We start from the raw sequence: 46,428 nt of genomic DNA, 5'->3' as shown, positions 1-46,428 counted from the left end.
CCCGCCGTTTCAGATCCGGCGGGCGGACGGTAGGTGTCCGCTGCGTAAGGCTTCATCGCCGGCGCCCGGTCGGTCGTCCAAGCCTGCTTGGACGAGGTCAGCATGCCCTCCAGAAACGCCATGCCCGGCGACTGGAAGAACAGCTGGAACGGCGGCGTCGTTTTGGTCATCTTTTGAAAAAAAGGATTGATCGCATACGGCATGTCGCTGAACCCGTCTTCGTCCAGATCGATGCCTTGGAAGCTGTCCCAATAGTTGCCTTTCACGTCGTTATTCCGGCTGTCCGTCGCTTCCGCGGGAATCACGTTGCCCTGAAAATCGTTGCCCTGAAACCGGTTGTTCTCGGATTCTTTGAGCTGCAGGCCCACGTAGTTCACGGTAACCCGGTTGCGCTCCAGCACGTTCTTCTGCGCTTGCTCGACGTAGATGCCGACGCGGTTGCCTTCCAGACGGTTGTCCGTAAAGACGGAATCGCTCGCGTCGAACAACAGCAGGCCCTGGGAGTTGACATTCTCGCTCTGCTTGGCGAACGTGTTGCCCGTGACCTTCACGCCTTTGACGGCCATCACCATGGCTCCCGTGATGTTGCGCGCCCCGACGTTGCCCCGGATCGACGAGTCGTTGACGTACATAAAATGAATGCCGTACCGGGATTCGTCCACCTGATTGGCATCCACGCGGACTCCGTTGCTGTTCTCGATGTAGATGGCGTCGTGCATGCCGGTGACGGTGTTGCCGACGATCACGTTGTCATGGGAGGCGTACAGGTCGATGCCGTTGCCCTTCTCCGTCATCTTGACGTCCGGTCCCGCCCAACCGACGTTCGTGCGGCGGATCGTGTTGCCGCTCGCGTCCCGCAGATGAATGCCAGAGGACACCGTCTCGATCCGCAGATCCTCGAGCGTGCTGTCGGAGCCGGAAAGCAGCACGGCGGCCGACGCTTTGGCTCCCGTATCCCGGATCGACAAGCCCGTCAGCGTCATGCGGTCCGTGCGAATCTCCAGCGCCGGCCGGTCCGTCTCGTTGACGATCCGCACACCGCCCGCGCCTTCGATCCGCAGCGGCTTCGTGACGACGGCCGGTCCCCGGTAGGTCCCCGCCGCCAGCTTCAGCGTGCCGCCCGGCGGCGCTTCGTCAATGAGCTGCTGGAGCGGGAGTTCCTTCCCGCTGCTTTCGGTGCTTGCGGTGCAGACCGCCGCGGACGGCAGGACCGCGAGCAAAAACGCGAGCAGCGCGGTGCGCAGGGCGGACCCGTGCGGCAGCAGGCCGCGGAGGCGAAATGGAAGGCGGCTCATGAAGCGACCTCAATCTGCTTTTTCTTGGTGATATGCAGGTCCCCGATGTACAGATGCACGTAGACGGTGTACGTTCCCGGCTCCTTCAACTCTTTGTCCGCAGTAAACGCGTTTCCTTCCTGCTTCGCATTCAAATACGACAGCGTATCGTGTTCGGACTTGCGAATGTCGAAGGACAGGGTAGCTTTGGTCGATTCCGGCACACCGCCTAGCGTGGCGGTGAACTTGGTGACGGCGTTCGCCTTGGGCGGCGAAGGCTCGGTCGTCAGCGTGACTTCCACCTCCGCCGGATCGACCGGACGCTCGGAGGAGCAGGCGGTCATCACGGCCGCCAGCAGCAGGCTGAGCAGCACCGTGAGCATTCGTTTACGATTCATCTCATCACTCCTTCACGAAACAGGCAAGCATCCTCATTGTATAGAACGGCAAGCGGGTTGCCCATAGCCCGGTCGGGCTATCGGGGGCGGTTTCCTGTGAAGATAACATGAACTTTTTCGCGGAACCGTCTGCCGATGGGGAGGAAGCGGTCCGGGCGTGTGTGAGAAAGGTGTGTATTTCGTTCCTTCTTTATGCTAGTATCAAAAATGGAAAACCTTTGGATTTTTAAGGAAGGAGATGGAGGACATGAACAAATGGCTCATGTTGCTGCTGGCTGCAGCGGTAGCTTTCCCGACGGGCTCGCAGATCGCCCGGGCCGACCAGAAGGCAGCGGCTCAGCTGGCCGAACCGAGCGTCATGCCTTATATTACCTTGCTTGACGATTTTAAGCTGTATGCCAGCGATAAAACGAAACCGGATGAAGTTTTGGGCTCCATCGGCGCTTACCAGTCTGTGAAGCTCTCCCCGATTGAAAGCGGCAGACTGCTCTATATCACGAGCATGGACAAGGTGCCGGTCGAGACGTGGCTTGGCAAAGCATGGATTAACTTGAAGGAAGGGGCGTACAAGTACGGCCGGCTTCAGAAGCAGGAACAGACTTTGAACCTGCTGGAGCCGCAGACCCCGCTCTATGACTCCCGGATGAAATTAACCGGGTACAGTCTTGCTCCGCAGCAAGTCCAGGCGATTGCCTTCATCGATGCATGCGATCCGTTCACGCCCTGCCGCACGTCGGCGAAGTGGCATTTGATCCGGACCTCCTGGCTGGGAGAGCAATGGATTTTTTCGGAGCATTATGCGGAAAATTACGCGGGCCAGCCAGTTGAAGGAATGGTTCCCGTTGCGCGGGAGAGCGAGGTGTACAGCCAGCCTTTCGAAAAGCCGCTGGCCGACGAGCCGAAGCTGGCTCCTCAAGTGTTGAAGCCTGTGGCGAAGTATACCCGCCAGTCCGGTATGGTTCCTCCGAGCGTCTGGTACCAGATCGAGACGCCGCACGGACTGCGATGGATTCATTGCGTCTCCGAATACGGGCTTGGTATTGAAGGATTGGAGCAGGTTGACTTGGGGCTGGACATACCCGTTCCGTTTTATTATTACCAGACGCCTTCGGCTTTCTCTTCCGATCCCTATAAAGCGGCGGGAGAACAACCGGCCCGGACCGTTCAGGTTATCGGGAAAAAAGGTCAATGGTATTTTATGGTAAGCGAAGGCACTGGGAAATGGATCAATCCGTCCATGGAAATCGCCTCGCGGTTGACCGGCGATTTCGAGCAGGATGCCAAGCTCGGGGTGCGGCTCAGCAACGAGCGGCTTGAGCTTACCGGGTCCTCGATTGGGTTCGACATCCCTTATGTGGAAAATCAGCCTGCGGAAAAATTGCTCGCGTTTACCCCGCAAACCGTTACGGCATCGCGGGTTTGGAACTCTCCCGACGGTGAGTCCTGGTATTACATCCACACCTGGCAGGGCGCCAAATGGGTCAGGCCGTAAAGTCCGCTTTCCGATTGATAATTGAGCTTGGAGCAGACCTCAGAATTCCACTCTCACAGTGGCCTCGGGGGTCTGTTTTTTTCTGGCGCAGAGCTCCCGGACGCCGGTATCATCGACAAGGAGACGGCTTTTTGGTATACTTCAAAAAACGTATTGAGAATCATTATCATATAGGACGGTGCACAAGCTTATGAACCCAGGCATCACGGAACCGGGGGACCCGGTCGTCTCTTGGCTGGACGGTACGCATTGGAAGCTTCGGGACGTAGAATCGGTCAAAGGGGACGGCGAATGGCGCCTGGAGCAGCAGCTCGCGGATTCGTACGTGCTGATAGCGGTGACGAAGGGACACGGGCGGTTGATCGTGGACCGGAAGGAAGGCCGGCTCCGCCAGGATACCGCTTATGTGTGCTCTCCGGGCCAGACGTTCGGTGCCGCTTCGGATACGGCGGAAGGCTTGAGCCTGTTCATGTTCCGGTTCGACTTGTACCGGGAGACCGAGCAGGACGGGGAGCAGCTTCGGTTCGAGAAGGAGCGGGGCTTGTTCTGGGTGCAGGACGAAATTCCGATGATTCCCGCCGCGCAGATGATTACGCTATGCGACGCCGTGAGCCGCCATTGGAAGAGCGGCGAGGAAACCGGACGCCCGCGGGCCCGTCTTGCCTTTCGCGAGCTGATGTATGGCGTCATGAAGAATGTCGGAATCTCCGCGAGAAAAGATTCGGAAGCCGCCATCCGGCGGACGAAAGACTATATGGAGCGTCATTTCAACGAAAACTTATCGATCGAGCAGCTCGCCCGGATGGCCGGAGTTAGTCCGAAATACTACGTGGAGCTGTTCAAAAAAACGTACGGCAGCAGCGCCATCGATTATTTGACGGAGCTCCGCATGACGCGGGCCAAGCAGCTGATGGCCGGTTCGAACGTCAGGCTGCGGGACATCGCCCAGCAGGTAGGCTACAGCGACGAGTTTTATTTAAGCCGGAAGTTTAAGCAGGAAGTGGGCGTGTCGCCGACGGTCTATATGAAGAACCGCAGCCGCAAGGTGGCCGCCTACAGCTCGGCCATTACCGGCCAACTGGCGGCGCTGCGGATGCTGCCTTATGCCGCTCCGCTTCATCCGAAGTGGACGGCTTATTACTATGAAACGTACCGCAACGATATTCCCGTCCATCTGAGCGCCTACCGCAACAACATGGATTGGGAAGCGAATATCGACACGCTGCGCAAAGCGCGGCCGGACGTTATTCTGAGCCGAACCGGGCTGGAAGAGGAAGAGCAGGAGATGCTGAAGCAGATCGCTCCGCTCGTGCAGGTGCCTTGGGCCGAGAAGAACTGGCGGGAGCAGCTGCAGTTTACGGCGGAATTTCTGGGGGCGTCCAAGGAGGCGGAGCTGTGGCTGAGGGAGTACGACCGCAAGGTGCAGTCCGTCCGGGAACGGCTTGTCCGCGAGGCGGGAGACGATACGGTGCTGATCCTGCGCATTTATAAGGACGAATGCCACGCGTTCAGCAACCGGAGCATGCGGGAAGTGCTGTACGGCGATCTGCAAGTGAATCCGGCTTGGCCGGTCGGCCGCACCGTGCTCAATGAGCCGATTACGCTGGAGCGCCTTGCGGAGATCGATGCGGACCGACTGCTGCTGCTCGTCCGCCAGGAGCCTGAATCGCTGGCTCACGCCAAGCGCTTAAGCGGTGCTCCGATTTGGAAGGATTTGAAAGCGGTCCGGAAGCATCGGGTGCACCCGATTTATTCCGACCCGTGGCAAGAATATTCCGCCACCGCCCACCATCGGATCGTCGATGCGGCGCTAAGCCTGTTTTCCGACAATTGTCCAAAGTAACTCCGGAAATCGTCCATGGTTTCAGGGGGGAGGGTAGTTTATAATCGCAAATGAGAATCGTTATCAGTGAGAGGGGATTTAGCAGGATGATGAAGCGTAGATGGTCAGGAATAGGAGCTGCGGCACTGCTGGCGCTTGCCTTGTCCGCTTGCGGCACGGCAGGTCAGGGGAAAGAGCAGCCGGCGGCTTCGGCAGGAACGGAGAAACCGGCGGCAGCGGCCAAAGACGCCGCAGCTCCGGCGACCAAAACGATCAAATATCTCGACAAGGACTACACGGTTCCCGGCAAAACGGACCGAATCGTCATCGCCGGCGCGATGGAAGCGATGGAGGACGCGCTTGTGCTCGGCGTGAAGCCGGTCGGCGCGAATACCGTGAGCGGCAAATTTCCGAAGCTGTTCGAAAGCATCACGCAAGGCGTGGAAAGCAGCGGCGAAAAAATGCAGCCGAACATCGAAGGCATTTTGAAGATGAAGCCCGACGTTATTCTTGGCTCCACCAAGTTTCCGCCAGAGATGGCCGAGAAGCTGGGCAAAGTGGCGCCGATGATCCCGGTTTCCCATATTTCGACGAACTGGGAGTCCAATCTGCTGCTGCTGGGCGAGCTGACCGGCAAGCAGGAGCAGGCCAAGCAGGTGCTGCAAAAGTATAAGGAGGATGCCGCAGCGGCCAAAGCGAAGCTCGGCGATCGCATGAAAGACAAGAAGGTCGTCGCCGTGAGAGTACGGGTCGGCAACTTGTACATTTATCCCGAAGGCGTGTTCTTCAACTCGTCGCTGTATGCCGATCTTGGCTTTACGGCGCCTCCTGAAGTGAAAGCGGCGAAGGCGCAGGAGCTCATCTCGATCGAAAAGTTCAGCGAAATGAACCCGGATTACATCTTCCTGCAGTTTTCGGAGGACGAAAATAAAGATACGCCGAAGGCGCTGGAGGATCTGCAAAAAAATCCGATCTGGAAAAGCATCAGTGCGGTAAAGAACGACAAAGTATTCGTCAACATCGTCGATCCGTTGGGTCAAGGCGGCACATCGTGGAGCAAAATTCAATTCTTGAAAGCAGCTATGGAAAAGCTGGCCTCCTGATTTCGGGAAGGCGAGCGACAATACATGCGACAACCCTACAAGCTTCACCCGGCGTGGATCTTATGGCTCTCGCCGGTTGCGATTGTCCTCTCGATTATTTTGTCCGTCCGTTTCGGCTCCAAAACGATCGATACAAGCATGCTTTGGGAGGCGTTCGCGCATTTCGACCCGGGCAACGTAAATCATCAAATCGTCATGCACTCCCGCGTCCCGCGCGCGGTCGGAGCGCTGCTCATCGGCGCTTTCCTGGCGATGTCGGGAGCGCTCATGCAGGGGATGACAAGGAACTACCTTGCATCCCCTTCGATCATGGGGGTAACCGACGGCTCGGTATTCGCCATTACGGTCTGCATGATCGCGCTGCCCGGCTCTTCTTCGATCGAAATGATCGTTTATTCGTTCATCGGCTCGGCGTTCGGCGTAGGGCTTGTATTCGGACTGGCGTCGCTGCTGCCGGGCGGGATGTCTCCGGTCCGGCTGGCAGTTACGGGCACCGTGATCGGAACGTTTCTCGGCAGCATGGCGACCGCGTTCTCGACGTATTTTCAAGTTTCGCAAAAAATCGGCTTTTGGTATAACGCCCGCCTGCATCAGATGGACCCGAATCTGATCAAGCTGGCGATTCCTTTTGCCGTTGTCGGGGTTGCGCTTGCGCTGCTCATCTCGAAATCCGTTTCGATTCTTTCCTTAGGCGAGGAAGTGGCGGTCAGTCTCGGACAGAGGACGCTGATCGTGAAGGTGGTCGCGATGCTTGCCGTCATTCTGCTTACGGGCGTGTCCGTGGCGCTGGCCGGCAAGATCGCCTTCGTCGGCTTGATCGTCCCGCATATTACCCGTTTTCTCGTCGGTCTCGATTACCGGTGGATCGTGCCGTGCGCCGGCGTGCTGGGCGGGGTATTTCTTGCTTTGTGCGATATCGCAAGCCGCTTCATGAACTACCCGTTCGAGATGCCGATCGGCGTCGTGACGTCCTTGATCGGAGTCCCTTTCTTTCTGTATCTGATCCGGAAGAAGGGAGGGGAACAGCGTGCGTAATCATTCAACCGGCAGGTACATGGCGGTGCTGCTCGGAGCGGTCGCGCTGATCGTCACCGCCGTATACCTGTCTCTCACGAACGGGGCCTTCGACATGACGGTGGGCGAAGTGGTTCGAACGCTGCTTCGAATCGAGCCGCAGCCCGAGCATGATCTGGTCATCTTCGAATTCCGGCTGCCCCGGATCGTCATTGCCGCGCTGGTCGGCTTGGGGCTGGGCATCGCCGGCGCCGTCATTCAAGGGGTCACGCGGAACGGATTGGCCGAACCCGGGATTCTCGGCATCAATGCCGGGGCGGGGGCGGCAATAGTGATTTTTATGTTTTTTTTCCAAGGGCAAATCAAAGGGACGGGATGGCTGTCGACGATGACGATGCCGCTGTTCGGCTGGGCGGGCGGTTTAAGCACGGCTGCGTTCCTTTATCTGTTCGCTTGGAAGGACGGCAAGCTGGACCCGCAGCGCGTCCTTCTGGTGGGCATCGCCACCGCTTCCGGACTCGGCGCGGTTGCCATGTACATCAGCCTGAAAATGAATCCGTCCGACTTCGAGATGGCGACGGTCTGGATGACCGGCAGCATCTACAACGCCAACTGGAAGTTTATTGTCGCGATGCTTCCGTGGCTGGTCATTCTTATTCCCGTCATCGTGCGCAGAGCGTACATTCTGGACTTGCTCCAGCTGGAGGAGAACAGCGTCAAAAGCTTGGGCGTCGCTGTGGAAAAAGAGCGGATGATTCTGCTGCTCGGCAGCATCGGGCTGGTGAGCGCCTGCGTCAGCGTGTCGGGAGGGGTCGGCTTCGTCGGACTGATGGCGCCTCATATCGCCAGACGTCTCGTAGGCATCCGGCACGTCCGCATGGTTCCCGTCTGCGGCCTCGTCGGCATGGCGCTGGTCGTTGTATCGGATTTTATTGCGAAGACGGTATTTTCGCCCGCCGAGCTGCCTGTCGGCATCGTCATATCGATCATCGGCGTGCCGTATTTTGTGTATTTGCTGTTCAAGGCCAGACGATAGGGAGGGCGATTGCCGCTTTGCGAGGAAGAATCGTTGCCGAATCGGTCGGAGGCAGGGAGATAGCCGTCTATCTCCCTCCTTCGTATGCTGCGGGCGAAGCGAAATATCCGGTCGTTTACGTGCAGGATGGAAGCTATTTGTTCGAGTCCTCCATGGAGGAGTTGGAAGGGAAATTTGCGCGCGGAGAGCTTCGCGAGCTTATCTTCGTCGGCATCGAGCCGATCAGCCGGAACGACGAATACACGCCGTGGTTTGCCCCGGCGCTATCGGACAAGTTTGCGGATTTCGGCGGCAAGGGCGCCGATTATCTCTCGTTTGTTGCGGGCGAATTGAAGCCGTGGGTCGACGAGAAGTACCGGACGTCCCGACGGCCGGAGGAGACGGGCATCATCGGCGCTTCGTTAGGGGGATTGATCTCGCTCTACGCCGCTTATCTGTTTCCGGGCGTATTCGGGCGCTTCGGCCTGCTGTCCGCCTCCTTCTGGTTCCCGGGGATGATCGGGTATGTGAGAGCGGAGCCGATTGCGGCGGTGTCGCGCAAAATTTATATGTACGTGGGAAGCGCCGAAGGCATCGATAAACGGAACATTCAGAGCACGATGGTTCCGCATACCAAGGAAGCGTTCGCGATCTTGTCGGAGCGCGGGTTTTCCGGGGAGCGGCTGCGGCTTGAGATCGAAGACGGCGCAAGTCACAAGGCGGCGTATTTCATCAAACGTTTTCCGGAAGCGATGGCTTGGTTGTTTCCGGCGGAAATCGGTTCTTGAAATTTTCGGCCGGTCCGCTTATAGTGGAGTTAGTAATCAATTACTAACTGATGAAGAAGGAGCGGCCGGAGCACTCCGGTTTCTCAGGAGGAATGATGGGCAAGATGAAGTCGAAGACCGGCGAGCCTGCCGCGGTAAACCGCAGAGAAGAAATATTGGAAGCTGCCGTAGCGGTGTTCGCGGAGCATGGCTACTACAGCGCCACTACGGCGCAAGTTGCGGAGCGGGTGGGCATTTCGCAGCCTTACGTGTTCAAATTTTTCAAAAGCAAAGCGGAGCTGTTCGCCGCCGCGCTGAAGCTGGCCTTCGAGCGCATCGTTCGTGCCTTCTCGGGGGTGAATGCGTCTTCGGACCGGCTGGTCCAGGCGATGATTCAAGCTTACGAAGAGCTGATGCGTACGCATCACCATGAGATCGTTTTGCAAATGCAAGCGATGGTCATCAAGGAAGAGCCGATCCGCCAAGTGATGCGGGAAGGCATGAGTCAGGTAACGGCTTACGTGGAAGCGCGTTTTCGCGAAGCGGGCATTGCGCAACCGGAGGCGGCGGTCAGCACGTTCATGGCGAACGGCATGCTGTGCAACATTTCGGCCGTTCTGGAGATGCCCGAGCTTAAGCCGAAGCACCCGGAGCGCTAGAGCGGGAAGAGCATGAGCTCATGGAATCAGCCATAACAGGCTGATTCTATTTTTTTTGAGATATCTTTATTTTCCTTACTGGATACATACCGTATTTCTTCTGGATATATCTCCATAGACTTTTCATAAAAGGGGATCATGCGCCCTAGGAGGAGTTCAATGCCCGGAGATAGGATAAAATTTCTTTTGACCAATATTGGTATGAATTTCTGATAAGATATTCTATAACGGACGAAGACTTGAATGGGGAATCAGATAGGGGGAAAATAGGTATTGAATTTTGAAATTAAACCCAAGCAACCCAAAAGATGCGTTCATTGTATATGGGGGCGTTGGCATGGGATGAAACAATACTTTACTAAACTTCAATTATCAAGAATTAGATTTATGGATATCCCCTATGTTTCGGCAGGGGAATCTTTTTATTTGGTCCAATCTCCGACCAGTCTGGAATTTTTTTTGAACAGAGCTCTTTAAGAAGGCCGAATATACTCACTGGCTGGCGAACGAGCTGCGGAAGACGTCCGGGTATTAGACAAGATAACTTTAAACGAGAGACCTTATTTCCTCGTAAGTTAAAAGTGATAATGATGAGTTATGGAAAGTGCTGAATTACTAATATAATGAATTTTATTCTATCTTAATACAGTTAATATAAATTAAGGGGATATATGTTTGGACGGTTTATACCGCTAAGTTATACAATACCTTTTGTTCAAAAAAATCATAATTTCAGGAGGAGTATATGACTATTAATTTGAAAAAAGAATTGAGATTACTTCCTATGGCATTTTTATTAGTCTTATTCTTATCAGTTTGTGGCTTGTCTTCCAGTGTTTATGCACAGGAAGTCTATACGGAAAATGTTATCCAACCGATGACAAGTAATAATTCACCGTCACCCCAAGTAGCCAGTTCATCAAACTTTTTTGATGAGTATCAGTATATGTCTTATAAAGTTTTTAATGGAGTAAAAAACGGTGGAAAAGAGGACGCTTGGGCTGTAAAACCTGGTGCAATAACAGGGTGGGTAAGTCTTGACTTCGGTGCTGACAATCTAAAAACAATTGCGAAATATACAATTACAAGCTACGACTATCCAGACTCTAACAATTATGCACCAAAAAGTTGGACTTTTGAAGGTAGTTCCAATGGGCAAGATTGGGTTATTCTTGATAAAAGAGAAGAACAAGTTAATTGGAAAAGAGCAGAAACCAGAGAATACACTTTTTCCAATAGTGTTGCTTACAGATATTACAAGGTAAATATTTCTTCGATAAACGGTATAATCCAATCTCGGGTTGCTATTGCTGAAATAGAGATGATGGAACTTGCTAATCGTCCTTCAATTGATGCACCAACAAATTTGGTAGCAGTTGGAGGAGACTCAAAAGTTGATCTTTCGTGGACAGCAGTTTCAGGGGCAACCAATTACAACATTAAAAGATCAACTACTCCAGGAGGACCATATACTACCGTTGCTAGTAGTGTATATGGTACTACCTACAAAGATACCACAGTTATAAATGGAACTACTTATTACTACGTTGTTACGGCAGTCAATGGCCCTGTGGAAAGTGCAAACTCTAATGAAGCATCGGCAACTCCGCAAGCACCGGTAACGCCACCTCCAACCGGAAGAGCAATTTTAGTCGTTACCTTAGATACCGGCCTTGAAAAAGAGTTTGACCTCTCTATGACAGAAGTAAATACATTCATTGCATGGTACGAAGGCAGAGCAACTGGAACTGGTCCGGCTTCCTATGCGATTGATAAACACGACAACAATAAAGGACCTTTCAAAAGCAGAAAAGACTATGTGATTTTCAATAAGATTCTTACATATGAAGTGAATGAGTATATCCCTGTCTCTAAATAATTTATTTGAATCCTCGCCGGAAACTGGCGGGGATTTTAAATATGAAGGGTAAAAAATATTGGTTTCTTCTCAGAAAATAACTTTTACTTGTTTTGAAGCTGCATCAGTATACTGAACGTCGATCAGCAGAGAACCAACCGCAAAGCTTACTGATATATTCCAGAAGTTGCTCAACTTTCTGTAAACAACTTTGGTCAATATCCCTGGTACTTCTGCAAATACAGAGTTTCCCCCAAATGCAAACAGCAAATGCTAGAGAGGCTTGTATATATTTCAAAATTGATGTCTAATTACGTTATTTTTCTCTGGTTTTTCTCCGATTTTTGATAAGAATCATATTGAAGTTATAAAATGTTATATATTGCCATTAAATACTTACGGATGTAATATTATGGTATTAATAGAAGGGAGTGTTTGTGTTCTATGATCAATGCAGGGTTGGAAAAGGAAATGAAGGATCAATTTGTTTCTGTAGCGGAGCGTCTTTTCAAGGAAGGAAAAAAAGCGGAAGCAGCACCTTTATATCGTTATGTCATTGACCATGAAACGGACAATCATGATCCGACTTGTATTCTGTGTCATTATCGGTTATTTCAGTGTCTGGTCGGTGTGAGTTCAGAAGGGAACAGGGAGGCTTTGGGGAATTTTGAGCCGTATTATACCCTTTTGCCAGAAGATTTTTGTTTAGACGCTATACTTTTGATGGCGAATGTATGTTATTCATTAAGCGATTGGAAAAAGGTAGAGCGCTACGGAGATGAACTGCATACATTAGCTAAAAATGTATATCATAAATTAATTAATGAAAAAAATGTTAATAACCTACAAACGGAAAGGCATTTAGTGGTATATTATGGTCATGGGCTACGTATCAAGGGTTTCATTTTAAGCATGCAAGGGCGATATGAAGAAGCGAAAAAGTATGTTGCGGAATATTCAGATCTCGGGTGGTTCGAGTTCCTTGATGAAACGGGGAAAAAGGAGGTCGAGAAGTTTCGAACTTGGGGCAGGGGTAATATGTTGATCCTGGAATTGAATACTGGAAACTCAAGTGTTCTCCCTGAATTTATGGAATATTTGGAAGAAAACCCGGATATAGTTTTACAAGGTCTGCTAGCGGCGGTGGAATCAGCGAATAAGTTCAATTTTTCTGTTGACGAATTGTTGGACAAATTTTGTGAGAAGCTCCCCCCTTTAAATGCTGATGTTACTTATATTAACGGGACTCAATTATTTCATTTTTGGTACGAGAAATCGAAATACAGTTTCCGAAGAAATTATAAGATTGGCGGTATTGACGAATTGTTATATGCTTTATACCTAGCCCATAAAATGAAGTATTACGCCGGTTTTGAGAAATGCGCTTCTTTGTATCAGAAACATGGCGATTATGCAACGGAGCAGCAAAAATGGAAATACAAACATATCGTAGAAGGAGTGTTTGACTTATGAAAAAAACATTCTTATCTTTAGTGATGGGGTTGGTATTGTTAAGCGGTATATCGATCACAGCATTTGACCATATGGGTATGACGTCTTTCGACCATATTGGATGGGGCGGTTAATATCGAAATCAGGAACTGCATCACCCTATGAGTCCCGGCCGGCAATCGAACTGGCTAGGGACTTTTTGCGTTTATGACGCCGCACGATTCCCGAGACATGATGAATTGACGTATAACTTTGCCATGGAAACCGCATCCTAACGTGTAACTTATTCTCTCTAACACACAGGATGATTGCCATGGCTTTTTTGCATAATTGGATTCGAGGAAAGAAGAGCTATGCGGCGCAGGGGCCGGCGAATCACAAGCTGAATACCCCGATCAGCACCGTATTATCGCAAAATATAGCCGATTTGCACGAGCTGTTCAGTCAGACGCCCGACTTGGTCGTTCGCCATTTCGTGATCAAGCAGACGGGCAGACAGGCGGCAATCGCTTATTTGGACGGACTTACGGACAAAAACTCCCTCAATAACGATGTGCTGCGCCCGCTTCAATTCGAAGCGGATGCGGGCGTGCCGGGTAATTTGCCCCGGGTGAACATCGGGAATGTCCGGACGATCAGTCTGTGGACCGATGTCGAAATGGCCATGCTGCAAGGCGTCAGTCTTTTATTCGAGGAGGGCCGCAGCGAAGCCGTCGTCTTCCATACGCAAGGATGGCCGCAGCGGGCCATCGAAGATCCGCAGCTCGAAGCGTCGCTTAAGGGCGCGCATCAAGGCTTTGTCGAAACCGGCAGCCAGAACATCGCGCTGATCCGCCGTTACATCCCGAACCGTGAGCTGAAAATTAAAGAGCTGACGATCGGCCGTCGGGGGAACACCCGGGTATCCATCCTGTATATGGCGGATATCGTTCATCCCGATGTTTTGAAGGAAATCGATGACCGCATTCGCCAAGTGGACATCGATGCCATTATTAACACGGGGGAATTGGCCGAGCTGATCGAGGATAACCCATACTCGCCTTTCCCGCAGTTTATCGCCACCGAACGCCCGGATTCGGCTGCCGCCCAGTTGCTGCAAGGGAGATTCGTCGTCGTCGTCGACCGTTCGCCCAGCGTACTGATCGGCCCCGCGAATTTTACTTCCTTTTTTCAAAGTGTGGACGATTACAGCACACGCTGGATCGTTGCGTCTTTTACACGTTTGATGCGATTTATGGGATTTGCCTTAGCCGTCTTTTTGCCGGCGCTCTATATCGCCGTCATTTCCTTTAACTACGAGGTTATTCCGCTGCAGCTGCTATTATCGATCGGAGAATCCCGGGCGCGTGTTCCGTTTCCTCCGCTTGTCGAAGCGCTGCTCATGGAAATTACGCTGGAAATGATGCGCGAAGCGGGGGTGCGGCTTCCGGCTCCCATCGGACAGACGGTCGGGATCGTCGGGGGGATCGTCATCGGTCAGGCGGCCGTCTCCGCGGGCATCGTCAGCAACATTATGGTTATCGTGGTTGCTTCCACGGCGATCGCTTCGTTTATTATCCCGAATTACGATATGGCTTCGGGCGTCCGGCTGCTTCGGTTTCCGATGATGATCATCGCCTCGATGTTCGGGATTGTGGGCATCGTCATCGGCATGATGACCTTGATCGGGCATTTGATTTCGCTGGAATCGCTAGGCACGCCTTACGGCAATCCGATCGCTCCGATGCGGTTCGCGGATATGAAAGACACGTTCGTTCGTCTGCCCTTGTGGGCCATGAAGGCGCGTCCCAAGAGCTCGCGGGCCGTTAACTCCCAAAGAATGGGCGACAACCATCCGAAAGGTGACGGCTGAATGAAGAAGTATGCGTTTAACGAGATCACGCTGATGCAATATATTCTAACGATTCACGGGATGCAGGTCGGGATCGGGGTGCTTCAGCTCCCCCGTCTGCTGGCGGAGAAGGCCGGAACGGACGGCTGGATCTCTTTGGTCATCGGCTGGCTGATTTCCATTCTCGTCAGCCTGGTGATCATCAAGATCATGAAATTTTATCCGGAAGGCACGCTGCTGGAGCTCCTGTCCCATTATTTCGGCTGTTGGGCAGGGAAGCTTGGGGCGCTCGTGTTTTGCGCCTACTTCTTTTACTTTTTCTTCATGGTTACGGTCCGGGCCGTGCTTTTTTTGAAGCTGTGGATTTTGCCGCAAACCCCGGACGCTATGATTTTGATTTTGTTTTTGATTCCGAGCTACCTCATTGTTTTGGGAGGCGTACGCATTTTGGGGAGGTATGCGGAACTTGTTTTTTACATGGCGTTATGGCTTCCGGTCTTCTACCTGGTTCCTTTGTCGGTCAGCCACCATTGGCTTCATCTTCTTCCGGTACTGAAGGAAAGCTGGAAAACCATCTTGGAGACATCCCTGTCGACCGTTGTCTCTTTCCTGGGATTTGAAACGGCCTTTTTCCTTCATCCTTTCTTGCAAAAGAAGAAGTCCGCTTCCACTGGGATCATCATTGCCAATCTCCTCACGATGGCCGTGTATCTGGGGGTTACGCTCGTCTGCTTCGTTTTCTTCAGTCCGGACGAAATTACGAAGTACAACGAGCCGACGCTCAGCGTGCTGAAGGTGACCGAGTTCCGGTTTATCGAACGGATGGAAATTGTGTTCCTGGCTTTTTACTTGTTTATTCTGTCTACCACAGCGATGCCGGTGATGTACTTGACCATTTTTTGCTCGAACTGGCTGTTCGGCACGAAGGCTTTTCGCGGACACTTTCTGGTCGTGGCGGCGGTTGTTCTCGCCTATGTCGGTTTCTTTGTTCCGACATTTCCCCAGAGCGATAAGTCTCAGGAGATATTCGGCAACATTGCGCTGTATCTTTGCTTTGGCTTTCCTTTCGCCTTATGGGTTCTGCTGTGGATAAAAACTCGTTCTGCTCGGAGGAAGCTCGCATGAAACGATGGCTTTCGGTCGGACTGCTGGTTCTTCTGTGCGTGCCCGGCTGCGGCGGCGATAGGATTAATGTCGAGGAGCTGACGCTTGGCTTAATGCTCGGCATGGATTTGGACCAAGATAACCATATGGTGTATTACTTGTCCAGCCCTGTGTTTAACAAGGAAGCGAAGAAGAAAAACGAAGAGTTCGGTCGCAAGACGGAAACGCTTCGCCAATCGATGACGGGGTTCGATGCGATGACGACCGGACTGACCATTCGGGGAAAGGTGCAGGTGATGCTGATAGGCAAACGCGTACTGCAGCACCCGGATTGGTTCCGGCTGTTCGATGTCGTGTACCGGGATGCCAAGTATTCCGTGAACGCCAGGGTCGTCGCCGTGGACGGGCCGGTTTCGGAAGTCATTAACTTCTATCCGCTCGACAAGCCGCGCTTGCCTCTGCATATGACCAGATTGATCGATACGGCCAACCGGAGGGGGATCACCGTGCGAACGACGCTGCAGGAGCTGCACCGGCAAATGTACGAGAAAGGGATCACGCCCTCGATCAGTGAAGTCAAGCTGAACAAAGCCGTTGAGGTGAAAGGAACGGCCGTGCTGGACGAACGCGGAAGGTATGCGGAGCGGCTCGGCTTGCAGGAGAGCACGATGCTGCTTATGTTGCAAAATCGCCAGAAAGAGATGAACCTGTCGGTTCAAATTCCGGGAGAGGGCAAGCCGGGGCCGATCCGCCGAAGCACGATCACCTTTCGGGTCAAAAACGCCAAGACGAAAATTAAAACCAAGCATATTCAAGACAGGTTTCAATTCGATATCGATATCCAACTGCCGATTGCTTTGTCGGAGCGGCTATTCCCGTTCGACGTTAAGAAAAATGGAGAAGAGCTGCAGGAGGCCATTGACGAGCAGCTCAAGAGGCGATTTGAACAAATAATCCGCGGTTTTCAAAAGCATCAAACCGACCCGATCGGTCTCGGGCTTTACGCCCGCGCCTATGAGTACGAAGCCTATCAGAAGGTGCAGGAGCATTGGGGCGAAGCGTTCGCCAAGGCCGATGTGAAGCTTTCCGTAAAAACGGAAATTACCGATATGGGGCCGGTCAAATAAACCGATGTCCGAAGCATGTTCAATCCGTAAAGCGGGTGATGACGAATGAAAAAGTATGCGTTTAATGACATCACATTGATGCAATATATTTTTCTGATCGCCGGCATTCAACTGGGTATCGGTCTGCTTCAACTGCCCCGTGAGTTGGCCGACCTTGCGGGAACCGACGGGTGGATCGCCATCCCCATCGGTTTTGTCATCGCCACCTGCTCCAGTTTAACGATTGTCGAAGTGATGAAGCGTCACCCGGACGGGACGCTTTTTGATCTGCTGAAGCGCTATGTGGGGAAGTGGGCGGGACAAGCCGCGGCGGTCGTTACCGCGCTGTACTTCGCTTTCTTTTCCTATACCATCATGGTGAGGGCGGTGTTGTTCCTCAAGTCGTGGATTTTACCGAAAACTCCCGATTTCGTCATGCTGATTCTGCTTGCCGTCCCGTCGTATTTGGTTGCCCGGGGAGGCGTTCGCGTGTTAGGCCGCTATGCGGAGCTTGTTTTTTATATCACCTTGTGGATGCCCTTTTTCTACCTCCTCTCCTTGAGAGAGAGCAATTGGCTGTATATGCTTCCTTTATTTAAAGAGGGGCTTCAGCCGATTCTGCAGGCGGTACAGCCGACGCTGTTCGCCTTTTTAGGGTTTGAAGTGGCGTTTCTCTTGTATCCGTTTCTCAAATCCAAACAATACGCCTCCACGGGGATTATTGTCGCCAATACGCTGACGCTGCTCGTTTACCTGCATGTGACCGTGACCTGCACCGTTTTTTTCAGCCCGGATGCGCTTACCCACTTTAACGAACCGTCGGTCAATGTGCTCAAAACGATGGAATTCCGGTTTATCGAACGGCTGGAAATCGTGTTTCTCGCTTTCTTTGTCATGATTATTTCGACGACATGGCTGCCGGGGATGTACTTTGCCGTTTTCTCGGTGAATTGGATATTCGGGAAAGAAGATCACCGCAGACTGCTTCAATGGTTAATGCTGCTTTTTGTCGTCAGCGTGTTCTTTGTTATGCCGACGTTCAACAAGACCGATAAATGGATTGACATCGTCAACTTGACCGGGATCCTCTTCGGTTATTTGTTTCCTTATGTTTTGTGGGTATACGTATGGCTTCACGATCGTCTGCAGCGGAGGCGAAGGGGGACATGAAGCGATGGGTACGGGCGGCGGCATTGGCCGTCTGCGTGGCGATCTTGCCCGGATGTTGGGATCAGGCGAATATCGAGAATTTAACGCTCAGTTTATCGGTAGGCCTCGACTTGGACGAGAAAGATCATTTGGTGGTCTATATGGCTGCCCCCGTGTTCAGTAAAGAGGCGAAGAAAAAAAATGAGGTCTACGGATTCCGGTCCAAGACGCTCCGAACGTCAAGAAATAAATTCGATTCCGTCGTGTCCGCTCTTACCGTCGGGGGGAAGTCGCAAATATTGTTTCTCGGCAAGCGTTTGACGGAGCGGGCGGATTGGTTTCCCTTGACGGATGTCTTTTTGCGGGACGGGAAGCAAACCGTCAATTCCAAGGTTGTGCTTGTGGATGGCCGGGTCTCCGATGTGATCCACCATTACCCCAAGGACAAGCCGCGGCTTTCTCTTCACTTAACCAGGCTGCTCGATAAAAACAACCGGCGAAATTTCACCGTCCGGACGACGATTCAGAAGCTGATTGATCAAAGGTATGAGAAAGGCATGACCATCTCGATTTCCGAGCTTAAATTGAACAAGGAACTCGAAGTGACAGGTACGGCGCTGCTGGATAACAAGGGCAAATACAAGGGCTCGCTGAATCAGCAGGAAAGCGCCTTGCTGCTTATTCTGCAGCGGCGTACGGTAGAAGAGGTTCCTTTCAATATCCATATTCCGCAGGAGCGGAAGAGCGGTGTCTTCGCTTCGGATATTGTCAGCTTCAATGCAGGGACCGAGAAGGTCAAAATCAAAACGGCTTACCATCAAGGGAAGTTTCGGTTTGATGCCGACATCCATTTGTCGGGAGCCTTGACGCAGAGACTGTTTCCTTTTGATTTTGCCAAAAAGGGAAGAGAGCTGGAGGCTGCGATTGAAAAGCAGCTGGAGGGGCAATTCTCGGATTTGTTGAAAAAATGCCAGAGTCTGAAGGTCGATCCGGTCGGCTTCGGCATTTTCGCGCGGGCGCATCAATATAAGGCCTATAAGCAGGCGCAGGAGCGCTGGGCAGACGTGTTCGCGGAAGCGGACGTGAACGTTAAGGTCAAGCTGACGCTCAAGAGCAGCGGGGCAACCAAGTGATTCAGGCGGTTCTCCGCGAGGAAGAGATGCACCCCCGGGCCGGGACGGCAGACCCGGGGGGAGGAGATTTTTTGCGCTGCGACTAAGAGCTAAGCTTGTGCTTCTCGAACAGAAAGGCCGCAGCAAGGCGAAGGTGTCCGGAGTTCGAATTGGGCCGTTCCAAATAGGCCGTCATGAGAGAGCCGTTGAACAAAATAATCAATTGCGCGGCAAACGCTTCGGGATCGGCCGCGCCCGCATGCTTGGCGATTTCCGCTAGTTTGCCATACGTTTCCTTATGGTAGGCGGTAACCTGTTCATGAACCGGGTGGTTCGCGTCGGGAAACTCCACGGCCGCATTCAAAAAAGGGCATCCGCGGTAACCGGGCTTTTCCATTCTTGCGCTGACACATTCCAATACAACATAAAGCTGCTCGACGGGATTTTCGGGATAACGTCGCTTGGCTTCTTCGATTTCTTCCATATGCCGTTTGTAAAACTGCTCCAAATAAGCGACGACCAGGTCGTCTTTCGTTGCAAAATTGCGGTAGAAGCTGGCTTTAGCGACGCCGGATTCCTCGATGATTCGATCGATTCCGACTGCTCGTACACCCTCTTGATAAAATAAAACGGACGCTACCCGCAAGATTCGTTCTTTGGCTGACGCCTTTTTTTCCAAAATCATTCACTCCGCTCAAAAGTTGCCATAATTATATTGACATGGTACAGAACTGTCTGTATTCTGAAGTTAAAAATGATACAGACCTGTCTGGGTCATTTTACGAAAACTCCTGGGCGATGTCAATCTATTGCCGCATGCAAAAGGAATCGGCGCGGGGAGGAAAGGTGGTTGTATTCGCATGAACGAGATATTGGCGCACTACCGGAAAGTATTGGCGGGAGCAGCGATGCCTTCGCCGGTTGAGCAGCTTATGGGCATAAGGCCTGTAGACATCGTTTCTGGACAAGTGAGCTTTGAGCTGGAAGCGACACGGGATCATGCAAACCCTCAAGGAACTTTACACGGCGGGATAACAAGCACCCTTGCGGATATGGCCATGGGAGTGGCTTTCGGGACCACTCTCCAGCCGGATGAGAGCTTTACTACGATTGAGCTGAAAATTAATTTTTTGAAGCCGGTCTGGAACGGAACGATTCGAGCGGATGCCAAGATATTGAAAAAGGGAAAGACCGTCGGGCTCGTTGACTGCCGCATTTTGGATAAAGACGAAAGCCTTGTTGCCTATGCCACCAGTACTTGTATGATCCTTCGGGGAGACAAGGCAAAGGGAAGATAGGGGGAATCAAGTTGTTGGGCAGGTCCATGTCATTGGCATGGGCCTGTACGGTTATTTGCGCGCCGTCTTCACATCATCTTTGGATTCATTTAACATGGCGCAAACAATCGGAGGATAAAGTGAAGATGTAGAGAATACAACAAATGGAAGGAAGCTGAAGGATTTCCTTCTTGACGGGGCGACGGAGCGGAGGAAAGGCATGGAAACGAAGTTTGTGTGGTTCGATTTGGGGTATACGTTAGTTTATTTGGAAAGGGAGAAATGGTTTGCGGCTTTTTTGGCCGAGCAGGGGATCGCCAAGAAGCTGCGGGAGATCGAGCTGGCTTACCATTACGCGGACAAGCTGTTCATGCGCGAATACCCCGGCGTCCTCGGCAGGGAAGCGGCGACGTTCTTCCCGTGGTACCTCGGTGTGCTGAATTACCGGCTGGGGCTGTGCCTTGACCTGCAGGAGCAGTGGCGGCGGCTGAACGAGCTGCGGACGGAGCGCCGTTCGCCTTGGGTGGCCTATCCTTATGCGGCCGAGGTGTTGGAGGAGCTCAATCGAGCGTCCTACGGCATCGGACTGATCTCCAACTGGGATTCCAGCGCCAGACAGGTGCTGGCGGATACCGGGCTGCTGCCGTATTTCGACCACGTGATCGTTTCTTCGGAAGCCGGCATCGAGAAGCCGGACCGGGCCATCTTCGAGCTGGCGCTGCGGCAGGCGGGCGTACGTGCCGAGGAATGCTGCTATGTCGGAGACAATTATTACGACGACGTCGTCGGCTGCCGCAAGGTGGGGATGGACTGCTGCCTGATCAACCGGTTTGGCCGGGCCGGAATCGAAGAGATACAGCACGAGCCTGTCCTTGCGTCGGTGCAGGACCTGCCCGCTTATTTGCAAAGAAAGGAATGGAAGCGCAGCGTATGAGCGTGGAACGCAAGATCGAGCAGCTATTCGATTCGCTAAGCCCGAGTCAAAAGAAAGCCGCGTACCTCCTGACCAAGGACATCCGCCGGGCGGCCGTGCTGCCGGCCAAAAAGATGGGCGAGCTTGCCGGCGTCAGCGAGGCCACGGTTCATCGGCTCGCGCAAACGCTTGGCTTCGAAGGATACGCCGCGCTGCAGAGCGAGCTGCAATCGCAGTTTCTGCAGGCGCGCCCGGTGCAGCGGCTGCTGGAGACGGCGCAGGAGGAGCAGGCGACGTGGCTGGACGAGCTGTTCGCGCAGGATATCGACAACCTTCGCGAGACGGCCGCCCTCAAGCAGGAGGCGAAGGTGGAGGAGGCGGTCCGGCTGCTGCTGGACGCGGAGCGCACGTATACGGCAGGCTGGCGCGCGGGCCTCGCGGTGACGGCGCCGATCGCCTACATCATGCATTACATGCTCGGCCAGGCCCGGCTGGTGCCCCAAGGCGAGGCGGCGGAATATGCGGCGCATTTCCGGCCGGGCGATGTGCTGCTCGTCTCCGGTTTTCCCCGCTACTGCCAGACGACGAGGCGCTTGACGGAAGCGGCAAAAGAGAAGGGCGCGCGCATCGTCGCCTTGACGGACTCGGCGGTATCGCCTTTTGCCAAGCTGGCCGACGTTTACTTGCTCGCCGCCACCCGTTCGCGGGGCTTTCTCGATTCGTACGTGGGGCCGCTAGCGCTGGCGAACGCCTTAATCAAGAAGATGGCCCAGCTCGACTTGGAGCGGGTGAAGCGCAATATGGTGGAGATGGAACGGAAGTTCCGGATGTTCGAGACGGAATCGTCCGGGTGGACCGGACCGAACGGAAAGGGGACAACGAAATGAAATTGACGATTTTGGGCCCGTGGGGCGCTTATCCGGCTGCGGATTCGGCGTCGGCGTCGTATTTGATTCAGACCGAGTCGGTCAACGTGCTGCTGGACTGCGGCTCCGGCGCGCTCGCCCAGCTCCAGCGGCATCTGCCGCTGGAGGAGCTGGACGCGGTCGTGCTCACGCATTACCATACCGACCATATCGCCGACGTGTACTGTCTGCAGCATGCCGCGATGATCCTGATGCAGCTCGGCCGCAGGACGAAGCCGATCGAAATTTACGCTCATGATGCGGACCCGGAGGCCTTCGCGACGCTTGCTTACGGAGAGTACATGCATTCGCATGTCATTGCCGTGGGAGATACGCTAGCGCTGGGCGATCTGACCTGGACTTTCGGGCATACGACCCACCCTGTTCCATGCCTGTCCATGCGCATTGAGCATGGGGAGCAGACGTTGGTGTTTACGGGGGATTCCGCTTGGAACGATGATTTGGTGCGAATCGGCCGGAAGGCGGATCTGCTGCTCTGCGAAAGCAATCTCTACAACGAATACTTCGGCAAAATCGGCGGCCATCTGACCGCCGGCGAAGCGGGAAGGCTTGCCTCGCAGTGCGGAGCGAAGCGGCTCGTGCTCACGCATCTTCCCCAGTACGGCGATCTCGGCCAGCTTGTCCGGGAAGCGCAGGAGACGTATCAAGGACCGATTGCTCTCGCCCGCACGGGCGATCAATATCGGCTGTAATACAGCCGGAAAATTAAAAATAGAAAGAGGAGAAACCATGCTAACCGAAAGATTGCGAAGGACCCCCCTGCTGCTTGCCGCTCTGCTGCTGTCCGTCACCGTCCTGTCCGCCTGCGGCTCGGGCGATCCGGCCAGGACGCCGGCGACCGGCGCCGAAGCTTCTGCCCAAGAGCCCGTGCAGGGCGGCAGCGTCGTCGTCGCCGTTCCGCAGGACCCGGACTATCTCGACCCGCATCTGGCCGTCGCTTCGGGGACGCAGGAGATGATGTTCAATGTGTTCGAAGGCCTGCTGAAGCCCAACGAAAAAGGGGAGCTGCAGCCCGCGGTCGCACAGGAATACAAGGTTTCTCCCGACGGGCTGACGTATACGTTCATGCTGCGCGACGGCGTCAAGTTCCACAACGGCAAGCCGGTGGCGGCCGAGGACGTGAAGTTTTCGTACGAGCGGCTGATGGGCAAGGAAACGGGCAAGCCCCTGTCCAGCGCCTTTGCGAACGTCGAAGCCGTCGATACGCCGGACGCCAAGACGGTCACGGTCAAGCTGAAAAAGAACGACGTCTCGTTTATGAGCAACTTCACGGCGGCTATTTTGCCGAAGGGATATGACAATCAGAATAAAGCGCCGGTCGGCACCGGGCCGTTCAAATTCGTCGAGTTCCAGCCGAACCAGAAGCTTGTGATCGAGAAGAATAAAGATTATTACGTGAAAGGCGTGCCTTACCTCGACAAGGTTGAATTCCGCATCATGCCGGACGCCGAAGCTTCGCTGCTTGCTTTGAAATCCGGGGATATCGATATGTATCCGCGGATCGGCAACGAGCGCATCGCCGAGCTGGGCGATCAATTCCGCTATGTGGAAGGGATGCAAAATATGGTCCAGCTGATGACGATGAATATCGCCCGCAAGCCGTTCGACGACCCGCGCGTGCGACAGGCGGTCAATTACGCCGTGGACACGGATGAAATTATTAAAGTCGTGGCCGACGGCAAAGGAACGAAGCTCGGCTCCAACATGAGCCCGGTCATGCAGAAATATTTTCAGGAAGGCCTGGAATCGACCTACAACGCGAACGTGGACAAGGCGAAAAGCCTGCTGGCCGAAGCGGGACTCAAGGACGGCTTCAGCACGACGATTTCGGTGCCTTCTAATTACAAATTTCATGTCGATACCGCTCAGGTCATTGCGCAGCAGCTCGCGAAAGCGGGCATCACCGCCAAAATCGAAATGGTCGAATGGGCCGTCTGGCTGGACCGGATTTACAAAGGCCGCGACTACGATATGACGATTATCGGGCTGACAGGCAAGCTTGATCCGCACGAGGTGCTGGTGCGCTATGCATCCGACTACAAGTCGAACTTCTACAACTACAACAACCCGGAATACGACAAGCTGATCAAGGCGGCCCAGGTCGAGCTGGACGACGCCAAGCGGGCGCAGCTCTATAAAGACGCGCAGAAACTATTGGCCCAGGACGCTGTCGCCGTCTACATCATGGACCCGAATTTCACCGTAGCGATGAAAAAAGAACTGGACGGCTACAAGCTGTACCCGATTTACGTGCAGGATATGTCCACCATTCACCGCGTGAAGTAACAAGCCGGGCAAATGACCAGTGAAGCCCACTTTTTCAGGAAAGGAGAAACAGCGACATGGCGTACGTATGGCGGAGAGCCTTTACGTTCGTGCTGACGGTGCTGCTGGTCCTGATGATGACCTTTGCCGTCTTTCGGATCATTCCGGGGAACCCGGCTCTGACCATTCTCGGGATGGAGGCGGACGAGGCGCAGGTGGCTGCGCTTGAGGCGAAGCTGGGCATCGACCGTCCGCTCGGCGAGCAGTTTGCGCGTTGGCTCGGAGGCGTCGTATCGGGCGATTTTGGCGAATCGCTCAAGTTTTCCAGGCCGGTCGGAGAGCTGATTCTGGACCGTCTGCCGGTCACCGCGTCGCTCGCGGTGCTGTCCATGGCGATAACGGTCGTCATCGCCGTACCGCTGGGCATCGCGGCGGCCAAGTCCCAGCGCCGGGCGTCCGGCTGGTGGATTTCGCTGCTCAGTCAGCTCGGACTGGCCGTTCCGTCGTTTTGGCTCGGCATTTTGCTCGTGCTGCTGTTCGCCTTGACCTTCCGCTGGTTTCCGGCCGGAGGCTACGTCCGTTGGACGGAGTCGCCGCTCGAAGCGCTGCGCTCTCTGTTCCTGCCTGCGCTGGCCGTAGCGATCCCGCAGGTCGCCGTCGTGGTGCGCTACCTGCGCACCACGATGCTGGAGCAGCTCAAGCAGGACTACGTCCGGACCGGCTACAGCAAGGGGCTGAGAGAGCGGGCGGTGCTGTACAAGCACGTGCTGAAAAACGCGCTCATTCCCGTCGTCACGGTGATGGGGATGATTTTTGCCGACGTGCTGGGCGGCAGTCTGGTGGTCGAGCAGGTGTTTGCGCTGCCGGGACTCGGGCGGCTGCTCGTTTCCTCGATCGGCGCGCGCGACTTTCCGCTTGTGCAGGGGATGATTTTATTTACGGCCGTCACGGTCATTGCGACCAATTTTGCCGTCGATATGCTGTACCGGGTGCTGGACCCGAGAATTCGGTTGAAGTAGGAGAAGAGCGGCATGACACGAAATCGGAACGTTCATTTGATCGTGGGCGGCGCGTTGGTCGGCGCGATGCTGGCGCTCATGCTGGTTAGCTGGTTGTATGTTCCTTACGACGTCAATAGCATGAATCCGGCCGAACGGTTTCTTGCTCCCGGGGCGAAGCACCTGCTCGGAACGGACAATTTCGGACGGGACATTTTGAGCCGGGTGATGACGGCTTCCCGGACTGCCTTTCAAGTCGGCTTCCTGACAGTTCTGATCGGCGCGGCCGGGGGGCTGCTCGTCGGAGCCGCCGCCGGCTATGTCGGCGGCTGGCTGGACGAAGCGCTAATGCGGCTGATGGACGCGATGATGGCGTTCCCCGGGCTGCTGCTGGCGCTCATGCTGGTCGCGGTGTTTCAGCCGAACCTGACCAATACGATTCTGGCGATCGGCCTGATGGCCGTGCCCGGGTTTGCCCGCATTGTCCGCAGCGGGTTCGTGCAGTACAAGGAGATGGATTTTGTGAAAGCGGCGCGGGGCATCGGGGCCGGGCCGCTTTCCATCGTGTTCCGTCACATTTTCCCGAACATCTTGTCGCCGTTCATTGTGGCGGCCACGATGAGCTTCTCGGGGGCGATTCTCGCAGAAGCCGGACTGAGCTACCTCGGACTAGGCATTCAGCCCCCCGATCCGAGCTGGGGGCGCATGCTGAACGAGGCTCAAAGCTATATTGCGAAAGCGCCGTGGTACACGCTGGCGCCGGGGCTCATGATCACGATGACCGTGCTCGGCTTCAATCTGCTCGGCGACGGGCTGCGCGATTGGAACGACCCGAAACGATAAGGGGGAACGAACCATGGCCAGAGCAAAAGAAACGCCTCTTTTGAGGCTGGATGAGCTGCATATCGAGCTTCCGACCCGTCAGGGCATGCGCGCGGTGCTCGAAGGGGTATCGCTGTCGGTCGGGCGGGGGGAAATCGTCGGCATCGTAGGGGAATCGGGCTGCGGCAAAAGCATGACGGCCCAAGCCGTGATGGGACTGCTGCCTGCCGGCGCCCGAATTGCGGGCGGCACGATCGGCTACGACGGCGCCGAGCTGACGCAGCTTTCGCCGGAAGCGATGCGCAGGCTGCGCGGCAGGGAGATTGCCATGGTGTTCCAAGACCCGATGACCTCGCTCAATCCGGTATTTACGGTCGGAGAGCAGCTGATGGAAGGGCCGCGGTTGCACTTGGCGATGTCCCGCAAAGACGCGTATAATCATAGCGTAGGGATGCTGGAAAAAGTTGGGCTGTCCCGCGCGGAGCAGCTGATGCGCGAATATCCCCACCGGTTGTCCGGCGGGATGCGGCAGCGGGTCATGATCGCGATGGCGCTGGCGTGCCGGCCGAAGCTGCTGATCGCCGACGAGCCGACGACGGCGCTCGACGTGACGGTGCAGGCGCAAATTTTGGAGCTGCTACGGGACTTGAACCGGACGGAGGGCACATCGGTGCTGCTGATCTCGCACGACCTCGGCGTCATCTCGGAAATGTGCAGCCGCGTGTCCGTCATGTACGCCGGACAGGTGGCGGAGACGGCTCCGGCAGCGGAGCTGTTCCGCTCGCCCGCCCATCCGTACACGGCCGGCTTGCTGCGGTCGATCCCTTCGCCGGACAAGCGGGGCGAGCCGCTGTATGCGATACCCGGGCGCGTGCCGCCGCCGGAGGAGCGCGCCGGAGGCTGCCCGTTCGCGGCCCGGTGCGACCGCGCCGTTGCGGCCTGCTCCGGCGTAAAGCCGGCGGGCCGCATGATTGCGGACCGGCACGAGGTCCGCTGCTTGCTTGCCGAGGAAAGGAGGCCGTCCGTACGTGAGTATCAGTTCGCTTGAACTCGAACCGTTGGTAGCCATCGACCGGCTGACGAAGCGCTACCCGGCCGCCGCCGGCTTCGGCAAGCCCAGAGCCTGGGTGAACGCCGTGAACGGCATCTCCTTCGAGATCCGCAGCGGCGAGACGCTCGGTCTAGTCGGAGAAAGCGGCTGCGGCAAGTCGACGACCGGCCAGCTGCTTGCGAGGCTGCTGGAGCCGACCTCCGGGTCCATCCGCTTCCGCGGACGGGAGCTGACGCAGCTGCGGGGCCGTGAAATACGGGAAATGCGCAAGCACATTCAGTTGATCTTTCAAGACCCGTACGCATCGCTCAATCCTCGGCATACGATCGGCTCGATCCTGGAGGAGCCGCTTCGCGTCCACCGGATCGGGTCGCGCGCCGAGCGCAGGCAGCAGGCCTGCGACATGCTGGAAACGGTAGGACTGGACCGCAGCTACGCCGCCCGGTATCCCCACGAATTGAGCGGCGGCCAGCGTCAGCGCATCGGCATCGCCCGGGCGCTGATGCTGCGCCCGTCCTTTGTCGTGGCGGACGAGCCGGTGTCCGCGCTCGACGTATCGGTGCAGTCGCAGATCTTGAATCTGCTCAAGGAGCTGCAGCGGCGCTTCGCGCTGACCACGCTGTTTGTCTCGCACGATCTCAACGTCGTGCAGTACATGAGCGACCGGGTCGCCGTCATGTATCTCGGCATGCTCGTCGAGCTCGCGCCGGCCGAAACCTTGTTTCGCGGTGCGGTACATCCGTACACGCGGGCGCTGATCTCGGCGATCCCGTCCGTCCGTGCCGGCGAGCGGCGCGAACGCATCGTGCTTCGCGGCGAGGTGCCGAGCCCGCTTCAACCGCCTGCGGGCTGCCCCTTTCACACGCGCTGCCCGCAGGCGGTTGCGGAATGCGCTTTCATGCTGCCGGACTGGAAGCCCGTCGGCCCGGACCATTACGCGCGCTGCTTGCTGACTTAGGCCGCATTGGCATCGAAAAGGCGGGGCGGCTTGCCCAGGCCGCCATGACCGTCCGATCCGCCCAAGCCTACAGGAGAACGAGGAGGGAACCATTTTGAACATCGGCATTTTGTCGGATTTGCATATCGATACCAATAACCCCGGCTGCTCCGTCCCGGTCGAGGACGCGCTCTGCGAGGCGGCGCTTGCGCAGAAGGTGGATCTGCTGCTGATCGGCGGGGACATCTCCAACAACAGCGCCACGACGCTGAAGACGCTCAGGCATATCCGGGACCGGCTGTCCATTCCCTGCTTGTTCGTCCCGGGCAATCACGATCTATGGAACATCCACGATCCGGAACGTACGGCTTGGGATTCGTACCGCGAGCTTCAAGCGTTCGAAGGCAACCTCGCAAACGGCGCTTACATGATCAATGAAGAATGGGCCGTCGTTGGAGATATCGGCTGGTACGATTACTCGTTCGGCGCCGACCAGTACACGAAGGAGGAGTTTGACCGGATGTCGCTCGGCGACCGGACGTGGCAGGACAGTATATTCGCCCGGTGGGACCGGCCGACGACGGAGGTGTGCGATTATTTCGTGCAGAAGCTGGACAAGCAGCTAAACGCGCTTCGGGACAAGAAGGTCATCGTGATGACCCACGTGCTGCCGCACCGCTATTTTACCGTGCCGTACGCAGCCGAGGTGTGGGGCTACTTCAACGCCTTTCTCGGAAGCGAGCAGTACGGGAAACTGATCGAATCGTACGCCTCCTCCGTCAAGCTCGCCGTTTGCGGCCACGTGCATTACCGGAAGCGGCAAACCTTCGGCGGTACGCTGTACGTATGCAGCTGTCTCGGCTATACCCGGGAATGGTCGAATCCGGGAGATGCGCGGGCCGAGGTCGCAAAGGCATTGTCCGTGATCGAGCTGGCCACGTTGGAGTCGTGAGGCCGGCTGAACAAGCACGGGCGGGAATACATCCATGAGTTATACTTGCTGCGAGGAAGCACCTCTAACGGCGAAAGCGGTTGGAGGCGCTTCTTTTTTCATTCCTCCGGAATAAAAGATGCAGCAATACGCATCAGGTACTACGCAAAGTTAGTACTACCCGCTTTGTCGAATTCGCGTACAATAAGATTTAAGACCAGGTGCTAGGAACTAATCGCAAAAAACACAAAGCACCGACGGAGGGAATGGCTATGGTATTGGTAAAATGGTTGGCCCGAATCGTACTCAACCTGTTGTTTCAAGCGAGATTCAGCGGTTTGGAAAAGCTCGACTTCCGCAAACCGACCATTCTGATTCCGAATCATCTGTCGCTGATCGATGCGGCGCTGCTCGCTACGCGGCTGCCGGAGGAAGTGACGTTCGTCGTGAACACGCGCATTGCCAAGAGGTTCGCCCCGTTTATCCGGCTGCGGAAGCATATCGCGGTCGATCCGATGAATCCGTACTCCGTGAAGCAGATGGTCAAGACGGTGCAGAAAGGGGCTCCGCTCCTTGTGTTCCCGGAAGGCCGCGTCAATACCGCGAGCGGCGGCTCGCTGATGAAAATATACAGCGGCGTCGGATACATTGCCCTCCGCACGGGCGCGACGCTGTACCCGATTGCCTTGAACGGACCCGAACGCTCGAAATTTTCTTACCTGAAGCACAAAATCCGGCAGGTGTGGTTCCCCAAGGTCACCGTGCAGATCGGCGATCCGTTTACCTTGGATTACGACCGCAGCCAGTCGATGAAATCGCAAAAGGAACGCGCTGCGGCGCAAATCCAGAAGAAGCTGGAGGCCGAGCTGGTGAGCAGCCGGGTGAAGACCGGAATCAACCTGTTCAATGAGCTGCTGACCGCGGCCAAGCATCACGGATACAAATTCCCGGTGTGCGAGGACTTGAGCCAGACGTTTACGTATAAAAAGCTGTTGACCGCTTCCTACGTATTTGCCAGAAAGCTTGCAACCGAACTGAAAGACGAGCCGGGCGTCGCCGTCCTGCTGCCGAATTCCGCCGCTCATCTGCTTGTTTTGTTCGCGCTGTTCAAGCTTGATAAACGGCCGGCGATCCTCAACTTTTCGGCCGGGGAAAATAACATGCGCATCGCCTGCGAAACCGCTTCCGTCCGGACGATTCTGACCTCCAGACAGTTTGTCGACAAAGGAAAGCTGACGCCGGTGATCGAAAGTCTCGGCCACAATTACCGCGTGCTGTATTTGGAAGACATGAAGGACACGCTCCGTATGAGCGATAAGCTGTCCGGCTTCGCGGATTTCCTGCTCAAGCGGAAGGCAACGGTGAAGAATACCGAGATCGTGCTCTTTACGTCCGGCAGCGAAAGCGTTCCGAAAGGGGGCGTGCTGGACCATGCGAACCTGTATGCGAACATGCAGCAGACCCGCACGGTGATGGACATTAACGCCCAAGACGTCTTTTTCAACGCGATGCCGATGTTCCACAGCCTCGGCCTGCTGGTGACGGTGCTTCCGGTGCTGAACGGCGTGAAGGTGTTCTTGTACCCGAGCCCGCTTCACTACAAGGTTATTCCGGAGCTGGCCTACGATCGAAATGCGACGTTTCTGTTCGGCACCTCGACATTTCTGGCAGCCTACGGCAAAGCGGCACATCCTTACGATTTTCAATCGCTGCGCTGCGTGATCGCCGGAGCCGAGAAGCTGAAGGACGAAGTCCGGCAGCTGTGGGTCGACAAGTTCCATGTGTGTCCGGTGGAAGGCTACGGCACGACGGAAGCTTCGCCGGTCGTGGCGATGAACACCCGGATGTGGCACCGCAAAGGCACGGTCGGCCAGCTGCTCCCGGGCATCGATTATAAGCTGGAGCCGGTGCCGGGGCTGGAAGGCGGCAAGCTGCTAATTCAGGGGCCGAACTTAATGAAGGGCTATCTGCTTCACGAAGAGGGCTTCAAGCCGTGCCCCGAGTGGTACGATACCGGAGACGTGGTGAAGATCGACGAAGACGGCTTTGTGACGATCGTGAGCCGGGTGAAGAGGTTCGCGAAGATCGGCGGCGAGATGGTGTCCTTGAACCAAGTGGAGGAGATTGCGGCAAGCTGCTACCGGGACGCGAACGTAGCCGCAGTCAGTGTGCCGGACAGCCGCAAGGGGGAGCGTATTATTCTTTTCGTAACGCAAGAAGACCATCATATCCAGTCCATAAAACAATTCGTCAAGGATCACGGGCATTCCCCCCTCATGACTCCGTCCAAGCTGGTGCGGGTCGAGAAGCTGCCGATTCTGGGCAGCGGCAAGCCGGATTATGTGGCACTGAAAAAGCTGGCCGAAGAGCCGGCGGCAGACGAAGGAGCGAACGCCGTATGAACCTATGGACAAAACTCAGACTCAAGCCGATTAACGCGCTGCTCGTCTCGCAATTTTGGAGCGCGTTCGCCGATAACGCCATTCTGTTCGCAATCATTGAGATGCTGCGGGCCAAGGCGTATCCCGAATCGTATATCGGCAACGTGCAGCAGGCCTTTTTGTTCGCTTACGTCGTTCTGGCGCCGTTCGTCGGCAGCTTCGCGGATAAGCATCCGAAGTCGGTCGTGCTGCTGATCGGCAACGCGCTGAAGGCGCTCGGGATCGTCGGGCTGCTGCTCGGTCTCGAGCCTGCCTTGAGCTACGCCGTGATCGGAATCGGGGCAGCCGTGTACAGTCCGGCGAAGTACGGCATCCTCGGCGAAATTTTGAGCCGCTCCGCGACAGACGCGAAGCAGCTCGATTCCGAGCTGCTCAAGGCCAATGCCAAGATCGAGGGCTATACGATCATCGCCATTCTGGCCGGCACCGTAGGCGGAGGCATTCTGGCGAAGCAGTCGCTGACGGTGTGCATCGTCGCCTGCCTGCTGCTGTACGTGACCGCGCTGCTTTTGTCGCTTTCGATTCCGCGGGTAGCGGGGAACCCGAACATTCATTACGTCAAAGATTCGATCTTGTTCTTTAAAGACATCGCCCGGCTGTTCCGGGACCGGACGGCCCGCTACTGCCTGATCGGCACCAGCTCGTTCTGGATGACGTCGTCGGTTATTCGCGTGGCGGTCATCTCCTGGATTCCGCTGCACCTCGGCATTCACGGGGTCGATCAGATCTCGATGCTGATTGCGGTTACGGCGATCGGCATTATGGCCGGAGCCCTGACCGCTCCCAAGCTAGTCCCGGCGCACAAGTATTTGAACTCTTATGTATATGGCGTCGTGATGGTTGTCCTCATTCTCGTTTTCCCGATGCTGGGCAATTTGTACGTGACCGTGTTCATTTTGCTGGCGGTCGGTTTCGCAGGTGGCGTTTACGTGGTACCGCTGAATTCGGTGCTGCAGAAGGTGGGCAACCCGAAGATCGGTGCAGGCAAAACGATTGCCGTGCAAAACTTGTTCGAGAACATCCTGATGTTCGCGGGCGTGCGGGCGTATACGCAGGCGACCGCCGCAGGAACAAGCGTGGAGACGTCGATCTACGGCGTCGGGCTGGTGCTGGCGTTGTTCGTGCTGTATCTCGTATTCCAGGCCGTAATGCTGAAGCGGAGAAGTGCCGAAGCTGTCGGCTCCCGCGTATGACCGCTCGCGCTTAAATGAAAAGACCGGACCCCGCCGCCTGGCAGGATCCGGTCTTTCTTGCGCTTAGCGTCCCGGCAGCGGCGCCGAGCCGTACGGATAAGTATATTGAAGCGGTTCGTCGAACGTGATGTAATCGAGGTTGACCATCAGCAGCAAAAAGCGCATGCCGGTTTTAGGGTCGCTGACGATGATATGGTCACGGCCTGCGGCTTCGATACGCCCTTTGAAAATTTTGGCGTTCCACTGGGAGTTGTTCTCGTACGTCATATACAGCGTAGCGATTTTGCCCAGATTGAGGCGCAAAATATTTTCGATGAAGGACTGCTCCATCGGCAGCTGCCCCGGGGTGACCGGCGCGGCCGGCGTCGGCACCTGCTGCCCCGCAGCGGTAATCATAGCACCTGCCGGAATCATCGGCGTCACCGATTGCGCAGTAGGCTGGCCGTAGCCGGGGCTGGGGTAACCCGTGCCGTAAGGAGTCGGTACTGCTTTGTTGGGATTGTTATACATCGCTCATAATCCTCCTTCAAACTTCGCTTGATTTGGGTTTCGACTGGGCTGGAGCACACCATTTATACTATGGTGTGGGCGAATGTTTGGTGACGGATTTTTTTATGGGAATTGGAGAGCGATGATATGCAGCCCCAAAGGAAACGGCTAACCGAAACTTTGCGCCGTAACTGCCGGATGCCAAAAGAGCCCTCGATTCACAAGGGCTCTTCCCGAACTAAAAATCAATATGATCCGGGTCCGGTCCGAAGCGGCGGTCTTGGTTCAAGCCGTCCAGACGCGCCATATCCTCGTCGGACAAGGTGAAGTCGAAGACGTCGATGTTCTCGCGGATCCGGCTTTCGCGAATGGACTTCGGAATGGTGACCACCCCGTGCTGCAAATCCCAGCGGAGAATGATCTGTGCCGGCGTTTTGCCGTATTTGTCCGCAAGCTCGCTTAGCAGCGGCAGATCGAGATTGCCCTGCATCAGCGGGCTCCAGGCTTCGAGCTGGATCTTATGCTCCTTGCAGAAGGTCCGCAGCTCCTGCTGATTCAGAAGCGGATGGAATTCGACTTGGTTCACCGCAGGAACGATTTCGCTATCCTGCAGCAAATCCTCCAGATGATGCACTTTGAAATTGCTGACGCCGATCGCCCGGACGAGGCCGTCCTTATACAGCTTTTCGAGCGCCTTCCACGTTTCTTTATATTTGCCCTTCACCGGCCAGTGAATGAGGTACAGGTCGATGACCTCGAGCTGCAGCTTCCGCCGGCTTTCCTCGAAAGCCCGAAGCGTACTGTCATAGCCTTGGTCCGCATTCCATACTTTCGTCGTGACGAAAAGCAGGTCGCGCGGAATGCTGCTGGCTTGCAGCGCCTGGCCGACCCCGGTCTCGTTGCCGTAGACGGCAGCCGTATCGATGGAGCGGTAACCGGCTTCCAGCGCATGCTGCACGGCTTGGACGACCTCGTCGCCTTCCTTGGTTTTCCAGACGCCCAGTCCGAGCCATGGCATGCGCACGCCGTTGTTCAACACCGTAGTGTCGCTGTTTCGCTGAATCGCGGTCATGTTCAAATTCCCTCCTTGGACAAATTTCAATCTCTTTCATGATAACACAACCGGGGGCGGAACGAAAAATAGCGGTCCGGGTCATGGGCAGTCCGTCGGTTTGTACAAACTTCCTTATTGAACGTCGGTATAAAAGAGTTTATTATGTAAGTTAAGGAAAAAACGGTAATAATGTGGAATGCTTTCTTATTTCACCAGAACGGTCGCCGCACTGCATCGGCAAGGAGAGGAATAAGCATGAGGCTTCGGACGTCCTTTATCGTGTGGTTTGTCGTGCCTGTGACGTGCCTGCTCGCTTTGAGCAACGTCTTCTACTATTATACGACGAAACAGATGCTGATGAACAATCACCATAACGAGGTCGAAAGCTTCTCGAGCAATATCAAAGTTTATTTCGAGCATTCCCTGCGGTCCGTCGACTATGCCGAAAAGCTGCTGGCGGAAAATTTGCGTTTGGCGGCCATGCTCGCGCAAACCAAGCTGCCCCCGCGCTTGGAACAGGTGAGCAACAAGAAGTTGACGGAACTAAGCAAGGAGCTGGGCGTTTCTGATATTACGCTGTTTCAGCGTATGGGAGACGATATCGTCGCCTTGCGCTCCTCCAATCCCGTCCAACGAAATATATCTGCCAAAGAATTTGAAGGCTTTTGGTTTCGGGCCTTGAACCAACTGCTGGATAGGGAGGAAGTCTCGGTTTCCGAAGGCTATACACTTCCCCACTACTGGTCAGGACCTCTGGACGTTGCATCCTCGGACCCGAACACGCTTCATAAATTCGGATACTACCATGACGGGCAGAGCGATTATATGATCGATCCGTATTACCGGCAGGAGGATATGGAAGAATATGTCACCTTGGTTTCTTACATGGACTTCATCGAACGTCTGCAGAAAGAAAAACCGTTCCTGATCGAACTCACGGGCTTCAATGCCGAGCATTTCGGAAAAGGAATTTACGAAGTCAAGCAAAATAATCGGCTGGTTATTCCTTATCCGAAGCGTCAGATCTTTTTTGGTCAGTATGCCATGCAGTCGGACGACGATGTGGAGATGGTCAGACAGGCGCATCGGGAAAAAAAGACGATCAGCTATCAGACAACCGTTCAAGGAAGGGACGTGATCAAAAGCTTCGTGCCCATCGAAACCGGGCTGCCGCTGGTGGTCGGCCTCGTCTCGGATTACAGCTATATTCAGAACGAGCTGAAGCGTCAATCGGAGCCGCTTCTTACGGTTAGCTTCGTGTCCTTCCTGATGCTAGGGGCTTTCGTGTTTGTTTTAATACGAAGAAGCAAGCTTGCAGCGGCTGTCATTTCCGCCGAGAAAATTTATCTGGAAAGCATGAACAGCTTATTTACGGCCATCCGGGGGCTAAATCACGATGTCGGCAATATTGTCAATGCCATTCATGCCCATGTGCAAAAGAAGGAATACGACGAGCTGGAGAAAGTAACGCAAGCTTTGGTAAAAGAAGTGGTTGAAATTCAAGATGTCGTTGTGATCCAACACCCGACGCTGTCCGCCATCGTACAATTTGCGGTCAGCAGCGCGATCAAGCAGAAGGTGAAGCTGGAGCACGACATCGCCGTCACGAGCGACCTGAAGCTGAACGGAGAGAAGTCGCTCGATTTGATTCGCATGGCAACCAATTTAATATCCAATGCGTTTGACGAGACCGTCAAGCTGCCGGTGGAGGAGCGGTTGGTTCAAGTGGCCGCTTGGACCTCGGGCCGTTTGCTGTATTTCAAGGTATCCAATCGCGGAAGGCCGATTGGCGAAGAGGAGCTGCCCCAGCTTCTAAGCGCCGGCTATTCCACAAAATTCAGGCACGAAGGCTTGGGCTTGCAGGTGGTAAAAGAGCTGGTGCAAAAATATAAAGGTCAATTATGGGTAGAAGATTTTGAAAGCGCGGGCGCTACGTTTATGTTCAAAATCCAAATTTAGACCATCGAATAAACGATCCATAAGGCGGTGACCCGAGAGTTGAATCAAGAGGAACGACTGACCGCTTTAATTGCGGAGGACGATTTTGCACAAAAGCAGCTTTTAATTCGTTTCGCCGAAGAGCATCAGCTTATCGTCGTCGATACGGTATCATCGGGAAGCAAGCTGGTGGACAAGTATATCGAGCTGCAGCCGGACCTTATCCTTACGGATATTAGCCTGGACGATATTTCCGGTCTGAAGGCTTGCCGACTGATTAAGGCGAAGGGGTACGACCCTTGCATTATTGTGGTCACGGCGCTAACGGACATGAAATATGCGGAGGAAAGCTTTGAGATCGATTCGCTCTCCCTGATGCTGAAGCCCGTAACCTCCGAACGGTTCAAGAAAAGCTTGGAGAAGGCGAAGAAGCATTTGATGCAGAAAAGAAAGCAATCGCCCGCTGCCGGATTAAACGACGAACGCTTGATCCGCTGCAAGCAAAAAATATGCGATTTGGAAGGGCGAAACATCCAGCGGGAGCTTTATGTCAAGGAGGAGAAGATTCTTTACATCTCCAAGGACTACAAGCATATTTCGATCAAATGGACGGATTCGAATACGGTGCAGACGATTCATACCTCCTCCACCCTGAAGGAGCTGAATGCGGCGACTTCGCCGCTTCTTTTCCAATGCAACAAGAGCCAATTGGTCAACGTGAGATATATTCAAAAAATTTGCGCCGATCTGATTACGCCGGGCAATTACGAGATTCTGCTCCATGGCGTACCCGAATCGTTGACGCTGAGCCGCAGCTGCTTTGCTCATTTTGAGCGGGCGCGCAAGCTCATGGCGGAGGAAAAAGGCGTACAGGACGCGGTGTTAAGGCAGTAGGAATCTGTTCCGCTTACCGCGTCTCTTTTTTGTTCGACATCACAACGTTTAGTCCACCTGAATTGTAATTTTGTGGGAGGATCGGCTGCCAATGTCTTGTCCAGAAAACTCGGTCATCGTATCCCATGGGCTGTTCAATACGTAGCCGTAAACCTCATAGCGTCCCGGTTTGTCCGGGGCGTTTATTTCGATTTCCCGCAAAACCGCTTTCTCCGGCAGGGTCTCAAACCACCAGTACGGTTTGCCGTCGGGGAAGGGGAGCTGTTGGTCATCCATCATCAGCCACACCAGATAATCGGTGGCCTTTTCAAATCCTCCGGCACGAATGGCCAGCTTTATTTTTTCATTCGGCTTCGCTTGAATGACTTTGGGGAGCGTGCCGAATTTATCTTCATTTTCGAACTGCTGATTCAACATGATCCCGCGAACGGGCGAATTGGAGAAAGCATAGGAACTACGATCAGGGATATCGGTTTTCGTAAATTCGTTTTTTCCGGACTTTTTGATAGTGTATCGGCCGACGATACCGAAGTAATCTTTGATTTTGTCCTGCCGGTCCCATGGATTGTTTCTATTGGCGACAATGCTGATGGCCAATGCGTGTAGATCGGGCGACAGCGAATCGGTGGGAATGCGGACAGGAATGCTGACGGAAGCGCCTTTTGCAGCGCTGAATTTGTATTCGTTTACGGACGTATGGGGATCCGAGTCCACATAGAACGGTATTTTTATATAGTCCATGAAAAGGTAGAGCGAGAAATTTTCATCCTGTCTCGATTCGTTGGTAAAATGAATCGTATAGTTCATTTCGTTTCCATGATCGAGTTCCAGAAAAAAACGACTGACTTTTTCGCCTCGGGCATCTGTAAGTTTCATTCCGTAACTTTCCGTAAACGTTGTGGGCTCTTTGGGCATGAACGAGCTTACCGTGAGGTTAAAGGCAAGTCCAATAGACGAACCGAGCAAAACACAGAGTATAAGTTTAATTACCTTGCGCAATGAAATCCCCTCCGGCGAAAAAACAAATATGGTGAATCCAAACGCGGTTTTGATGATGCTTGTAAAATAGGGAATGTCTGTTCAAGTGAACAGACATTCCAAGCGTTAGGATATAACATTACGGCGAAGTGGAAGTGCTTTTGCTATTGGTTTCACCATTATGAGTTACTTGATGGTATCCTGTTGCATACGCTCCGCCGTCAGCTTCGATTCTTGTTGAAACATAGTCGTCGTTGGTGTCTGTTTTTGGTTTATGCCCAAGGGAGCTGCCGTCGCTTTTCTTGATTGAAACGTCCACGCTCAAATAGTCTACTTTGTCACCATCAACCGTGCGTGTTTTGGCTTTGGCTGTTGTGCCGTCGTATTCCAACTCTCCCTTAATTTTCACGCCGTCTACTGTAAAACGTGTGCTGTCATACCCTGCCAATGCCGAGCCTGTCACAGCAACCAATAGTGCGCTTGCTACGATCGCTACTTTAGCCTTCATTTCAGAAATCCCTCCATCAATCGAATAGTTGACTTCACGGATACGACGTCGTTGATGTGAAGCATCCTTATCATGTCTTAAAAAAAGTGTTTTGTTCCATTTTTAGGATATTTGGATAAAAATAGCCGCTTTCTTGTGTGAAGAATGTCGAAAATACACGTTAATGCTCGAATCGACTTCGGGACAGAGCCGCATAGCTTTGACCCAGAAGTATCTTCCGTAACAACGGGTTTACAAATATAACCTATTTTAATATAATTAACCATACATAATCTTTTATTACTTAATACTTTTGTTTTAAACCATTATTCATCATGGCAGACCCGTCAATCGTCCGTCGTTGTTTTTGTCTAGAAAAAAACGAAGGGAGCGGTAAGTGTGGAGGTCGCGGAAAAGATCGTTTACCCCGATGAGATCACCGGATTCAGCGCGAAGGAGCAGCGGTTCGAGCCGTATTCGTGGTATCGGGAGATGAGAAGGAGCCACCCGGTCTATTTTGACCCGAAGCAAAAGGTTTGGAATGTTTTTTTATACCGGGACGTGGAGCGGGTATTGTCCGATTATCAGCTGTTCTCCAGCAAAAACGACCGGAGGCTGTCGTCGTTCCCGGTTATAGGAGAGGAAGAGAAAAGCCTGACCTCAATGGACCCTCCTTTACATTCCAAGAGACGCGGGCTCGTTGCCAAAGCGTTCACCCCAAAGTCGCTTAAGACATGGGAACCGCGGATTGCCGCGGTCGCGCAATATTGTCTGGATCAAATCCGGGAGCAGGATACGATTGATCTTGCCTATGATCTTGCAATTCCTTTGCCGGTGACCGTTATTGCGGAGCTGCTGGGCGTTCCGGCGAGCGATTGGAAGCAGTTCAAGCTGTGGTCGGATGCGATCATCACACCGGGCAGCCGCGACACCTATGACGAAAGCGTGAGGGCTAGGGCGCAGGCGCTGAAGGAAATGGCGGACTACTTACGGCCTATCATCCGGGAAAAAAGAAGCCGTCCGACAGACGACATCATCTCGGATTTGACGATCGCCGAGCTCGAAGGGGAGCGTTTGAGCGACGAAGAAATTATTCATTTTGGGATCGGGCTGCTTTTTGCCGGGAACGAGACGACGACGAGGCTGATTTCCAATGCGTTCTATTGCTTTCTGGTCGACCAGCCTTCCGTTTACCCGCTGCTCAGGAGCGAGTTATCGCTCGTTCCGAAGGCGGTGGAGGAAGTGCTGCGCTATCGCTCGCCGGCCCAGTTCATGATGCGCCGAGTTGCGCAGGAAACAAATGTGTTCGGCGCGGAGATGAAGGAAGGGGAATCGGTCATCGCGTGGATCGGCTCGGCTAACCGCGATGAGGGGCATTTTGTTCAAGCGGAGCAGTTCGATCTGAACCGGCCGAATAATCAGCAGCACCTGTCGTTCGGTAAAGGGACGCATTTCTGTCTGGGCGCGCCGCTCGCGAGGATGGAGGCAAGCATCGGTTTGACCGAATTCATGAAGCGGTATTCCGGGCTGACGCTGCCCGAGCATTGGAGCTTGAGCGAAAACCTTGGGCAGACGGGCTATCTTTTCAAGTTTCCCGTCCGCGTCGAGCGGTAGCGTACGCGCAGTTGTTGTTCCCGGAGCGAAAAAGACGGAAGATCAAGGGACTTTGGCCCTTGATCTTTATTTGTCACACGGCCAAATGCCTGCGCACCTGCTCCTCGCTGAGCGAGGCGGAGCTGCCCTCGGCGACGATCGCGCCTTTATCCAGCACGTACGAGTAGTCGGCAATGGCGGATGCAAACGTCAGACTCTGCTCGACCAGCAGCACGCCCATTCGCTTGCTCGCTTTGATCGACTCGATGACGCGCTCGATGTCCATCACGATGGACGGCTGGATGCCTTCCATCGGCTCGTCGAGCAGCAGCAGGGTCGGCTCCGCCACGAGCGCCCGGGCGATGGCGAGCTGCTGCTGCTGTCCGCCGCTGAGGTCGCCGCCCTTGCGGCGCAGCATATCCCTCAGCACAGGAAACTGCGCGAAGACCGATTCAGGAATGCCTGCATTGCGCAGCTTCGTGTCGGCCGCTTCCAAGCCGAGCCGCAGGTTTTCTTCGACGGTAAGCTGCGGGAAGATGTCCCGGCCTTGCGGTACATACCCGATGCCCGCCTTCGCCCGGATATCCGGCGTCTTCGCCGTATAGTCGGTACCGGCGTAGCGGATCGTTCCTTTTTTCGCTCTGAGGAGCCCCATGATCGTCTTCATCAGCGTCGTTTTGCCGACGCCGTTGCGGCCCATCAGGCAGACGACCTGCCCGGGCCGGACCTGGAGGCTTACACCGCGCAAAATTATGCTTTCGCCGTAGCCGGCCTCCACGCCCTGCAGCTCCAGCGCTCCGCCTGTGGGGAGGGAAGCGTGCGAAGAACCGTTGCCGCTCGTCTCATTCATGCCGTTCGCCCCGCCTTCCGAGATAAACTTCCGCGACCTTGTCGTCGTTCTGAATGTCCTGCATCGTGCCTTCACGCAGCACGGTGCCTTCGTGCATGACGGTGACGGTTTTGGCGAACTGCCGCACGAATTCCATGTCGTGCTCGACGACAACGACGGTTTGGCGGTCGTTGATGCGGTGGAGCAGCTCGCCGGTTTTCTCCGTCTCCCGGTCGGTCATGCCGGCGGCCGGTTCGTCGAGCAGCAGCAGCTCCGGCTCCTGGATCAGCAGCATGCCGATCTCCAGCCACTGCTTCTCGCCGTGCGACAGCGAGCCCGCGTTCGCCTTCGCTTGATCGGCTAGGCCGATCAGCTCCAGGTAATGATGCAGCCGGGCGCGCTGCTCCGGGGTCGTTCTGGCGACCAGCGTGCTGAGCAGGCCGCGCTTTTGCCGCATCGCCAGAAGCAAATTTTCCGCGACCGTCAGCGACATGAAGATCGACGGCGCTTGAAACTTGCGGCCGATGCCGAGCTGGGCGATCTGATGCTCCTGATGGCGCGCCAGATCGGTGTGCCCTTTGAACAGCACGCGCCCTTTGGACGGCTTCACTTTGCCGCACAGCACGTCGAGCAGCGTCGTTTTGCCCGCGCCGTTCGGACCGATCAGGAACCGAAGCTCTCCCGGCTCAAGCGAAAAATTCAAACCGTTGATCGCCTTAAAGCCGTCGAAGCTGACTTCCAGCTCTTCCACGCGGACGAGGGGCGCGTGCGCTCTTTTTCTGGGGGACGTTTCCGTGTAAGTCATCTTCGCATGCCTCCTTGGGTTATTGCGTTTTTTTTAGCTCGCTATAGGCGAGCGGAGCCGCCGGGTTCAAGACGGATACCGCTTTGCCGGAGCCCCGGCCCCATGTTTGGACCCAGTCCTTGCAGGTGCCGACGATCCCTTTCGGCAGGAAGAGTGTGGCGACGACGAACATGGCGCCCATGATGACCGGCCACCAATCGGGATAAGCTTCGCTGAACGTCGTCTTGGCGGCGTTGGTCAGGACCGTGCCCAGAATGGCTCCGACGATGGTGGCGCGACCGCCGATGGCGACCCAAAGCACCATTTCGATGGAAGGAACGATGCCCATCTGTGCCGGGGAGATGATTCCTTCCTGCAGGACGAACAGCATGCCGGCCAGTCCGGCGAGGGCAGCCGAAACGCAGTAGATGAACACCTTATAGACGACCGGATCGTACCCGATGAAACGGACGCGGTTTTCGGCATCGCGGACGGCGGTCAAAATTTTGCCGAGACGGCTGGAGGCCAGCCCCAGGCACAGCAGCAGCGTCAGCAGGACGGCTGCGGCGGTTGCGTAGTACAGCGCCAGCTTCACGGAAGGATCGGCCAGCTTCAGGCCAAGAAACGTATCGAAGTTGGTCAAGCCGTTCGTACCGCCGGTATACCCCTGCTGCCCGACGAACAGCGTAACCGTGATGATGACCAGCGCTTGGGACAGGATGGAGAAAAAAGTGCCCCGAATCCGGTTGCGGAACGTCAGGTAGCCGAGAATGAAGGCGACGACGGTGGGCACCAGCAGCGACAATACGATGGCTGCGCCTGCGGATTGGAAGGGAGCCCAGAACCAGGGCAGCTTCTCGACGCCGCTCCAGGACATGAAATCCGGCAGCCCTTCGGGGGAAGCGGCAAGCTTCAAATGCATCGCCATGCCGTATGCGCCGAGTCCGAAATAGACGCCGTGGCCGAGGCTCAAGATGCCGGTGAAGCCCCAGATCATATCGAGACCCATGGCCAGCACCGCGTACGCGAGAAATTTGCCGAGCAGCGACAGGCGGAATTCGGACAAGAAAGCGGGCGCGAGCAGCATCAGCGCCGCAAGGGCAACGGTGAGCGCGATTTTGACTTTCGTGTTGCTGACGGAAAATGTCATGGTGGTGCACTCCTTTCGACAAAAAAGAATGGGGCGGCGATCCGGGCGCGGCATAAAGCGGACCGGCGGCGTTACCGGGTTTAATCGAGCGCCCGCGATTTCATGGTGACCAGCCCGGAAGGCTTCCATTGGAGGAAGGCGATGATCAGCGTGAAGACGATGACCTTGCCGAGCGTGGCGCTCGTCGTGTATTCCAGCGCCGTATTCAGCACGCCGATACCGAGCGCGCCGGCGACTGTGCCGACGATTTTGCCGACGCCGCCAAGAACGACGACCATGAACGCGTCCACGATATAGTAGGTGCCGATGGAAGGGCCGATCGGACCGAGCAGCGTCAGCGCGCAGCCTGCAATCCCGGCCATCCCGGAGCCGAGGGCGAAGCCGAATGCGTCGACCCTGCGCGTCGAGATGCCGAGACAAGCGGCCATGCTGCGGTTTTGCATAACAGCCTGCATGCTGCGGCCGCCCCGCGTGCGGTACAAGTACAGGTAAATGCCGATGATGCAGATGATGACGAGCCCGATGATAAACAGCCGTTTATACGGCAGCGTCAATTCGCCGCCGAGGGCGAGGCCGCCTTCCAGCCAGCCCGGCGCTTGGACCGCGACGTTCGGCGCGCCGAAAATCGAGCGGGCGAGCTGCTGCAGAACGAGGCTGACGCCCCAAGTAGCCAGCAGGCTGTCGAGCGGCCGGCCGTACAGGAAGCGGATCAAGGTCTTTTCGAGCAGCCAGCCGATCGCAAAGGCGGCGAGAAAGGCGGCCGCAAGCGAAAGCGCGAAATACCAGCCAAAAGCGGAGGGCGGAAAGGCGGAGATAAACCATTTTTGGATCATGTACGTCATGTACGCGCCGATCATAATGAACTCGCCGTGCGCCATATTGATGACGTTCATGAGGCCGAACGTGATAGCGAGCCCGAGCGCGATCAGCAGCAGGATGGAGCTGAGCGAGATCCCGTTAAACAACTGCAGAAATAACAGACTCATCCGTTCATAACCTCCTTTTCTCTTGAAAACATGCGGCGAAAGCTTGCCCGAAGCGCGCAGGGACTGCCCGAAGGCAGCCCTGTCATTTCTCTGTTGAATCAAAGCGTGCCCGACGGTTAAACGAGATGCGATATGGCCGGGCAATGGCTGGCGTTACTTGCCCGGCGAAACGGCTGCGCCCCAAGGGTACGTTTTAAGGAACGGATCCGGTTTGACCGGCTGGCCGGAGTTCCAAACCTCCTTGAACTGGCCGTCCGGTTGGACTTCGCCGATACGTACGGTCTTGTAGACATGCTGGTTGTCGCCGTCGATTTTGACCTTGCCGCCCGGCGCGTTAAACTCGATGCCTTTCGCTGCCGCTTTCACTTTGTCGACGTCGAAGGAGCCGGCTTTTTTCACGGCTTCCGCCCACAGATAGACGCCGAAGTAGCCCGCTTCGATCGGGTCGTCGGTCACGCGGTCTTTGCCGTATTTCGCCTTGTAGGCTTCGACGAACTTTTTGTTCTCCGGCGTGTCGGTCGTTTGAAAATAGTTCCATGCGGCGTAATGGCCTTCCAGCACGGAAGCGCCGATCCCGCGGATTTCTTCTTCCGCGACGCTGACGGACAGCGTGGTCAAGTCTTTGGAAGTGATGCCCGCATCCTTCAGCTGCTTGAAAAAGGCTACGTTGCTGTCGCCGTTCAGCGTATTGAACACGACGTCCGGCTTTTCTTTCTTGATTTTGCTAATGATCGTGTTGTAGTCGGTATGGCCGAGCGGGGTGTACTCCTCGGCAATCAGGGTGCCGCCTTCGGCTTTCAACTGCTCTTTAATGATTTTGTTGGCCGTGCGCGGAAACACATAGTCGGAGCCGAGCAGGAAAAATTTCTTGCCTTTGTTTTGCAGCAGCCAGGTGACGGCCGGGACGATCTGCTGGTTGGTCGTCGCGCCGGTGTAGAAGATGTTGGGCGAGCTTTCGAGCCCTTCGTATTGTACGGGATAGAAGAAAAGTCCTTTGTTCTGTTCGACGACGGGCAGTACCGCTTTGCGGCTTGCCGACGTCCAACCGCCGAAGATGACGGCCGCTTTATCTTTTTGCAGCAGCTTTTTCGTCTTCTCGGCGAAGGTCGGCCAGTCCGATGCGCCGTCTTCGACGATCGGCCTGAGCTGTTTGCCCAGCACGCCTCCGGCCTGATTGATCTCTTCGATTGCCATCAGCGTCGCGTCGCGGACGGACACTTCGCTGATCGACATCGTGCCGGTTAAGGAGTGCAGGATGCCGACGGGAACGGTATTGTCGCCGCTGTCTTTCGGGGCTTCGGCTTTGGCTTCCGTCTTTGCGCCGCTGTCCGAAGCGGTGGCCGCAGGCTTCGTTCCCGAAGCGCAGCCCGCAAGCAGTGCTGAAAGGCTCAGGCAGACGGCCATTAAGGCGGTAATTCCTTTTTTTGCAGGTTTCATGACTTCAGCTCCCCCAAATAATGGTTTTCAGCAAACTTACATGCCTTATCATATTCAAGTGTGATTTATATGTCAATATATATTACATAAATTAAATTAACTGATGCTTTTTGTGGGGGATTTTCTTTTTTTGTGTGAGGTATTAAGTGGGATTTTTATCGTTTTCGTGAGTGAAATGCTCTTTTTATCGAAATTATGTTATATAATATTACATAAAAAGATTTACACCATGGGGAATTCCAAATATAATAAGCGCAATGGAAAGTTATATTCGGATTTTGGAGGTGTTTCATGTATTTGACGGAACGCGAGAAAGAGAAGCTGCTCGTCACCGTGGCGGCCGATGTGGCCCGGCGGCGGCTGGCGCGCGGCGTGAAGCTGAACTACCCGGAAAGCGTGGCGCTCATTACCTCCGAGATCATGGAAGGAGCGCGCGACGGGATGACGGTAGCGCAGTTAATGCAGCATGGAACGACGGTGCTCTGTGCGGAGCAGGTCATGGAAGGCGTGCCGGAAATGATTCACGAGGTGCAGGTGGAGGCGACCTTCCCGGACGGGACGAAGCTGGTCACGGTCCATCAGCCGATTCGGAAAGGTTAATCGTTGCTGGTCTATGGGCTGCCTTTCATTCATGAGAAATATATTGGGCGGCTTTCGTGCGCAGCGCAGGAGAGCCGGCGCAGGGAGGAGAGCGATTATGATACCTGGCGAATACCGGACCAAGCCGGGATCGATCGAACTGAACGAAGGAAAAGAAAAGTCGGACCTCGTCGTTGTGAATACGGGGGACCGGCCGGTGCAGGTCGGGTCTCATTATCATTTTTTTGAAGTCAACCGGGCGCTTTCGTTCGACCGGGCCGAGGCTTTCGGGATGCGGCTCGACATTCCCGCCGGCACGG

General features: G+C 55.0%; 43 protein-coding genes. 31 read left to right on the top strand and 12 right to left on the bottom strand.

Annotated features, from left to right (window positions below):
* Positions 1 to 1,295: right-handed parallel beta-helix repeat-containing protein (locus tag PEH01S_RS23720; RefSeq protein WP_127488418.1), on the bottom strand; the 1,295-nt coding region annotated here is incomplete at its 3' end.
* The gene (locus PEH01S_RS23715; RefSeq protein WP_127488417.1) at positions 1,292 to 1,672 is read right to left on the bottom strand and encodes a hypothetical protein; all 381 of its coding nucleotides are present in this window, start codon (positions 1,670 to 1,672) and stop codon (positions 1,292 to 1,294) included. The genes PEH01S_RS23715 and PEH01S_RS23720, both read right to left, overlap by 4 nt.
* A gap of 247 nt (positions 1,673 to 1,919) precedes the next feature.
* Here PEH01S_RS23715 and PEH01S_RS23710 point away from each other — a divergent pair, with 247 nt between their 5' ends.
* The 14 genes from PEH01S_RS23710 to PEH01S_RS23645 all read left to right on the top strand — a co-directional run bounded on the left by PEH01S_RS23710 (position 1,920) and on the right by PEH01S_RS23645 (position 19,177).
* Complete coding sequence (locus PEH01S_RS23710; protein ID WP_127488416.1) at positions 1,920 to 3,164, top strand: hypothetical protein; 1,245 nt, start codon at positions 1,920 to 1,922, stop codon at positions 3,162 to 3,164.
* Positions 3,165 to 3,354: 190 nt separating this feature from the next.
* Positions 3,355 to 5,007: an AraC family transcriptional regulator gene (locus tag PEH01S_RS23705; RefSeq protein ID WP_127488414.1), complete on the top strand. Its 1,653-nt coding sequence runs from the start codon at positions 3,355 to 3,357 to the stop codon at positions 5,005 to 5,007.
* Between the two features lie 89 nt (positions 5,008 to 5,096).
* Positions 5,097 to 6,089, top strand: coding sequence for an ABC transporter substrate-binding protein (locus PEH01S_RS23700; protein WP_127488420.1), 993 nt, complete (start codon positions 5,097 to 5,099; stop codon positions 6,087 to 6,089).
* 24 nt (positions 6,090 to 6,113) lie between these two features.
* On the top strand, positions 6,114 to 7,124 hold the full coding sequence (locus tag PEH01S_RS23695; protein WP_127488413.1) for a FecCD family ABC transporter permease: 1,011 nt from the start codon (positions 6,114 to 6,116) through the stop codon (positions 7,122 to 7,124).
* A 19-nt stretch (positions 7,125 to 7,143) separates the two neighbouring features.
* Positions 7,144 to 8,139: a FecCD family ABC transporter permease gene (locus tag PEH01S_RS23690; RefSeq protein WP_036714164.1), complete on the top strand. Its 996-nt coding sequence runs from the start codon at positions 7,144 to 7,146 to the stop codon at positions 8,137 to 8,139.
* 17 nt (positions 8,140 to 8,156) lie between these two features.
* The gene (locus tag PEH01S_RS23685; RefSeq protein WP_127488412.1) at positions 8,157 to 8,906 is read left to right on the top strand and encodes an alpha/beta hydrolase; all 750 of its coding nucleotides are present in this window, start codon (positions 8,157 to 8,159) and stop codon (positions 8,904 to 8,906) included.
* A gap of 95 nt (positions 8,907 to 9,001) precedes the next feature.
* Positions 9,002 to 9,544 (top strand): TetR/AcrR family transcriptional regulator, encoded by a 543-nt coding sequence (locus tag PEH01S_RS23680; protein WP_127488411.1) that lies wholly within the window; start codon positions 9,002 to 9,004, stop codon positions 9,542 to 9,544.
* 745 nt (positions 9,545 to 10,289) lie between these two features.
* The gene (locus PEH01S_RS23675) at positions 10,290 to 11,423 is read left to right on the top strand and encodes a discoidin domain-containing protein (RefSeq protein ID WP_127488410.1); all 1,134 of its coding nucleotides are present in this window, start codon (positions 10,290 to 10,292) and stop codon (positions 11,421 to 11,423) included.
* Between the two features lie 423 nt (positions 11,424 to 11,846).
* Positions 11,847 to 12,875, top strand: a complete 1,029-nt coding sequence (locus PEH01S_RS23670; RefSeq protein WP_127488409.1) for a DNA-binding protein — start codon at positions 11,847 to 11,849, stop codon at positions 12,873 to 12,875.
* A 292-nt stretch (positions 12,876 to 13,167) separates the two neighbouring features.
* Complete coding sequence (locus tag PEH01S_RS23665) at positions 13,168 to 14,706, top strand: spore germination protein (RefSeq protein WP_127488408.1); 1,539 nt, start codon at positions 13,168 to 13,170, stop codon at positions 14,704 to 14,706.
* A complete protein-coding gene (locus tag PEH01S_RS23660) occupies positions 14,707 to 15,810 on the top strand; it encodes a GerAB/ArcD/ProY family transporter (protein WP_025850024.1) in 1,104 nt (367 codons plus the stop codon). It abuts the gene before it with no gap.
* Positions 15,807 to 16,916: a Ger(x)C family spore germination protein gene (locus PEH01S_RS23655; protein ID WP_127488407.1), complete on the top strand. Its 1,110-nt coding sequence runs from the start codon at positions 15,807 to 15,809 to the stop codon at positions 16,914 to 16,916. The genes PEH01S_RS23660 and PEH01S_RS23655 overlap by 4 nt, the downstream gene beginning before the upstream one ends.
* A gap of 45 nt (positions 16,917 to 16,961) precedes the next feature.
* Positions 16,962 to 18,065, top strand: a complete 1,104-nt coding sequence (locus PEH01S_RS23650) for a GerAB/ArcD/ProY family transporter (RefSeq protein ID WP_127488405.1) — start codon at positions 16,962 to 16,964, stop codon at positions 18,063 to 18,065.
* The gene (locus PEH01S_RS23645) at positions 18,062 to 19,177 is read left to right on the top strand and encodes a Ger(x)C family spore germination protein (RefSeq protein ID WP_025850027.1); all 1,116 of its coding nucleotides are present in this window, start codon (positions 18,062 to 18,064) and stop codon (positions 19,175 to 19,177) included. Before PEH01S_RS23650 ends, PEH01S_RS23645 begins: the two co-directional genes overlap by 4 nt.
* An 82-nt stretch (positions 19,178 to 19,259) precedes the next feature.
* Here PEH01S_RS23645 and PEH01S_RS23640 read toward each other — a convergent pair whose 3' ends face one another.
* The gene (locus PEH01S_RS23640; protein WP_174807166.1) at positions 19,260 to 19,835 is read right to left on the bottom strand and encodes a TetR/AcrR family transcriptional regulator; all 576 of its coding nucleotides are present in this window, start codon (positions 19,833 to 19,835) and stop codon (positions 19,260 to 19,262) included.
* A gap of 181 nt (positions 19,836 to 20,016) precedes the next feature.
* Between PEH01S_RS23640 and PEH01S_RS23635 the strand changes: the two genes are divergently transcribed.
* The 12 genes from PEH01S_RS23635 to lplT all read left to right on the top strand — a co-directional run bounded on the left by PEH01S_RS23635 (position 20,017) and on the right by lplT (position 32,910).
* Complete coding sequence (locus PEH01S_RS23635; RefSeq protein WP_127488400.1) at positions 20,017 to 20,454, top strand: PaaI family thioesterase; 438 nt, start codon at positions 20,017 to 20,019, stop codon at positions 20,452 to 20,454.
* Between the two features lie 199 nt (positions 20,455 to 20,653).
* Positions 20,654 to 21,367: an HAD family hydrolase gene (locus PEH01S_RS23630; RefSeq protein WP_174807165.1), complete on the top strand. Its 714-nt coding sequence runs from the start codon at positions 20,654 to 20,656 to the stop codon at positions 21,365 to 21,367.
* Positions 21,364 to 22,233, top strand: a complete 870-nt coding sequence (locus PEH01S_RS23625) for a MurR/RpiR family transcriptional regulator (RefSeq protein ID WP_164828009.1) — start codon at positions 21,364 to 21,366, stop codon at positions 22,231 to 22,233. The genes PEH01S_RS23630 and PEH01S_RS23625 overlap by 4 nt, the downstream gene beginning before the upstream one ends.
* Positions 22,230 to 22,964 (top strand): MBL fold metallo-hydrolase, encoded by a 735-nt coding sequence (locus tag PEH01S_RS23620; protein ID WP_025850032.1) that lies wholly within the window; start codon positions 22,230 to 22,232, stop codon positions 22,962 to 22,964. Before PEH01S_RS23625 ends, PEH01S_RS23620 begins: the two co-directional genes overlap by 4 nt.
* Before the next feature lie 37 nt (positions 22,965 to 23,001).
* Positions 23,002 to 24,558: an ABC transporter substrate-binding protein gene (locus tag PEH01S_RS23615; protein ID WP_127488396.1), complete on the top strand. Its 1,557-nt coding sequence runs from the start codon at positions 23,002 to 23,004 to the stop codon at positions 24,556 to 24,558.
* 56 nt (positions 24,559 to 24,614) lie between these two features.
* Positions 24,615 to 25,556 carry an ABC transporter permease gene (locus tag PEH01S_RS23610; RefSeq protein ID WP_025850034.1) on the top strand — a complete coding sequence of 314 codons (942 nt, stop codon included), beginning with the start codon at positions 24,615 to 24,617 and terminating at the stop codon, positions 25,554 to 25,556.
* 12 nt (positions 25,557 to 25,568) lie between these two features.
* A complete protein-coding gene (locus PEH01S_RS23605; protein ID WP_025850035.1) occupies positions 25,569 to 26,378 on the top strand; it encodes an ABC transporter permease in 810 nt (269 codons plus the stop codon).
* A gap of 13 nt (positions 26,379 to 26,391) precedes the next feature.
* Positions 26,392 to 27,405, top strand: a complete 1,014-nt coding sequence (locus PEH01S_RS23600; RefSeq protein WP_127488394.1) for an ABC transporter ATP-binding protein — start codon at positions 26,392 to 26,394, stop codon at positions 27,403 to 27,405.
* Positions 27,386 to 28,366: an ABC transporter ATP-binding protein gene (locus PEH01S_RS23595; protein WP_127488393.1), complete on the top strand. Its 981-nt coding sequence runs from the start codon at positions 27,386 to 27,388 to the stop codon at positions 28,364 to 28,366. The genes PEH01S_RS23600 and PEH01S_RS23595 overlap by 20 nt, the downstream gene beginning before the upstream one ends.
* A gap of 94 nt (positions 28,367 to 28,460) precedes the next feature.
* Entirely contained in the window at positions 28,461 to 29,297 is an 837-nt protein-coding gene (locus PEH01S_RS23590) for a metallophosphoesterase (RefSeq protein ID WP_127488391.1), read from the top strand.
* 251 nt (positions 29,298 to 29,548) lie between these two features.
* Entirely contained in the window at positions 29,549 to 31,678 is a 2,130-nt protein-coding gene (locus PEH01S_RS23585) for an AMP-binding protein (RefSeq protein ID WP_127488390.1), read from the top strand.
* Positions 31,675 to 32,910 (top strand): lysophospholipid transporter LplT, encoded by a 1,236-nt coding sequence (gene lplT, locus PEH01S_RS23580; RefSeq protein WP_127488388.1) that lies wholly within the window; start codon positions 31,675 to 31,677, stop codon positions 32,908 to 32,910. The genes PEH01S_RS23585 and lplT overlap by 4 nt, the downstream gene beginning before the upstream one ends.
* Before the next feature lie 63 nt (positions 32,911 to 32,973).
* On the opposite strand, the gene gerQ is transcribed toward lplT, so the two are convergent.
* Both gerQ and PEH01S_RS23570 read right to left on the bottom strand, forming a co-directional pair.
* Complete coding sequence (gene gerQ, locus PEH01S_RS23575) at positions 32,974 to 33,420, bottom strand: spore coat protein GerQ (protein ID WP_025850041.1); 447 nt, start codon at positions 33,418 to 33,420, stop codon at positions 32,974 to 32,976.
* Between the two features lie 217 nt (positions 33,421 to 33,637).
* Positions 33,638 to 34,471, bottom strand: coding sequence for an aldo/keto reductase (locus PEH01S_RS23570; RefSeq protein WP_025850042.1), 834 nt, complete (start codon positions 34,469 to 34,471; stop codon positions 33,638 to 33,640).
* 237 nt (positions 34,472 to 34,708) lie between these two features.
* Between PEH01S_RS23570 and PEH01S_RS23565 the strand changes: the two genes are divergently transcribed.
* Positions 34,709 to 36,412: a sensor histidine kinase gene (locus tag PEH01S_RS23565; protein WP_164828007.1), complete on the top strand. Its 1,704-nt coding sequence runs from the start codon at positions 34,709 to 34,711 to the stop codon at positions 36,410 to 36,412.
* Between the two features lie 39 nt (positions 36,413 to 36,451).
* Entirely contained in the window at positions 36,452 to 37,285 is an 834-nt protein-coding gene (locus tag PEH01S_RS23560) for a LytR/AlgR family response regulator transcription factor (RefSeq protein ID WP_025850044.1), read from the top strand.
* A 48-nt stretch (positions 37,286 to 37,333) separates the two neighbouring features.
* Here PEH01S_RS23560 and PEH01S_RS23555 read toward each other — a convergent pair whose 3' ends face one another.
* On the bottom strand, positions 37,334 to 38,284 hold the full coding sequence (locus tag PEH01S_RS23555; protein WP_127488385.1) for a hypothetical protein: 951 nt from the start codon (positions 38,282 to 38,284) through the stop codon (positions 37,334 to 37,336).
* Between the two features lie 118 nt (positions 38,285 to 38,402).
* Positions 38,403 to 38,771: a hypothetical protein gene (locus PEH01S_RS23550; RefSeq protein ID WP_025850046.1), complete on the bottom strand. Its 369-nt coding sequence runs from the start codon at positions 38,769 to 38,771 to the stop codon at positions 38,403 to 38,405.
* A gap of 378 nt (positions 38,772 to 39,149) precedes the next feature.
* Between PEH01S_RS23550 and PEH01S_RS23545 the strand changes: the two genes are divergently transcribed.
* A complete protein-coding gene (locus tag PEH01S_RS23545) occupies positions 39,150 to 40,364 on the top strand; it encodes a cytochrome P450 (protein WP_025850047.1) in 1,215 nt (404 codons plus the stop codon).
* A 73-nt stretch (positions 40,365 to 40,437) separates the two neighbouring features.
* Here the strand turns inward: PEH01S_RS23545 and urtE are convergent, their stop codons facing one another.
* The 5 genes from urtE to urtA form a co-directional block, all read right to left on the bottom strand.
* A complete protein-coding gene (gene urtE, locus PEH01S_RS23540; protein ID WP_051570441.1) occupies positions 40,438 to 41,193 on the bottom strand; it encodes an urea ABC transporter ATP-binding subunit UrtE in 756 nt (251 codons plus the stop codon).
* Positions 41,186 to 41,977 (bottom strand): urea ABC transporter ATP-binding protein UrtD, encoded by a 792-nt coding sequence (urtD, locus tag PEH01S_RS23535; RefSeq protein WP_025850049.1) that lies wholly within the window; start codon positions 41,975 to 41,977, stop codon positions 41,186 to 41,188. Before urtD ends, urtE begins: the two co-directional genes overlap by 8 nt.
* Positions 41,978 to 41,996: 19 nt before the next feature.
* Positions 41,997 to 43,106, bottom strand: a complete 1,110-nt coding sequence (urtC, locus tag PEH01S_RS23530; RefSeq protein WP_025850050.1) for an urea ABC transporter permease subunit UrtC — start codon at positions 43,104 to 43,106, stop codon at positions 41,997 to 41,999.
* Positions 43,107 to 43,186: 80 nt separating this feature from the next.
* Entirely contained in the window at positions 43,187 to 44,092 is a 906-nt protein-coding gene (gene urtB, locus PEH01S_RS23525; RefSeq protein WP_025850051.1) for an urea ABC transporter permease subunit UrtB, read from the bottom strand.
* A gap of 153 nt (positions 44,093 to 44,245) precedes the next feature.
* The gene (urtA, locus tag PEH01S_RS23520) at positions 44,246 to 45,529 is read right to left on the bottom strand and encodes an urea ABC transporter substrate-binding protein (protein WP_025850052.1); all 1,284 of its coding nucleotides are present in this window, start codon (positions 45,527 to 45,529) and stop codon (positions 44,246 to 44,248) included.
* A 291-nt stretch (positions 45,530 to 45,820) separates the two neighbouring features.
* On the opposite strand from urtA, the gene PEH01S_RS23515 reads away from it, so the two are divergent.
* A complete protein-coding gene (locus PEH01S_RS23515; RefSeq protein WP_025850053.1) occupies positions 45,821 to 46,129 on the top strand; it encodes an urease subunit gamma in 309 nt (102 codons plus the stop codon).
* Positions 46,130 to 46,226: 97 nt separating this feature from the next.
* The coding region (gene ureB / locus PEH01S_RS23510; RefSeq protein ID WP_127488383.1) for an urease subunit beta at positions 46,227 to 46,428 on the top strand (202 nt) is incomplete at its 3' end.

The sequence above is a fragment of the Paenibacillus ehimensis NBRC 15659 genome, assembly GCF_004000785.1.
Classification (GTDB): Bacteria; Bacillota; Bacilli; order Paenibacillales; family NBRC-103111; genus Paenibacillus_G; species Paenibacillus_G ehimensis.
This window is presented reverse-complemented; position numbering and strand designations above follow the sequence as displayed.

Excerpts from the sequence above, each read along its gene's own strand:
- PEH01S_RS23715 (WP_127488417.1), bottom strand. The coding sequence starts at position 1,672 with ATGAATCGTAAACGAATGCTCACGGTGCTGCTCAGCCTGCTGCTGGCG.
- PEH01S_RS23710 (WP_127488416.1), top strand. The coding sequence starts at position 1,920 with ATGAACAAATGGCTCATGTTGCTGCTGGCTGCAGCGGTAGCTTTCCCG.
- PEH01S_RS23705 (WP_127488414.1), top strand. The coding sequence starts at position 3,355 with ATGAACCCAGGCATCACGGAACCGGGGGACCCGGTCGTCTCTTGGCTG.
- PEH01S_RS23700 (WP_127488420.1), top strand. The coding sequence starts at position 5,097 with ATGAAGCGTAGATGGTCAGGAATAGGAGCTGCGGCACTGCTGGCGCTT.
- PEH01S_RS23695 (WP_127488413.1), top strand. The coding sequence starts at position 6,114 with ATGCGACAACCCTACAAGCTTCACCCGGCGTGGATCTTATGGCTCTCG.
- PEH01S_RS23690 (WP_036714164.1), top strand. The coding sequence starts at position 7,144 with ATGGCGGTGCTGCTCGGAGCGGTCGCGCTGATCGTCACCGCCGTATAC.
- PEH01S_RS23680 (WP_127488411.1), top strand. The coding sequence starts at position 9,002 with ATGGGCAAGATGAAGTCGAAGACCGGCGAGCCTGCCGCGGTAAACCGC.
- PEH01S_RS23675 (WP_127488410.1), top strand. The coding sequence starts at position 10,290 with ATGACTATTAATTTGAAAAAAGAATTGAGATTACTTCCTATGGCATTT.
- PEH01S_RS23670 (WP_127488409.1), top strand. The coding sequence starts at position 11,847 with ATGATCAATGCAGGGTTGGAAAAGGAAATGAAGGATCAATTTGTTTCT.
- PEH01S_RS23665 (WP_127488408.1), top strand. The coding sequence starts at position 13,168 with ATGGCTTTTTTGCATAATTGGATTCGAGGAAAGAAGAGCTATGCGGCG.
- PEH01S_RS23660 (WP_025850024.1), top strand. The coding sequence starts at position 14,707 with ATGAAGAAGTATGCGTTTAACGAGATCACGCTGATGCAATATATTCTA.
- PEH01S_RS23655 (WP_127488407.1), top strand. The coding sequence starts at position 15,807 with ATGAAACGATGGCTTTCGGTCGGACTGCTGGTTCTTCTGTGCGTGCCC.
- PEH01S_RS23650 (WP_127488405.1), top strand. The coding sequence starts at position 16,962 with ATGAAAAAGTATGCGTTTAATGACATCACATTGATGCAATATATTTTT.
- PEH01S_RS23645 (WP_025850027.1), top strand. The coding sequence starts at position 18,062 with ATGAAGCGATGGGTACGGGCGGCGGCATTGGCCGTCTGCGTGGCGATC.
- PEH01S_RS23635 (WP_127488400.1), top strand. The coding sequence starts at position 20,017 with ATGAACGAGATATTGGCGCACTACCGGAAAGTATTGGCGGGAGCAGCG.
- PEH01S_RS23630 (WP_174807165.1), top strand. The coding sequence starts at position 20,654 with ATGGAAACGAAGTTTGTGTGGTTCGATTTGGGGTATACGTTAGTTTAT.
- PEH01S_RS23625 (WP_164828009.1), top strand. The coding sequence starts at position 21,364 with ATGAGCGTGGAACGCAAGATCGAGCAGCTATTCGATTCGCTAAGCCCG.
- PEH01S_RS23620 (WP_025850032.1), top strand. The coding sequence starts at position 22,230 with ATGAAATTGACGATTTTGGGCCCGTGGGGCGCTTATCCGGCTGCGGAT.
- PEH01S_RS23615 (WP_127488396.1), top strand. The coding sequence starts at position 23,002 with ATGCTAACCGAAAGATTGCGAAGGACCCCCCTGCTGCTTGCCGCTCTG.
- PEH01S_RS23610 (WP_025850034.1), top strand. The coding sequence starts at position 24,615 with ATGGCGTACGTATGGCGGAGAGCCTTTACGTTCGTGCTGACGGTGCTG.
- PEH01S_RS23605 (WP_025850035.1), top strand. The coding sequence starts at position 25,569 with ATGACACGAAATCGGAACGTTCATTTGATCGTGGGCGGCGCGTTGGTC.
- PEH01S_RS23600 (WP_127488394.1), top strand. The coding sequence starts at position 26,392 with ATGGCCAGAGCAAAAGAAACGCCTCTTTTGAGGCTGGATGAGCTGCAT.
- PEH01S_RS23585 (WP_127488390.1), top strand. The coding sequence starts at position 29,549 with ATGGTATTGGTAAAATGGTTGGCCCGAATCGTACTCAACCTGTTGTTT.
- lplT (WP_127488388.1), top strand. The coding sequence starts at position 31,675 with ATGAACCTATGGACAAAACTCAGACTCAAGCCGATTAACGCGCTGCTC.
- gerQ (WP_025850041.1), bottom strand. The coding sequence starts at position 33,420 with ATGTATAACAATCCCAACAAAGCAGTACCGACTCCTTACGGCACGGGT.
- PEH01S_RS23570 (WP_025850042.1), bottom strand. The coding sequence starts at position 34,471 with ATGACCGCGATTCAGCGAAACAGCGACACTACGGTGTTGAACAACGGC.
- PEH01S_RS23565 (WP_164828007.1), top strand. The coding sequence starts at position 34,709 with ATGAGGCTTCGGACGTCCTTTATCGTGTGGTTTGTCGTGCCTGTGACG.
- PEH01S_RS23550 (WP_025850046.1), bottom strand. The coding sequence starts at position 38,771 with ATGAAGGCTAAAGTAGCGATCGTAGCAAGCGCACTATTGGTTGCTGTG.
- urtE (WP_051570441.1), bottom strand. The coding sequence starts at position 41,193 with ATGAATGAGACGAGCGGCAACGGTTCTTCGCACGCTTCCCTCCCCACA.
- urtD (WP_025850049.1), bottom strand. The coding sequence starts at position 41,977 with ATGACTTACACGGAAACGTCCCCCAGAAAAAGAGCGCACGCGCCCCTC.
- urtC (WP_025850050.1), bottom strand. The coding sequence starts at position 43,106 with ATGACATTTTCCGTCAGCAACACGAAAGTCAAAATCGCGCTCACCGTT.
- urtB (WP_025850051.1), bottom strand. The coding sequence starts at position 44,092 with ATGAGTCTGTTATTTCTGCAGTTGTTTAACGGGATCTCGCTCAGCTCC.
- urtA (WP_025850052.1), bottom strand. The coding sequence starts at position 45,529 with ATGAAACCTGCAAAAAAAGGAATTACCGCCTTAATGGCCGTCTGCCTG.
- PEH01S_RS23515 (WP_025850053.1), top strand. The coding sequence starts at position 45,821 with ATGTATTTGACGGAACGCGAGAAAGAGAAGCTGCTCGTCACCGTGGCG.